Origin of the sequence: Arthrobacter sulfonylureivorans (assembly GCF_047607445.1) — a bacterium.
Taxonomy (GTDB): Bacteria; Actinomycetota; Actinomycetes; order Actinomycetales; family Micrococcaceae; genus Crystallibacter; species Crystallibacter sulfonylureivorans_A.
Genome location: NZ_JBLKRT010000017.1, coordinates 1 through 55776, shown reverse-complemented (window position 1 = coordinate 55776; position 55776 = coordinate 1). Strand labels below are relative to the sequence as shown.

Annotated in this window: 53 protein-coding genes (1 of these 53 only partly in view); 32 read left to right on the top strand and 21 right to left on the bottom strand. The window is 65.8% G+C overall.

The annotated features are described in order from the left end of the window. The 3 genes from ACMX2H_RS10105 to ACMX2H_RS10095 form a co-directional block, all read right to left on the bottom strand. Positions 1–96, bottom strand: partial view of a hotdog fold thioesterase gene (locus ACMX2H_RS10105; RefSeq protein WP_414960368.1) — the beginning only. Its footprint begins 366 nt before the window's first position; the window shows 96 of its 462 coding nt (coding positions 1–96); it begins with the start codon at positions 94–96; the stop codon falls past the left edge of the window. A 74-nt stretch (positions 97–170) separates the two neighbouring features. Beyond that, positions 171–464, bottom strand: a complete 294-nt coding sequence (locus tag ACMX2H_RS10100) for a DUF503 domain-containing protein (RefSeq protein WP_414960367.1) — start codon at positions 462–464, stop codon at positions 171–173. A gap of 73 nt (positions 465–537) precedes the next feature. Then, positions 538–1140: an NAD(P)-dependent oxidoreductase gene (locus ACMX2H_RS10095; protein ID WP_414960366.1), complete on the bottom strand. Its 603-nt coding sequence runs from the start codon at positions 1138–1140 to the stop codon at positions 538–540. Positions 1141–1212: 72 nt separating this feature from the next. Between ACMX2H_RS10095 and ACMX2H_RS10090 the strand changes: the two genes are divergently transcribed. From ACMX2H_RS10090 to ACMX2H_RS10070, 5 genes are all read left to right on the top strand, one after another. Beyond that, complete coding sequence (locus ACMX2H_RS10090; RefSeq protein WP_414960365.1) at positions 1213–1956, top strand: NUDIX hydrolase; 744 nt, start codon at positions 1213–1215, stop codon at positions 1954–1956. Positions 1957–2027: 71 nt separating this feature from the next. Beyond that, positions 2028–2267, top strand: a complete 240-nt coding sequence (locus ACMX2H_RS10085; protein ID WP_414960364.1) for a PLD nuclease N-terminal domain-containing protein — start codon at positions 2028–2030, stop codon at positions 2265–2267. Between the two features lie 252 nt (positions 2268–2519). Continuing rightward, positions 2520–3365, top strand: a complete 846-nt coding sequence (locus tag ACMX2H_RS10080) for an ABC transporter permease (RefSeq protein ID WP_414960363.1) — start codon at positions 2520–2522, stop codon at positions 3363–3365. Beyond that, positions 3362–4135: an ABC transporter permease gene (locus ACMX2H_RS10075; protein ID WP_414960362.1), complete on the top strand. Its 774-nt coding sequence runs from the start codon at positions 3362–3364 to the stop codon at positions 4133–4135. The genes ACMX2H_RS10080 and ACMX2H_RS10075 overlap by 4 nt, the downstream gene beginning before the upstream one ends. Then, positions 4125–4988: an ABC transporter ATP-binding protein gene (locus ACMX2H_RS10070; RefSeq protein WP_414960361.1), complete on the top strand. Its 864-nt coding sequence runs from the start codon at positions 4125–4127 to the stop codon at positions 4986–4988. Before ACMX2H_RS10075 ends, ACMX2H_RS10070 begins: the two co-directional genes overlap by 11 nt. A 114-nt stretch (positions 4989–5102) precedes the next feature. Here ACMX2H_RS10070 and ACMX2H_RS10065 read toward each other — a convergent pair whose 3' ends face one another. Next, positions 5103–5591: a MarR family winged helix-turn-helix transcriptional regulator gene (locus ACMX2H_RS10065; protein WP_414960360.1), complete on the bottom strand. Its 489-nt coding sequence runs from the start codon at positions 5589–5591 to the stop codon at positions 5103–5105. A 122-nt stretch (positions 5592–5713) separates the two neighbouring features. Here ACMX2H_RS10065 and ACMX2H_RS10060 point away from each other — a divergent pair, with 122 nt between their 5' ends. The 8 genes from ACMX2H_RS10060 to ACMX2H_RS10025 all read left to right on the top strand — a co-directional run bounded on the left by ACMX2H_RS10060 (position 5714) and on the right by ACMX2H_RS10025 (position 14683). Continuing rightward, complete coding sequence (locus tag ACMX2H_RS10060) at positions 5714–6646, top strand: SDR family NAD(P)-dependent oxidoreductase (RefSeq protein ID WP_414960359.1); 933 nt, start codon at positions 5714–5716, stop codon at positions 6644–6646. A gap of 2 nt (positions 6647–6648) precedes the next feature. Next, positions 6649–7551 (top strand): amidohydrolase family protein, encoded by a 903-nt coding sequence (locus tag ACMX2H_RS10055; RefSeq protein ID WP_136786528.1) that lies wholly within the window; start codon positions 6649–6651, stop codon positions 7549–7551. After that, a complete protein-coding gene (locus ACMX2H_RS10050; protein ID WP_414960358.1) occupies positions 7548–8759 on the top strand; it encodes an acyl-CoA dehydrogenase family protein in 1212 nt (403 codons plus the stop codon). Before ACMX2H_RS10055 ends, ACMX2H_RS10050 begins: the two co-directional genes overlap by 4 nt. A 34-nt stretch (positions 8760–8793) precedes the next feature. Further along, complete coding sequence (locus ACMX2H_RS10045) at positions 8794–9249, top strand: MaoC family dehydratase (protein ID WP_136786530.1); 456 nt, start codon at positions 8794–8796, stop codon at positions 9247–9249. A 271-nt stretch (positions 9250–9520) separates the two neighbouring features. Next, positions 9521–10516: an ABC transporter substrate-binding protein gene (locus ACMX2H_RS10040; RefSeq protein WP_414960357.1), complete on the top strand. Its 996-nt coding sequence runs from the start codon at positions 9521–9523 to the stop codon at positions 10514–10516. Positions 10517–10720: 204 nt separating this feature from the next. Next, positions 10721–11719, top strand: a complete 999-nt coding sequence (locus ACMX2H_RS10035) for an ABC transporter substrate-binding protein (RefSeq protein ID WP_414960356.1) — start codon at positions 10721–10723, stop codon at positions 11717–11719. 163 nt (positions 11720–11882) lie between these two features. Beyond that, positions 11883–12893 (top strand): ABC transporter substrate-binding protein, encoded by a 1011-nt coding sequence (locus ACMX2H_RS10030; RefSeq protein ID WP_414960355.1) that lies wholly within the window; start codon positions 11883–11885, stop codon positions 12891–12893. Between the two features lie 221 nt (positions 12894–13114). After that, positions 13115–14683, top strand: coding sequence for an acyl-CoA synthetase (locus ACMX2H_RS10025; protein ID WP_414960354.1), 1569 nt, complete (start codon positions 13115–13117; stop codon positions 14681–14683). Positions 14684–14853: 170 nt separating this feature from the next. Here ACMX2H_RS10025 and ACMX2H_RS10020 read toward each other — a convergent pair whose 3' ends face one another. After that, positions 14854–15474 carry a PadR family transcriptional regulator gene (locus tag ACMX2H_RS10020; protein ID WP_414960353.1) on the bottom strand — a complete coding sequence of 207 codons (621 nt, stop codon included), beginning with the start codon at positions 15472–15474 and terminating at the stop codon, positions 14854–14856. A 224-nt stretch (positions 15475–15698) separates the two neighbouring features. Between ACMX2H_RS10020 and ACMX2H_RS10015 the strand changes: the two genes are divergently transcribed. Both ACMX2H_RS10015 and ACMX2H_RS10010 read left to right on the top strand, forming a co-directional pair. Further along, positions 15699–16763, top strand: a complete 1065-nt coding sequence (locus ACMX2H_RS10015; RefSeq protein ID WP_414960390.1) for an aromatic ring-hydroxylating dioxygenase subunit alpha — start codon at positions 15699–15701, stop codon at positions 16761–16763. Positions 16764–16783: 20 nt separating this feature from the next. Next, positions 16784–17797 carry a PDR/VanB family oxidoreductase gene (locus ACMX2H_RS10010; RefSeq protein ID WP_414960352.1) on the top strand — a complete coding sequence of 338 codons (1014 nt, stop codon included), beginning with the start codon at positions 16784–16786 and terminating at the stop codon, positions 17795–17797. A 221-nt stretch (positions 17798–18018) separates the two neighbouring features. Here the strand turns inward: ACMX2H_RS10010 and ACMX2H_RS10005 are convergent, their stop codons facing one another. Together ACMX2H_RS10005 and ACMX2H_RS10000 are read right to left on the bottom strand one after the other, a co-directional pair. Continuing rightward, complete coding sequence (locus tag ACMX2H_RS10005; RefSeq protein WP_414960351.1) at positions 18019–18762, bottom strand: maleylpyruvate isomerase family mycothiol-dependent enzyme; 744 nt, start codon at positions 18760–18762, stop codon at positions 18019–18021. A 225-nt stretch (positions 18763–18987) separates the two neighbouring features. Continuing rightward, on the bottom strand, positions 18988–20295 hold the full coding sequence (locus ACMX2H_RS10000; protein WP_414960350.1) for an MFS transporter: 1308 nt from the start codon (positions 20293–20295) through the stop codon (positions 18988–18990). Positions 20296–20456: 161 nt separating this feature from the next. Here ACMX2H_RS10000 and ACMX2H_RS09995 point away from each other — a divergent pair, with 161 nt between their 5' ends. Further along, positions 20457–21323: a methylenetetrahydrofolate reductase gene (locus ACMX2H_RS09995; protein ID WP_414960349.1), complete on the top strand. Its 867-nt coding sequence runs from the start codon at positions 20457–20459 to the stop codon at positions 21321–21323. A 262-nt stretch (positions 21324–21585) separates the two neighbouring features. Further along, positions 21586–21885, top strand: a complete 300-nt coding sequence (locus ACMX2H_RS09990; RefSeq protein ID WP_414960348.1) for a hypothetical protein — start codon at positions 21586–21588, stop codon at positions 21883–21885. Between the two features lie 129 nt (positions 21886–22014). On the opposite strand, the gene ligM is transcribed toward ACMX2H_RS09990, so the two are convergent. After that, positions 22015–23421, bottom strand: a complete 1407-nt coding sequence (gene ligM / locus ACMX2H_RS09985; protein WP_414960347.1) for a vanillate/3-O-methylgallate O-demethylase — start codon at positions 23419–23421, stop codon at positions 22015–22017. Between the two features lie 238 nt (positions 23422–23659). Between ligM and ACMX2H_RS09980 the strand changes: the two genes are divergently transcribed. Continuing rightward, entirely contained in the window at positions 23660–23950 is a 291-nt protein-coding gene (locus tag ACMX2H_RS09980) for a DUF1540 domain-containing protein (protein WP_136786542.1), read from the top strand. Positions 23951–24193: 243 nt separating this feature from the next. On the opposite strand, the gene putP is transcribed toward ACMX2H_RS09980, so the two are convergent. Beyond that, complete coding sequence (putP, locus tag ACMX2H_RS09975; protein ID WP_414960346.1) at positions 24194–25705, bottom strand: sodium/proline symporter PutP; 1512 nt, start codon at positions 25703–25705, stop codon at positions 24194–24196. A gap of 218 nt (positions 25706–25923) precedes the next feature. On the opposite strand from putP, the gene ACMX2H_RS09970 reads away from it, so the two are divergent. Then, positions 25924–27657, top strand: a complete 1734-nt coding sequence (locus tag ACMX2H_RS09970) for an ABC transporter ATP-binding protein (protein WP_414960345.1) — start codon at positions 25924–25926, stop codon at positions 27655–27657. Beyond that, on the top strand, positions 27654–29693 hold the full coding sequence (locus ACMX2H_RS09965; protein ID WP_414960344.1) for an ABC transporter ATP-binding protein: 2040 nt from the start codon (positions 27654–27656) through the stop codon (positions 29691–29693). The genes ACMX2H_RS09970 and ACMX2H_RS09965 overlap by 4 nt, the downstream gene beginning before the upstream one ends. Before the next feature lie 111 nt (positions 29694–29804). Here the strand turns inward: ACMX2H_RS09965 and ACMX2H_RS09960 are convergent, their stop codons facing one another. Both ACMX2H_RS09960 and ACMX2H_RS09955 read right to left on the bottom strand, forming a co-directional pair. Continuing rightward, positions 29805–30596: an IclR family transcriptional regulator domain-containing protein gene (locus tag ACMX2H_RS09960; RefSeq protein WP_414960343.1), complete on the bottom strand. Its 792-nt coding sequence runs from the start codon at positions 30594–30596 to the stop codon at positions 29805–29807. 66 nt (positions 30597–30662) lie between these two features. Beyond that, positions 30663–31286, bottom strand: a complete 624-nt coding sequence (locus ACMX2H_RS09955) for a cob(I)yrinic acid a,c-diamide adenosyltransferase (protein WP_414960342.1) — start codon at positions 31284–31286, stop codon at positions 30663–30665. A gap of 91 nt (positions 31287–31377) precedes the next feature. Here ACMX2H_RS09955 and ACMX2H_RS09950 point away from each other — a divergent pair, with 91 nt between their 5' ends. Together ACMX2H_RS09950 and ACMX2H_RS09945 are read left to right on the top strand one after the other, a co-directional pair. Continuing rightward, the gene (locus ACMX2H_RS09950; protein WP_414960341.1) at positions 31378–33144 is read left to right on the top strand and encodes a BCCT family transporter; all 1767 of its coding nucleotides are present in this window, start codon (positions 31378–31380) and stop codon (positions 33142–33144) included. A gap of 151 nt (positions 33145–33295) precedes the next feature. Next, positions 33296–34525: a M14 family zinc carboxypeptidase gene (locus ACMX2H_RS09945; RefSeq protein ID WP_414960340.1), complete on the top strand. Its 1230-nt coding sequence runs from the start codon at positions 33296–33298 to the stop codon at positions 34523–34525. Positions 34526–34615: 90 nt separating this feature from the next. On the opposite strand, the gene ACMX2H_RS09940 is transcribed toward ACMX2H_RS09945, so the two are convergent. Then, positions 34616–36535, bottom strand: coding sequence for an FAD-binding monooxygenase (locus ACMX2H_RS09940; RefSeq protein WP_414960339.1), 1920 nt, complete (start codon positions 36533–36535; stop codon positions 34616–34618). Between the two features lie 107 nt (positions 36536–36642). Beyond that, complete coding sequence (locus tag ACMX2H_RS09935; RefSeq protein ID WP_414960389.1) at positions 36643–37431, bottom strand: IclR family transcriptional regulator; 789 nt, start codon at positions 37429–37431, stop codon at positions 36643–36645. 179 nt (positions 37432–37610) lie between these two features. Between ACMX2H_RS09935 and ACMX2H_RS09930 the strand changes: the two genes are divergently transcribed. Next, complete coding sequence (locus ACMX2H_RS09930; protein ID WP_414960338.1) at positions 37611–38162, top strand: acyl-CoA thioesterase; 552 nt, start codon at positions 37611–37613, stop codon at positions 38160–38162. Between the two features lie 55 nt (positions 38163–38217). After that, complete coding sequence (locus ACMX2H_RS09925) at positions 38218–38406, top strand: DUF1918 domain-containing protein (protein WP_414960337.1); 189 nt, start codon at positions 38218–38220, stop codon at positions 38404–38406. Between the two features lie 75 nt (positions 38407–38481). Here ACMX2H_RS09925 and ACMX2H_RS09920 read toward each other — a convergent pair whose 3' ends face one another. Then, a complete protein-coding gene (locus tag ACMX2H_RS09920) occupies positions 38482–39129 on the bottom strand; it encodes an SAM-dependent methyltransferase (RefSeq protein WP_414960336.1) in 648 nt (215 codons plus the stop codon). Positions 39130–39292: 163 nt separating this feature from the next. Here ACMX2H_RS09920 and ACMX2H_RS09915 point away from each other — a divergent pair, with 163 nt between their 5' ends. The 3 genes from ACMX2H_RS09915 (at position 39293) to ACMX2H_RS09905 (ending at position 42171) form a co-directional block, all read left to right on the top strand. Continuing rightward, on the top strand, positions 39293–40279 hold the full coding sequence (locus ACMX2H_RS09915; protein WP_414960335.1) for an LLM class flavin-dependent oxidoreductase: 987 nt from the start codon (positions 39293–39295) through the stop codon (positions 40277–40279). Between the two features lie 253 nt (positions 40280–40532). Further along, a complete protein-coding gene (locus ACMX2H_RS09910; RefSeq protein ID WP_136786556.1) occupies positions 40533–41135 on the top strand; it encodes a biotin transporter BioY in 603 nt (200 codons plus the stop codon). A gap of 376 nt (positions 41136–41511) precedes the next feature. Next, the gene (locus ACMX2H_RS09905) at positions 41512–42171 is read left to right on the top strand and encodes a uracil-DNA glycosylase (RefSeq protein ID WP_414960334.1); all 660 of its coding nucleotides are present in this window, start codon (positions 41512–41514) and stop codon (positions 42169–42171) included. 266 nt (positions 42172–42437) lie between these two features. Here the strand turns inward: ACMX2H_RS09905 and ACMX2H_RS09900 are convergent, their stop codons facing one another. From ACMX2H_RS09900 to ACMX2H_RS09890, 3 genes are read right to left on the bottom strand one after another with little or no spacing between them, the layout of a single operon-like run. Further along, positions 42438–43628: an acetyl-CoA acetyltransferase gene (locus ACMX2H_RS09900; protein ID WP_414960333.1), complete on the bottom strand. Its 1191-nt coding sequence runs from the start codon at positions 43626–43628 to the stop codon at positions 42438–42440. Continuing rightward, complete coding sequence (locus ACMX2H_RS09895) at positions 43625–44329, bottom strand: CoA transferase subunit B (protein WP_414960332.1); 705 nt, start codon at positions 44327–44329, stop codon at positions 43625–43627. The genes ACMX2H_RS09900 and ACMX2H_RS09895 overlap by 4 nt, the downstream gene beginning before the upstream one ends. A 24-nt stretch (positions 44330–44353) precedes the next feature. Then, a complete protein-coding gene (locus tag ACMX2H_RS09890; protein ID WP_414960331.1) occupies positions 44354–45070 on the bottom strand; it encodes a CoA transferase subunit A in 717 nt (238 codons plus the stop codon). A gap of 235 nt (positions 45071–45305) precedes the next feature. On the opposite strand from ACMX2H_RS09890, the gene ACMX2H_RS09885 reads away from it, so the two are divergent. Next, a complete protein-coding gene (locus ACMX2H_RS09885) occupies positions 45306–46097 on the top strand; it encodes an IclR family transcriptional regulator (protein ID WP_414960330.1) in 792 nt (263 codons plus the stop codon). A gap of 55 nt (positions 46098–46152) precedes the next feature. Further along, positions 46153–47316: a Gfo/Idh/MocA family protein gene (locus ACMX2H_RS09880; RefSeq protein ID WP_414960329.1), complete on the top strand. Its 1164-nt coding sequence runs from the start codon at positions 46153–46155 to the stop codon at positions 47314–47316. Positions 47317–47374: 58 nt separating this feature from the next. Here ACMX2H_RS09880 and ACMX2H_RS09875 read toward each other — a convergent pair whose 3' ends face one another. The 3 genes from ACMX2H_RS09875 to ACMX2H_RS09865 all read right to left on the bottom strand — a co-directional run bounded on the left by ACMX2H_RS09875 (position 47375) and on the right by ACMX2H_RS09865 (position 50773). Beyond that, positions 47375–48007, bottom strand: coding sequence for a trimeric intracellular cation channel family protein (locus tag ACMX2H_RS09875; RefSeq protein WP_414960328.1), 633 nt, complete (start codon positions 48005–48007; stop codon positions 47375–47377). A gap of 125 nt (positions 48008–48132) precedes the next feature. Continuing rightward, complete coding sequence (locus tag ACMX2H_RS09870; protein ID WP_414960327.1) at positions 48133–48789, bottom strand: response regulator; 657 nt, start codon at positions 48787–48789, stop codon at positions 48133–48135. Continuing rightward, complete coding sequence (locus ACMX2H_RS09865) at positions 48782–50773, bottom strand: sensor histidine kinase (protein WP_414960326.1); 1992 nt, start codon at positions 50771–50773, stop codon at positions 48782–48784. Before ACMX2H_RS09865 ends, ACMX2H_RS09870 begins: the two co-directional genes overlap by 8 nt. A 161-nt stretch (positions 50774–50934) precedes the next feature. On the opposite strand from ACMX2H_RS09865, the gene ACMX2H_RS09860 reads away from it, so the two are divergent. Together ACMX2H_RS09860 and ACMX2H_RS09855 are read left to right on the top strand one after the other, a co-directional pair. After that, positions 50935–52437 carry a CitMHS family transporter gene (locus tag ACMX2H_RS09860; protein WP_414960325.1) on the top strand — a complete coding sequence of 501 codons (1503 nt, stop codon included), beginning with the start codon at positions 50935–50937 and terminating at the stop codon, positions 52435–52437. 201 nt (positions 52438–52638) lie between these two features. Beyond that, a complete protein-coding gene (locus tag ACMX2H_RS09855) occupies positions 52639–53406 on the top strand; it encodes a ribonuclease activity regulator RraA (RefSeq protein WP_414960324.1) in 768 nt (255 codons plus the stop codon). On the opposite strand, the gene ACMX2H_RS09850 is transcribed toward ACMX2H_RS09855, so the two are convergent. Continuing rightward, on the bottom strand, positions 53373–54095 hold the full coding sequence (locus tag ACMX2H_RS09850; protein ID WP_414960323.1) for a GntR family transcriptional regulator: 723 nt from the start codon (positions 54093–54095) through the stop codon (positions 53373–53375). The two genes, ACMX2H_RS09855 and ACMX2H_RS09850, sit on opposite strands and share 34 nt — an antisense overlap. Before the next feature lie 116 nt (positions 54096–54211). Between ACMX2H_RS09850 and ACMX2H_RS09845 the strand changes: the two genes are divergently transcribed. Further along, positions 54212–55776 (top strand): ABC transporter substrate-binding protein (locus ACMX2H_RS09845; RefSeq protein ID WP_414960322.1); only part of this gene is annotated, 1565 nt, incomplete at its 3' end.

The window sequence follows — 55776 nt, the reverse complement described above, 5'->3', positions numbered from 1 at the left end:
CGAGTAGCGGTGGCGGACCAGGTCCTCGACCGTGGCAAACTGCGCGTTGGGGGCAGGGGTGGTCAACGGTGTCCTCCCGGACGTGGCGTGGATCATTGGCGTGATCCACGCTACCAAGCCCGGCGCTCTGATCACGCGCCCGGCGTTGCCCTGAAACCCGCCGCGAAGGCTCAATCCTCGCTGGAGAGGATCTTCCGTCGCGTGCTCAGCAGGTCAACGCCCGGCCGGTAGGCGATGTAGTTTTCGGCCGTGTCCAGCACCTGCACCACGTGGGCACGGTCGGCGCCGACCAAACCGATGCCCACCTCGGCCCGGCGGTAGAGGTTCTGCTGGCCGACCTCGGCCACGGAAACGTCGAATCGCTTCCGCACCTCGGCGATGATCGGCCGCAGCACAGAGCGTTTTTCCTTCAGCGAATGGACATCGCCGAGGAGCAAGTCGAACTCAATCCAGCCGATCCACATGCCGACGAGTCTAGGACAGGCTGCCGGGCCGCCGGCACCGAACGGCACCGGCGGCCCGGCCACCGAGGACATCCTAGTTGGCTACCGTGAAGCGCCGGTTCTCATGCTGCGGGTTTTCCAGCTCATCGAGCACGGCCACGGCGAAGTCCTGCGTGGAGACGCTCTCGCCGGCGGGGGAATCGGCGCCCAGCTTGTAGGTTCCGGTACGCTCGCCGGGCGCGATCTGCGGCGCGGGAGCCAGCATGGTCCATTCCAGGCCGGACGCGGAGCGGTACAGTTCCAGAACTTCGGCCATGGTGGTGGCCTCGGGCTTGTAGTCCTCCGGGAAGCCGGGCAGGTCCTTCAGCTGCACGCCGTCCACCTCGGTGGCACCGGCGCCACCGACTACGAACAGCCGCGCCGGGATGAGGGTCTCGGAGATCGCCTCGTGCGCATCCACGAACGGCGCGTGGGATTCACCGGTGCGCGACGGCGGGATGGAAAGGACGACGACGTCGTGCTCGCCGGCAACCTGCTTGTAGGTCTTCACATCGGAGAGCTCCGCCGCCAGGGCGGATGCGCCATTCATCGCGGCGCCGCTGCGCGAAATCGCGGTGACCTGGTGGTCGCGGCGCAGTGCCTCTGCGGTGATCTGGCTGCCGACCATGCCGGTGGCGCCGTAGACGGCAATCTTCATCTGGAAGTCCTCTCATGGGGTGAAACGGTCGGCTGGCACCCTCGTTTCAACCACGGACCTAAGCTAGAGGGCGTGGAGAACACGGTGGACAGCCAGGCGAACCAAGCGGAGCTGGCGGCAACAGTCGTCTTGCTGCGCGACAGCGCGGACAGACTCGAGGTCCTGATGCTGGAACGGCCTGGCAAGGGAACCTTCGCCGGGGCCTGGGTATTCCCCGGCGGCAAGGTGGATCCGGACGACTATCTGGAAGCCGAGGCGGAAGCCGCCGCCGCCGCCTCGCCGGGCACCGCCGTCGTCAATGGCCTAACCAAGCAACTGGCCGCGGCGAGGAATGCCGGGGTGCGCGAGACGTTCGAAGAAACCGGGCTGCGGATTGCCGGGCAGGAGCTGGTGCACCTGTCCAACTGGGTGCCCCGGCACAGCCTGGTTCGCCGCTTCCAAACCTGGTTCTTCCTGGCCGCAGCGCCCGACGGAGAGGTCCAGCTGAACGACGGCGAGTTGGCCGGCTACGCGTGGATGTCGCCAGCCGAAGCGCTCCTCCGGCACCAGACCGGACGCATGCAACTGGTTCCGCCCACCTGGGTCACGCTGCACGAACTGAGCGGCTTCGCAACGGTGTCTGACGCCCTGGTTGCGGCCCGCGGCGCGCAGCCCTTCGACTTCGAAAGCCACGTGATCGATGATCCGGCCACCGGCCAGACCATCGTCTGGGCGGGCGACGATGCGTATCCCGGGCCCGGACCGGCAGCCTCCGCCGGGGCACGGCACAGGCTCTCCACCGGTTCGCTGCCGTGGCGGTACGAACGGGACCACTAAACCCCTATTCCGCCCGCTGATGCGCGCCTAGACTTGTGGCACCTGCTGCCTGCATAGACCGGGAGACCGCCATGAAGAACGCACTCAAGAGGGCCACCAAGAAAAAGTCCTTCAAGGATCTGAGCACGGGTCAGAAGCTGCGCGTTGGCCTCACCGCCGCGGTGCAGATTGCCTTGCAGACCGCCGCGCTGAGGGACCTGAAGAAGCGGCCGGCCGCCATGGTCAACGGGCCGAAGCCGGCGTGGTTTGCGGCGTCGTTCCTAAATTTCGTTGGCCCTGCGGCCTACTTCCTTTTCGGCCGCAAGCGCTGAATCCCTAAACACAATCCGTTGAAGATTTCAATCCACTGCTGGTAAACCCCGTCAAACACTGTCTTGTGGTTTCGGCTGGGTAACGATGCCTTAGAGTGTTTGACGTCACGAAGTGGCATCGACCACACTTGAAATAGTGAACGCGTGTTCGGTCAGCGAACAAGTGGTCTGTATCCCCGTTCTCCTCGGGGCAGAAGGAGTGGAAATGAAATGTGCGCTGAATAGGGCGCCGCACCGGGATGAGTTGCTGTCATGAGCGCTCCGTCGGTGACAACAGACAGCCAGGGTGCCGCGGCCAGCCGTTCGCGCAAGCGCCCGGCGAAGAAGCGCCCCACCAAGCAGTTGCTGGGGCTGGCCGGTATTTTGGCGTTCTTGCTGGTGTGGGAACTGGTGCCGCGGGTAGGGATCGTGGAAGCGCGCTTCCTGCCGCCAGCGTCCGAGGTCATCGCGATGCTGTTCAACGATTTCGGCTTGACGGCTTTCTGGGTGGCGGTGGGCGAGACCATGCTGGCATGGTTCCTGGGCCTCTTGATGGCCGTGCTGCTGGCAGTGGTGCTCGGCTTCATCATCGGGTCGTCCAACTTCCTGCGGAAGGTGACTAACTCCACCGTGGAGTTCCTGCGCCCGATCCCGTCGGTGGCGCTGATTCCGCTGGCCGTGCTGCTGTTCGGCGTGAAGATCGAGTCTTCGCTGATGCTGATTGTGTATGCGTCGTTCTGGCAGGTCTTTATCCAGGTGCTCTATGGGGTGGCTGACGTGGATAACGTGGCCATGCAGACCGCGAAGTCCTACGGTTTGGGCCGGTTCGCCCGGGTCCGTTACGTGGTCTTCCCGACGGCTTTGCCGTACCTGATGACCGGCGTGCGGCTGGCGGCGGCGGTGGCACTGATTCTGGCGATCACGGCCGAACTGGTGATCGGTTCTCCGGGCCTGGGCAGGGAAATCTCGCTGGCGCAGTCCGGCGGAGCAATTTCCGGGATGTATGCGCTGGTGCTGGCCACCGGTTTGATCGGTGTGCTGATCAACCTGGTGATGCGCTTCATTGAGCGCAAGACGTTGTCCTGGCATTCCTCCATCCGTTCCGAGGTGATCGTGTGAAAATCCTGAAAGGCTTTGCCTACGGGTTGGCCCTGCCGGTCATCCTGGTCCTGATTTGGTGGGCCTCCACGCTGGGCACGACGAACTTCTTCGTTCCGACCCCGGCCACGCTGGCGGAAGCGTTCGCCGAGACCTGGTTCGGCGAGCGGATTTTCTCCGACGTGCTGCCCTCCATCGGCCGGCTGCTCGTCGGTGTGATCGCCGCGATCGTGCTCGGTATTGCTGCCGGCCTGTTGATCGGTTCGGTCAAGTGGTTGCGTGACTTCACAGAGCCGGTGCTGGAGTTCTTCCGGGCGATCCCGCCGCCGGTGCTGATTCCGGTGCTGATGCTGCTGATGGGCATCACCGACTCGATGAAGGTTGTGGTCATCATTTCCGGCTGCATCTGGCCGGTGCTGCTGAACACGATTGAGGGTGTCCGCGCCATTGACTCGGTGCTCTCGGATTCGGCCCACACTTACGGGATCGGGGGCGTGGCCCGGGTGCGTTACCTGGTGCTGCCGTCCGCGGCACCGCAGATCATGGCCGGTGTCCGCCAGTGCCTGTCGATCGGTTTGATCCTGATGGTCATTTCCGAAATGTTCGCCTCGTCCGAGGGGCTGGGCTTTACCATCGTGCAGTTCCAGCGTTCCTTCGCGATCCCGGAGATGTGGTCCGGCATCGTGGTGCTGGGCCTGATCGGTGTTGCCATGTCACTAATTTTCCAATGGACCGAGCGCAGGATCCTGCGCTGGTACCACGGCCTGCGAGAGGTAGAAAATGCAGCCTGAAACCACTCCCGTTTCCACCGGCAGGACCCTGCCCGAAGGCCAGGCGATGCTCTCGGTCCGCGGCGTCAAGAAGGTCTACCACACCGACGGCGGCGACATCGAGGCGGTGCGCAACCTGACTTTCGACCTGAAGGCGGGGGAGCTGGCCTGCCTGGTGGGTCCGTCCGGTTCCGGCAAGACCACCCTGCTCAAGTGCATCTCCGGGCTGTTGGCCCCGACCGAGGGCGAAGTGCTGCTGGACGGCGCTCGGGTGACCGGCCCGCCGAAGAAGATGGCGGTGGTGTTCCAGGAATACGGCCGCTCGCTGTTCCCCTGGATGCGGGTCCGCGAGAACGTGGAACTGCCGCTGAAGAACGCCGGGATGAACAAGGCCGAGCGGGACAAGCTGGTGGACGAGGCCCTGGAGGCCGTTGGCCTGGACCATGTGCCGCAGTCCTACCCGTGGCAGCTCTCCGGCGGTATGCAGCAGCGCGTGGCGATTGCCCGTGCCGTGGCCTACCAGCCCGAGGTGCTGTTGATGGACGAGCCGTTCGCGGCCGTTGACGCGCAGACCCGCGCCGACCTGGAGGATTTGATCCGCACGGTCTGGAAGAAGCTCGGCGTGACCGTCCTGTTCGTCACCCATGACATCGACGAATCGGTGTACCTGGGCCAGCGCGTGATCATCCTGTCCTCCTCGCCGACCGTGATCCAGGAAGACCTGGAAATCGACCTGCCGGACGAGCGCGACCAGCTCAACACCCGCGCACTGCCGCGGTTCACCGAGCTGCGCCACCACGTCTACGAGCAGATCCAGCGCGCCAAGCAGGGCCACCGCCCCGCGGCCGCCACCCAGGCCGGCAGCGCAAGCTAGCCGCGCCTGATAAGCGCCGGAGCCGGCCGCTTCCTTCGCGGAAGTGGCCGGCTCCGTTGTTTAACCGACGTCCGGGAGCGGTTGTTGTTAATCAGCGCCTGCCCCCGCCAGGCGTCAGAAGGCGATACGGCGGAGCAGGTCGCGCAGTGTTTCGCGCTCCTGGTCGTTCAGCTGGGCCAGCGAGTGGTCCGAGGCCTGGCGGACGATCGCTTCGGCCCGCTTGTAGAGCCGGCGACCGGCAGCCGTGGGAGCAATGACCTTGGACCGGCGGTCGCGCGGATCGGCTTCCCGTGTCACGGCCCCGCGCTTCTCCAGTTGATCCACCAGGGCCACGATCTGGCTGGGGTCCAGGCTCAGGAAGTCTGCCAGTTCGCGCTGCGAGGGGTTCTGTCCGCTGCAGGCCAGCGAGAGGACCGAATAGGACCGCACCTTCAGATCCAGTTCAGCGAGCATGTTGTTGGCCCGGCCCGAGCCCAGCGACCGCGCCCGCGCAGTAAGGAATTCGATCTCGCTGGCCAGATCCGTGCTGTACAGCCGCTCGACGCCGTTTCCTGCCGTGGGCTGGCTGGAGGTGGCCGCCTCGGCCGTGGTTGGTGCGGGCATGGTCCCTCGCTACGTCTTGATGCCTGAAAATATGATTGACTTTTTCAATCATATGGGTTGTCATTGGTTTCAGTCCAGCATAAACCCATGCACCCCTCAAGTGCAGGAACAAGGAGCATCAAATGTCACTGGCCGGAAAAGTAGCCATCGTCACCGGAAGCGGCCGCGGCCTCGGCCTGGCCTATGCCCAGGAACTTGCCCGCCAGGGCGCCGCCGTCGTCGTCAATGATGTTGACGCTCAGGTGGCTGAGGAGGCTGTCGCCAGCATCACGGCCGCCGGCGGCAAGGCCACCGCCGTCGTCGCTCCGGTGGGCTCCACCGAGACCGCCAAGCAGTTGGTGAGCACCGCCGTCGAGACCTTCGGCGGGCTGGACATCCTGGTGACCAATGCCGGCGTGCTGCGGGACAAGTCGCTGTTGAAGATGACGGATGAGGACTTCGACCTGGTGATCAACGTGCACCTGCGCGGCACCTTCACCTGCGTCCGCGAGGCCTACGCCCACTTCAAGGAGAACGGCGTGGCCGGCCGCATCATCACCATCGGCTCGCCGACCGGCCAGCGCGGCAACTTCGGCCAGACCAACTACGCCGCCGCGAAGGCCGGCATTGTGGGCATGGTCCGCACGTGGGCGCTGGAGATGAAGAGGGCCGGCGTTACCGCCAACGCCATCATCCCGGTGGCCGCCACGGCGATGACCAAGACCGTGCCGTTCTTCCAGAAGGCGGTGGAGGCCGACGAACGCGGCGAGGCGATGCCGGACTTCTTCCGCAAGGACCTGGGCTTTGGCACGGCCGACGACGTTGCCGGCCTGGTTGCCTACCTCGCCTCCGACGCCGCGGCCAAGGTGACCGGCCAGGCGATCGGCGTTGGCGGCGACCGCCTGCAGCTGTGGTCCCATCCGGAAGCCGTGGTTACCGAGTTTGTTGACGGCGGCTGGACCTACGAGGCGCTGATGGAGCGCTTCGATGACCTCCTGGGGGGCCGGCTGCAGAGCGTGGGCGAGGAATTCCCCGAACTGCCGGCCGAACTGCAGCCTGAGCCGGCGGCGAAGTAGCGATGGCACCCGTGCGCTACGAACTGGGCCTGGATGTCGCCTCGCTGACCGCGATCGATATGCATGTGCATGTCGAGATCGACGGCCACGGGCACGTCTCGCTGCCGCAGGAACTGATGGACGCCTCGAGCAAGTACTTCAAGGCCGAGGAGCGGACCCCCTCGCTGGATGCGATTGCAGCCACCTACCGGGAGCTCAAGATGGCCGCCGTGGTGTTCACCGTGGACGCCCGGACCCGGTTGAAGCACCAGCCGAACAGCATCGAGGATATTGCCGAGGGGGCAGCCCGGAACAACGACGTGCTGATCCCGTTCGGCTCGGTCGATCCGCTCACCGGCGCCGAGGCTATCGACCGGGCGAAGCTGCTGGTCGAGGACTACGGCGTGCGCGGGTTCAAATTCCACCCCAGCCTGCAGGGCTTCAACCCATCCGACGAGCGGTACTACCCGCTGTGGGAGGCGCTGGAGTCGCTTGGCCTGCCGGCCGTCTTCCATACCGGGCAGAACGGCATGGGTGCCGGCACCCCCGGCGGATCCGGAATCAAGCTGGGCTACTCCAACCCGCTGCTGCTGGACGAGATCGCCGCGGACTTCCCCCAGTTCCAGATCATCATGGCGCACCCGTCGGTGCCCTGGCAGGACGAGGCCAACTCGATTGCCACGCACAAGTCGAACGTGTTCATCGACCTGTCCGGCTGGTCGCCGAAGTACTTCCCGGAGTCGCTGGTGAAGCTCTCCAACTCGGTGCTGCAGGACAAGGTGCTCTTCGGCACCGACTACCCGCTGATCACCCCGGAGAAGTGGCTGGGTGCCTTCGCGGACCTGCCGCTGAAGGACGAGGTGCGCCCGAAGATCCTGAAGGACAACGCCGTGCGGCTGCTGGGGCTGGACGGGGCGCAGCGATGAGCGCCGTCGCCGCAGAAAGGGCCGGAACCATGGCCGAGCAGTTCTACCCGTCCGACCAGTACGGCTACGCCACGCTGCTGACCGACGCCGAACGCAGCGTGCTCGGCCGGCTGCGCACGGTGCTGCAGGAACAGGTCCACCCGCTGCTGGCCGACTACTGGGAGCAAGGCGAGTTCCCGTACCAGATAGCGCAGCCGCTCTACGACCTGGACCTGATGGCCCCAGCGGAGCTGACCGAGGGCGGCGCCAAGCCGTCCGGGCTGTACGAAGGATTCCGCAACTTTGAACTCGCCCGGACGGACGCATCTGTTGCCACCTTCTACAACGCACAGTCCGGGCTGTTCCGCACGGCGGTCAACCTGGGCGGCAGCGCAGAGCAGGCCGCCGAGCTGGACCCGAAGATCCGCAGCTTCGAGTTCAAGGGCGTTTTCGCGCTGACCGAACCGGAACACGGATCGGACATCGCCGGCGGTCTGGAAACCAGCGCCCGGCGCGACGGCGACGAATGGATTATCGACGGCGCCAAGCGCTGGATCGGCGGAGCTGTTACCGCCGATGTGCTCGCCATCTTCGCCCGCGACCAGGCCGACGGCCAGGTCAAGTGCTTCCTGGTGCCGACCGATGCCCCCGGCGTCGAGCTTTCCAAAATCCTGCGCAAGACCTCGCTGCGGATGATGCAAAACGCTGACATCACGCTGACCGGCGTGCGGGTCCCGGACTCGGCCCGGCTGCAGAATGTGAACTCGTTCGCGGACGTGGCCTCGCTGCTGCGAAACATGCGCTCCGACGTTGCCTGGATCGCCACCGGGCTGCAGGCCGGGGCCTACGAGGCCGCGCTGCGCTACGTCAAGGAGCGGAAACAGTTCGGCAAGCCGCTGGCCGGCTTCCAGCTGATTCAGGAGAAGCTCGCCACCATGCTCGGCAACGTCACCGCGTCGCTCGGCATGGCGGTGCGGCTGACCCAGCAGCAGGAGGAAGGCATCTACAAGGACGAGAATTCCGCCTTGGCCAAGATGTTCTGCAGCGCCCGGATGCGTGAGACCGTCGCCCTGGCGCGGGAAGTGGTCGGAGGCAACGGCATCACGCTGGACACCGACGTCGCGCGCTTCCACGCCGATGCAGAGGCCGTCTATTCCTACGAGGGCACGCACGAAATCAACGCCCTGATCGTGGGCCGGGCCATTACCGGAACCGGCGCCTTCCGCTAAACCACAGCTACAACCCATTCCCCAAGGAGCAATCATGAGCAACACCGTCGTCAACTTCGAAGATCTGCCCAACCTGGTCGGCAAAGACCTCGGGTACACCGACTACCGGGAGATCACCCAGGACCAGATCAACACCTTCGCGGATGCCACCGACGACCACCAGTGGATCCACACCGACGTGGAGAAGGCCAAGGAAGGCCCCTTCGGTGCACCGATCGCGCACGGCTTCCTGACTTTGTCCCTGGTCATCCCGCTGTGGAGCGAACTGTTCGACGTGGAAGGTGTCAAGACCAAGGTCAACTACGGACTCGACCGGGTGCGCTTCACCAACCCGGTCAAGGCCGGCGCCAAGGTCCGCATGCACTCCACCATCTCCGAGGTCACGGAGGTCAAGGGCGGCGTGCAGATCAAGACCAACAACACCATCGAGATCGAGGGCGAGGAGCGTCCCGCGGTCATCGCTGAGTTCCTGGCGCGCTTCTACGTCTGACAGCCCGGCTGTGTGATAGCCCGGCTGTGCCCGGTCCCGGCTCCAGCCGCTCTCTGTTTCGGTGGTTGGAGCCGGGGCCGGAACGGCCCGGCGCCGTGGTCGGGTTCGGTGCTGAGGCCGGAACCGCTGCCGTGACCAAAGCGAACGTCACAAACGGGCCACAACTATTGATTTATTCAACTATTGACTCTACGTTGTACTCAGCTGTGGTGCTGATCACAGTCAGCCCTCGACGGTCGGGGGACGGCACCACGGACCCAAGGAGCGATTCATGAAGAAGCATCTGGCCAAATTGTTGGCCGGCGGCGCGATTGCCGCCATGGCACTGACCGGTTGCGGGTCGGGCTCTCCGTCCGGATCCAGCGAAGCCCCGGCCGCGGAGTCCGGCGCCGCGGACAGCGGCCTGACCAAGATCGCGGTGGGCGTGCTGCCGATCGCCCCGTCCGGCGCCATGCAGTACGGCATCGACGAAGGCATCTTTGAAAAACACGGGCTCGACGTCGAGCTGCAGACCGGCCAGGGCGGCGCGGCAATGCTGCCGGCTGTTTCCACTGGCACGATGAACTTTGCGGTAGGCAACCCGCTGTCAGTGATGACCGCGGTGGACAAGGGCCTGGACATGAAAATCGTCTCGGGCTACAGCGCTTCCCGGGCTGAAGGCGAAGACAACAACGCGGTGATCGTCAAGGCCGATTCGGGGATCGAGAGCTTCGCCGATCTGGCCGGCAAGACCACTGCCGTGAACACGCTCAAAACCCAGGGCGACCTGACCATTATGGAGTCGGCTGCCGAGGATGGTGCTGATCCGTCGAAGCTGAAGTTCAGCGAAATGCCGTTCCCGGACATGGAAGCGCAGCTGGAACGTGGCAACGTGGACGCCATCTGGGTTCCGGAGCCGTTCCAGTCCAAGGCGTTGGCCAACAAGGACTACAAGCTGTTGGGCTACCCGAACCAGAAGACTCTGCCGGGCCTGCCCACCATGGTGACGTTCACCAGCGGCAGCTACGCCGAGCAGAACCCTGAGATCGTTGCCGACTTCAAGGCCGCCGTGACCGAAACCCTGAAGGGTGCCGAAGCGGACAACGACAGCGTGCGCGCTGTCCTGCCGGAGTTCATGGGCATGCCGGAAGAGGTGGCCAAGAACCTCAAGATGGAGGTGTTCGACGGCGAGGTGCGCAGCCAGGTGCTCAGCGACATGGGTGAGCTGATGGTCAAGTACAAGTACGTAGACAACCAGCCGGACGTGCAGGCCATGACCGTAAAGTAGGTCCGGTCCAGCTTTGAGCAGGGGCGGTTTCCGGGATTCCGGGAGCCGCCCCTGCTGCGTGTGGCGCCGCGGGCGCGGCGGCTTCGGGCCGCCGATAGAAGTTTTAACAGTGTTGAGCGGGGCTTGCAGGCCCGGACTGTGGCCTGCCAAACGGTCGCTGCCTAGACTCCCAAGAAACCGTGAAACGACACGAGGGAGTGCACCATGAAGCGACTTGTCACCATCGTCTGTGCCGCCGCCGTCACGGCAGCCCTGGCGGCCTGCGGCGGCGGGTCGCCGTCCGGCGGGCCGGCGGCAACCGACGGCGGCGGCGCTTCGCCGGCGGAGGGGATGACTGCAGTGACGGTGGGGGCGATTCCGATCGGCGACGTGGCGCCCCTCCACCTGGGCAAGGCCAAAGGGTTCTTCGAAGAGGAAGGGCTCGATCTGACCATCGAGAACACCACCGGCGGCGCGGTCTCCGTTCCGGGCGTGGTGAGTGGCAGCTTCGACTTCGCCTTCGGCAACACCGTCTCGCTGATGGTGGCCCGCGATCAGGGGCTGGACCTGAAGTATGTGGTTAACGGAACCCGTGCCTCTGACCAGGACGACGTCGACTTTGCCGGCGTCGTGGTGGCGAAGGATTCGGACATCAAGTCGGTCACCGATCTGGAAGGCAAGACGGTCTCCTCCAACAATCTGGCCAACATCGGTGACACCACCATCCGGACCGCCGTGGACAAGGCCGGCGGCGACGGCTCGACCCTGAAGTTCGTGGAAGTCGCATTCCCTGACGCACTGGCCGCCGTGGAGAACGGCCAAGTGGACGCCGCCCTCATCTTGGAGCCCTTCCTGACCTCCGCCATCAAGAGCGGGGCGCGGGTAGTGGCTTGGCCGTACCGCGGGACCCACCCGAACCTGGACATCGGTGGCTACTTCGCCTCGGCGGACAAGATCCAGCAGGATCCGGAGCTGGTGGAGAAGTTCACTGCGGCCATGACCAAGTCGATGAACTACGCGCAAGAGAACCCAGACGAGGTCCGGGAGATCATCGGCACCTACACCAAGACAGACCCGGCACTGCTGCAGGAAATCGTGTTGCCGCGCTTCGACCCGCAGTTCGACCGCGACGCCGCACAGACGCTCGCTGATGCTGTACTGAAGTACGGCACCGTGGACGAGGAAGTGGATCTCGACGCCCTGCTCCCTGCCAGCACCCAGTAGGGCCGGCAGCGGACGCGACGTCCCGCTCGGGCGGAGCCGCATCCCCCACCGCTGCGCCATGGGATCGGCTTTGATAACAATCCGGATGCTTCGTTGACGGCGAACACTATGGACGTAGATACTGTGAGTGATCTGGGGCACATCCGTGCCTAGTGAAGGATTGATGGGAGAGGGACCCGTGAAGAAAATCAGGGCAGCAGTGGCACTGGCGGCGGTGCTGGCATTGACGGCGTGCGGCGGTGGAAGCCCGTCGGGCGGCGGCGGGGAAACAGCTCCCGCGGGCGGCGGCGAAGCATCCGGCGGCATGACGAAGATCAATGTGGGCGTTATTCCGATCGTGGACGTGGCGCCGATCTACCTGGGCAAGGAGGAGGGCTTCTTCGAAGAAGAGGGGCTGGACCTGGAGTTGACCCTGGCGCAGGGTGGTGCCGCGATCATTCCGGCGATCACCAGTGGCCAGATGGACTTCGGATTCAGCAACGTCACCTCGTTGGTCATCGCCCGCTCCAAGGGCCTGGACATGAAGATGGTGGCCAACGGCGTCAACACAACCGGTGACCAGGATAAGGACTTTGCGGCTGTCATGGTGAAGCCGGACAGTGGCATCAAGGAAATCAAGGACCTGGTGGGCAAGCGGATCGGCGTCAACACGCTCAATAACATCAGCGATTCCACCGTCCGCGAGGCTGTTGAACAGTCCGGTGGCGATTCGTCCAACCTGAACTTCGTGGAAATGCCGTTCCCGGACATGCCGGCCGCCCTGGCGAACGACCAGGTGGATGCGATTGCCGCTGTGGAGCCGTTCGCGACCATTGTGGCAGGCGACGGCGCCGTGCCGGTCTTCTCCAACTATGCGTATCCCGTCGAGAATCTGACCGTAGCTACCTACTTCACCTCCGACAAGAACGTGCAGGAGAAGCCGGAAGTCACCGAAGCGTTTGTCCGGGCGATGAAGAAGTCGCTGGCCTTCGCCGATGAGAACCCTGACCGCGTTCGCGAAATCCTGCCGACCTACACAAAGCTGGACCCGGCCGTGATCGAGAAGCTGACGCTGCCGAAGTTCCCGCAGGAAGTCAATGCCGACTCGATCAAGGAGATCGCCGATATCTCGCTGAAGAACGGTCTGATTGACCAGCTTCCGGACATGGAGGCGCTGCTGCCGCAGCAGCAGTAGACAGCAAGTCCCGCACCAAGCGCTGATGATGCCTCTTCCCTGCCGGAGGGGGCATCATCGGTGTCTCCGGGGCTCCGTCCGCTACGCAGTGGAGCGGCATTCTCAACTATTGACTTTTTCAACTAAAAGACATTAGGTTTGGGGTGTGGGCCATGGTGACGCGCTTCACTGCGGCTTAGCTGGGTAGCCCGGGCGCCGGGTACGTCGAAAGGGTTTGAACGATGCAGAATCAGGGGCTCGGTGCCTGGATCCATAAGCGCCGCATGAAGTCCGCGGCCAAGACCGCGATCATCAGCTCGGCGGGCGAGATGAGCTACGGCGAATTTGCCGAGCGGGTCGACCGGCTGGCCAATGCGCTGGCGGACCGCGGCATTGCCCGGGGCGACAGGGTTGCCTACCTGGGGGAGAACCACCCGGCCTTTTTGGAGACCTTCTTTGCCTGCGGCACGCTGGGCGCGATTTTCGTTCCGCTGAACACCCGGCTGGCCCCGCCGGAGATACAGTTCGCGCTGCAGGACTCGGGCAGCCGCATTCTGATTCACGCCCGCAGCCTGGAGCCTTTAGCCGTCCGCGGCAGTTCGCTGCTGGAACTCAGCCACCGGATCGTCGTGGAAGATGCACCGGCCGGCCTGGTTGCCGCGCAGGCAGCACCCGAGGCAGCCGGGCGGGGCACCGCCGTCGAGCTGTTGGAAGAGGTGATTGCCTCCGGCAGCGAAGAGCGCCGCGACGTGGCCGTCTCGCTCGATGACCCGGCCATGATCCTCTATACGTCCGGCACCACCGGCCGGCCGAAGGGCGCGCTGCTCACGCACGGCAACATGACCTGGAACAGCATCAACGTGCTGGTGGATTTCGACATGGCCAGCAGCGACGTCGCCCTGATGATCGCGCCAATGTTCCACGTGGCATCGCTCGGCATGGGTGTGCTGCCCGCGCTGCTCAAGGGTGCCACCGTGGTGCTTGAGCCGAAGTTCGAACCGGGCCGGACTTTGATGCTGATCGAGAAGTACAAAGCCACCGCCATCAGCGGCGTGCCCACTACCTACCAGCTGCTGTGCGAGCACCCCGACTGGGATAAGACCGACATCAGTTCGCTGAACAAGCTGACCTGCGGTGGCTCGGCGGTGCCGATGCGGGTGCTGGAGGCTTACGAGGCACGCGGATTGTCGTTCACCAACGGCTACGGCATGACGGAGACCGCCCCTGGCGCCACCACGCTGGCGGCCGAGAAATCGCGCCCGAAGGCCGGTTCCGCAGGGCTTCCGCACTTCTTCACCGACGTCCGGATAGCCGACCCGATGGGCGACGTGCTGCCGGCGCGAGAAGTGGGCGAGATCCAGATTTCCGGACCGAACGTCATCCGCGAGTACTGGAACCGCCCCGATGCCACGGCCGAAAGCTATGCAGACGGCGTCTGGTTCAAGTCCGGCGACATGGGCTACGTGGACGACGAAGGCTTCCTGTTCATTTCCGACCGGCTGAAGGACATGATCATCTCCGGCGGCGAGAACATCTACCCGGCCGAGGTGGAGCAGATCATCCTGGAGCTGGAGGCGGTCAGCAGCGCGGCGGTGATCGGCATTCCGGACGAGAAGTGGGGCGAAGTGCCGCGTGCGGTGGTGACCGTCCGCGAGGGCTTTGCGGTGACCGCCGAGGACATCCAGCAGCACCTGGACGGGCGGCTGGCCCGCTACAAGATCCCCAAGTCGGTGGTGATCGTGGAGGACCTGCCGCGGACCGCCAGCGGCAAGATCCGCAAGGCCGACCTGCGCAAGGAATACTCCAACTAGCCTGCTCGCGGGCAAGCGCCGCCGTCGTTCCCGCTCAGGGCAGCGACGGCGGCCGGTGCTGTTCAGCGGTGCGCTGTTCTGCGGCGTGCGGAGGCGGGGCCGCAGCCTGTCTCTGGCGCGGCTAACGACGGCGGTGCCCGGCGTCGGCTCTTGCGGGGCCGGGCGCCGGGCTACTTTTTGCCGCCGGCCGCCTGCCGGGGGCTCCGCCGGTTGGCGTAGAGGTCGTCGATCAGGTCCAGTCCGCGCTGGGCCCACGCAATCTCCTGCTCGGCCCGGGCCACCAAGCCCTCGTACGTGAACCTCTTGAAGGCCTTGACCCGGTCGCGGTCGGCTTCGGGCGTGCCGGCCAGGCGTCGGTTCAGCATTTCGCTGGCGTCCTGGTCGATCTCGCGGATGCGCTGCTCCCATTGCTGGCGCAGCCCGGTGTGGTGCTCAATGTGCGCGCGCATCTGCTCGCGCGCGGCTTCGGGCGCGGCCCACTCCAGGTAGGCGGCCTTCAGGTGTGCTGGATCCCGCACCCGGGTGTACTCGAGCGTGGTGTTCATCCAGTCCCGGAATGCCTGCACGCCGGCATCGGTGATGTGGTACCGGCGTTTCTTGCCGCGCTGGCCCCAGGTGACCTCCTCGCCGTCGAGCAGGCCTTCCTTCTCCATCCGCCGCAGCTCGGGGTAGATCTGAGAGTCCGGAGCATGCCACACGTGCCCTACGGAGGCTTCGAATTCCTTGTAGAGGTCGTAGCCGGTCATGGGCTCAACGCTGAGCAGCGCCAGCAGGGCGTAGCGAAGACTCATTGATCCAACTTTCTTTTGAGCTGTGTTGCCAATCACTATATCCATCGATAGTCTGAGATCCACGCCACTATCTATGTTGATAGTTAGTTAGCGGATCCGGAGACGGCGCCGCCATCGGCCAAATATAACTGAGCCTGCCTCGCTGACGAGGTCGGCTCGCGCTACCGGAAGGAACCGTTGTGACCGCTGCAGTGCAGACCGCCAGCTCCACCACCCACAAGGTCATGGGCCACCCGCTCAACGCGTGGTACGTGGCGGCCTGGGACCACGAGGTCACCCGTAAGCCGATGGCCCGCCGTATCGCCAACCGGCCGCTGGCGCTGTACCGCACCGAAGCCGGCAAAGCCGTTGCCCTCGCCGACGCCTGCTGGCACCGCCTCGCTCCGCTCTCCATGGGCAAGACCATGGGCAAAGACGGAATCCAGTGCCCGTACCACGGCATTGTCTACAACTCCGCCGGACGGTGTGTCTCGATGCCGGCGCAGGAAACCATCAACCCGTCGGCCACGGTCCCGTCCTTCCCGGTAGTTGAGCGCCACCGCTACGTCTGGGTGTGGCTGGGCGACCCGACGCAGGCTGACCCGGACCTGGTGCCGGACATGCACCAGATGGACTCACTCGAATGGGCGGGCGACGGCGAGACCATCCACGCCGACTGCAATTACCAGTTGGTGCTGGACAACCTGATGGACCTGACCCACGAAGAGTTCGTGCACTCGTCCTCGATTGGGCAGGAAGAGCTCAGCGAATCCGACTTCGTGGTCAGCCATGAGGGCAGCACCGTCACCGTGACCCGCTGGATGCACAACATCGACGCCCCGCCTTTCTGGCTGAAGAACATGCGGGACAAATTCCCCGGCTTCGAGGGCAAGGTGGACCGCTGGCAGATCATCACGTTCCAAGCCCCGTCCACCATCTGCATCGACGTCGGGGTGGCCAAGGCCGGCACCGGCGCACCGGACGGGGACCGCAGTCAGGGCGTGAACGGATTCGTAATGAACACGATCTCGCCGGAAACCGACAGGTCCTGCCACTATTTCTGGGCTTTCATGCGCAACTACCGACTGGACAGCCAGCTGATCACCACCCAGCTGCGCGACGGCGTGCACGGCGTCTTCGGCGAGGACGAGGAAATGCTCAAGGCGCAGCAGGCAGCCATCGATGCCAATCCGGACTACGAGTTTTACAACCTCAACATCGACTCCGGCGGCATGTGGGTGCGCCGGCTGATCGAGCGGATGCTGGTGGCCGAGGGTCGGATGGCTTCCGCCGTCCAGGCCGGCGTCTAGAGGAAGGCGCAGGCGACAACATGGCAGCAACAAATGTAGAAGTCTGGCAGCAAGCCACCGTAGTCGAGGTGCAGGACGTGGCGGCCGGCATCCGGCGGATCGTGCTGGAGCCGGCCCTGCCGAAGAACGCAGAACCGGGGTCGCATGTTGACCTGAAAGTCCGGATTGCCGGCCAGCAGGACAAGCGCTCCTACTCCATCGTGGACTCCTCCGACGGCGGACGCCGCCTGGCGCTGAGCGTGCTGAAGGCGCCGGCTTCGCGGGGCGGATCGGAATTCATGCACACGCTGGCCGCCGGCGACAGGCTGGAAATCACCCAGCCGCTGCAGAATTTCCCGCTGCGGGTCGGAGCCGAGCGGTACATCCTGTTGGCCGGGGGCATCGGCGTGACCGCGATGGTCAACATGGCGCGTGTACTCAAGGCCGTGAAGGCGGATTACCGAATGGTGTATGCCGGGCGCAGTCGAGCGGCGATGGCCTATCTGGATCAGCTGCAGGAGGAGCACGGAGACCGGCTGCAGGTCCACGTGGATGATGAAGCCACCTCGCTGCAGGTGGACGAACTAGTGGCCGGCGCGGACATGGATACCGAACTTTACATGTGCGGACCGATTCGGCTGATGGACGCAGTCCGCCGCGCCTGGACGGAACGCGAGCTGCCGGTGCCGAACCTGCGCTACGAGACCTTCGGCAACAGCGGCTGGTACGACCCGGAGGAATTCGTGGTGCGGATCCCGCGGCTGGGCATCGAGGCCACGGTGGGCCAGGGCCGCTCCATGCTTGAGGCCCTCGAAGAGGCCGGTGCGGACATGATGTTCGACTGCCGCAAGGGTGAATGCGGCCTCTGCGAAGTCCGCGTGCTGGAACTGGACGGCGCGATCGACCACCGGGACGTCTTCTACAGTGAGCGCCAGCAGCGGGCAGCGGAAAAAATGTGCTGCTGCGTCTCCCGCGCCGTCACCTCCGGCACCGGGGCAAAAGCGGACGCCGTTCCCGGCCGAGGCCCCGCCGTCGTCACCATCGAGGTGTCCTGACCCGCCCGGGCTCGGGAGATCGCCCAAAGGCCCCCGCGCCTGGCCACCGGTGATCGACCAAAGGCGCCAGCGCCTGGCCACCGGTGATCGACCAAAGGCGCCCGCGCCTGCGTGGAGATCCGAGTCGGACGTGTCTCCGCGCGCTTCGCTTGGTCGACAACCGATTCGGTGATCGACCAAAGGCGCTTGCGCCTGCGCGGAGATCCGAGCTGTCGCCGGGCTCAGATCCAGCGCGGTGCTTGGGGTGTATCCGGCCTGTTGGAGGTAATGCCGTGGGTATATCGGCCGGCAGCCCAGGCGGTGATGTCCGAGAGGGTGCCGGTGACAATAACCGGATCGGCGGCCGCGGCGTCGCCGAGTTGCGTGATGCCGCCTGAGTCCAGGACTTCCAGTCGCAGGTCTTTGTCGTCGCCGCGCTTGTGCCAGGCGCCAGTGATGTCTTTGAGCAGGCGTTCGAGCACGTCGGAGGGCATGTCCGCGAAGCTGGCGCCGTTGTCGAGGTCGACGGCGTGGATCCAGACTTCGCGGGTCCGCCACCATACGGTTTCGGTGGCCGGGGCGGTGTAGCCCTGAGCGGCTTTGACCTCGTGCCCCCACGCATCTTGCGGTGTGTTCCGCCATGCAACGTCGAGGTGGTTGGCTGACTGTTCGTAGAGGTCGCGCAATTCGACCGGGGAGAGCGAGGCGCCATGGTCGATTTCTTCGTTCCGGGCCTGCCGCGACGGGTACATCGGCGTTTCCACGCCAGTGTTGGCCCATACGATCAACCGGCCGATAGCTCGGGCGTTGTAGCCGACGTGGGCGATGACGTGGGCGCGGGTCCAGCCGGGCAGCAGCGACGGCGCGGCGAACTCGTCGTCGGAGAGTTCCTTGAGTTTGCGGCCGAAGAAGGCGGTACCGCGGCGGGCGGTGAGCAAAGCGCTCTTGAGTTCCGGGTCATTCGTGAGGTCCTCGCTGGCAACCATCGATCCTCCTGTGCACGTTGTGGCGCGGCACGCTCGCACGGGCTGCGCCTAGCGGTTCGGTTTCCACTGAAGTTCCGAGACGGTCCCGTCCCTTGGCGTCAAGAGTAGCGTTCGGCTCATCGGGTCATGGGTCAGGGCGGGCAGCCGGTTGTTACCGCTGATGGCGACGGCGGCGCTCAGGTGAGCGCCGCCGTCGTCCGATTGAGGGGCGGGCAGAGCCGGCTGCTAGGTGCTGGCCGGCTCCGCAGGCTCCAGCTTGCGCTCCAGCGGGTGCTCGATCTCGTCCTTCAGCATGCCGCCGAAGGTGAGCGCCAGCACCGCCAGCAGCGGCAGGGCCAGGCCCACGAATAGGAAGATCAGCCAGATCGGCACCACTTCGCCCACCGGCCCGGCCAGCGCCATGGACACCGGCATCAGTGCCAGCGAGACAAAGAAATCAAGGCTGGAAATCCGGCCGAGCAGGTGCGGCGGAACCCGGCGCTGCAGCAGCGTGCCCCAGATGACCTGGCCCGCGCTGCCGGTGGCACCGACCACGAACAGAGCCACCGCCATCACCCAGAAGCTGTCGGTAAAACCGATGACCGCGATGGGCAGGGCGCCGGCGCCCCAGAACAGCAGCATCACCGTGAGGTAGCGCCTGGGCAGCCGCAGGGAGGCAGTGAACAAGGCTCCCAGCGCCCCGCCGACGCCGAAGATGCCGAGCAGGAAGCCGAAGGTCTTCGAATCCCCGCCCAATTGGTCGGCGACGGCAAACGGCAGCAGCACTTCAATGGGCCCGATAAAAATGAGCACGCTCACCACGGCCCACAGCAGCGTCCAGAGCAGCCAGGGAGTCTTCAGTGTGTAGGTCACGCCTTCGCGCAGATCGGCCAGAACCGAACTGCGCTTGGCCGGGGGCTCGTCCTCGGCGGAGACCGACGCAACCGTTCCCTGATCCGGAACCAGCTCTTGGCCCAGGAAGTTCAGGATGACCAGCGCGGCCAGATGGCACAGCGAGATCCAGCCGATGGCTGCAGCTGGGGAGAAGGAAGCCACGACGATTCCTGCTAAGGCGGGGCCCGCCGCCTGCTGCAGCAGGGGGCGCATGGTGCCCTCCATGCCGTTGGCCGCCAGCAGATCCTCGGCCGGCAGGATTCTGGGCAGAATAGCCGAGTATGCGGGGAAGAAGAAAGCGGCTCCCGCGCCCAGCAAGAAAGCGGCAGCGGCAAGGTGCCACAGCTGCAGCAGTCCGGTCAGGGCAAGCAGCGTCACGGCGCCGATGGCCACCAGATTGGCCGCTTCCACACAGATGATCAGGCGACGGCGCGGAAGTCGGTCGGCCGCGATGCCGCCCAGCAACACGAACGCCAGCAGGCCGACGCTTGAGCAAGTGGCCACGAGCGAGAGTTGGATAGGGCCGCCGCCCAGGGCGATGACCTGGTAGACCATGGCCACGGCCCACATGCCGGTGCCGAATACCGAGATGGCCAGGGCGGAAATGAGGATCCGGTAGTTGCGGTGGGCGAAAGGCCTCAGCACGCGGGGCGTGGACATGATGGTTTCCTGGAGTTAGAAGGGAAGGCCTCAATAGTATCCGCCCAGTGATTGAGAAAAGCAAATCACTCGCAACCCTCTATGTCCGTAGTGCTTTTGCGGCTAGACTCGCAGCAGGCCGGTCGGGAGTGATCGGCGCCACATGTGGAAGGACTGACACCATGGCCGACCCGAAACACGCTTCGTCAGACGCTGCCCGCGCGCTGCTCGATGACTTCTCACTGGAGATGACGGGCAAGGACGTTCCCGCGCTGGAAGATGCGGCCGGCGCGATTCCTCCCGGCACGCTGATCAACGTGACCTTCCTGGGGAACGAGGACCTGCCGATGCGGGTTTCCGCGGCAGCCGCAGTGAAGCGGCTCGGGTTCGTGCCGGTGCCGCACGTTTCCGCCCGCCGGTTGGCGTCGCAGGCGGAATTGGAGGATTTCCTGCAGGCCTTGTCCGCGGACGCAGTGCCGGCGGATGTTTTTGTGGTGGGCGGGGATCCGGCCGAGCCGATGGGGCCCTATCCGGACTCGTTGGAAGTCATCCGCACCGGCTTGCTCGCCAAGTACGGCATTCGCCGGGTGGGGATCAGCGGTTACCCGGAGGGCCACCCCGATATTTCCGACGACGTGCTGTGGCAGGCCCTGGAGAACAAATATGCCGAATTGCAGCAGCAAAACCTGGAGTCGGTCATCATCACCCAGTTCGGATTCGACGTCGACCCGGTGCTCGAGTGGCTGGCCGAGGTCCGTCGCCGGGGAATCAATGCACCGGTGCGGATTGGCGTCCCGGGCCCGGCTGGGGTCAAGCGGCTGCTGAACTATGCCAAGCGTTTCGGCGTGGCCTCTTCGGCTGGAATCGTGCACAAGTACGGGTTCTCACTGACCAACCTGCTGGGCACCGCCGGACCGGACAAGTTCCTGGAGGAACTCGCCCGCCGCTACGATCCGGCCGTGCACGGCACGGTGAAGCTGCACTTCTACACTTTCGGCGGAATGAAGGCCACCGCGGAGTGGGTCACGGACTTCCGCGGCGGACGGTAGCGGGGCCTGCCGGTGCGGAGTCTTCGCCGGCCGGTGGCAGGGGGCCTTCGCTCCCACCTATAGGAGTAACCTCCCACGTTTCAAAACGCTTACCCCGCTCTGACTAGGGCGATTGGTTTGCCCGGCTCTTGATAGGTGGGAGCGAACGGGCGCCTGCGGAGGCTCCGGGATACGGCGAAGGACGCCTGGCGGCCCTGTTGCACGCGACTGCTGTGTGATTAGGTGAAGATACGGCGCACGGGCGCCTGACGGGAGGAGTTCCATGAGCGAGCAAATCAACAATCCGGACCGCTACGACCGGAAGGACCGGGACGAGACCGCGGGCGAAACGTCCCGGGACGAAGAGCTGCTGGCGCCGGGTGAATTACCCCCGGACGCCAAGCAGGGTCTGGCCAACGTCTACGGCGATGCCGACCGCACCGCCATCGATGACCCGGTCAAGGCGCCCGGCCCCGAGGACGCCGCCGCCATTGAGCATATGGAACAGCACTACAGCGTCCGCGAAACAGAGACGGGCGAGCGGTACGTCGAGGAGACGGTCCTGCCGGAGGATGGCGACTAACAGGCTCGGTGGGCCAGCGTTCACAGTGACGGCGGCCAACAACCAGTCGATTGACTGAAGCGGCGGGGAGGATGCCTTCGGAGATCCTCCCCGCCGTTCGCCGTCGTGCTCCTTAGGAGCAGCCGGTCATCAGGCCTTTTTGCCGGAGCGCCAGCCGCCCGGGTAGTCCTGCCGGACCGCCGAGGAGTACGGTACCGGGCTGACGATGGCGCGCACGTTCAGCTGCTGGTGCGGCTCCACCGTGGTCTTGCGGGACCCGCCGTCGGGCTCGCCCCACACCACGGTGACTTCGGTGCCCTCCGGAACATCCGCGTCCACGGTGGCCAGGGACAGCGCCTTCTTCTCGTTCGCGGAGTAGCCGGTGAACATGGAAAGGCCGATCGTCTCGCCGGCGGCGTCGAGCACGGCGTCATAGTTCGACGAGCCATAGTTGGCCAGCGGCAGGTCGAAGTACTTGTACGACGTGCCGTCGGCATCGAAAAGCGAGGCGAAGATCTTGGCCACGTCGTCGGCGTTCCATTCGAGCGTGACCTTTTTGCGCTGCGTTGCCGGGTCGATCTTCTCGAGGGCTTCGCGGCCAATGAAATCGTGGTCAAATTTCACCATGTGGCCGTAGCCCAGCTCCCACGGGTTCAGGTAGTAGTCCTCGATCTTGTCGGAGACAAAGCTTCCCGCCACCGCGTTGACGGCTTCGTAGCTGTCGGCGCCGAGCCATTCGCGGTAGGAGCGCAGTTCCTCGCCGGTGTAAATGGCCGGCAGCGGCGACGGGATCCAGCCGGATTCCAGCGTGTTGGACGGGTAAGCGCGGGAGCCGACGGCGAGCATGTCGAACTCTTGGCCCGCTTCCAGGATCGTGTCGCGGACCTGATCGTAGGTCTCGTAGGGGCCCCAGATCTCCAGGCCCGGCGCGCCGGCCATGCCGTGGCGCAAGGTGTGGACCTGGCGGCCGGCCACCTGCATGTGGTCCATGTTGAAGAACTTCAGCTGCTCCACCGGGCCGCCGTTGACCTTCTCGATGATTTTCCAGGCGTTCGGGCCCTGGATCTGGAAGCGCCAGTACTTGCGCTTCACCGGCTGGCCCATGGGGCGCGACGGGGACCGGCGGTCCACTTCGATGTCCACATCGTAGCCGCCGGTTTCACCGTGGTAGATCAGCCAGTTGGCGGCAGGGGAGCGGCCCACGTAAACGTACTCGCCCTCGGCTTCGTGGAAGAGGATGCCGTCGCCGATCACGTGTCCGGCCGGCGTGGTGGGAACGTACTGCTTGGCCTTGTTGACCGGGAAGTTGGCTACCGAGTTGATGGCGGTATCCGAAATCAGCTTCAGGGCGTCCTTGCCCTTGATGAACAGGTTGTCCATGTGGTGCGACTGGTCGAACAGCACCGCGGACTCACGCCAAGCTCGCTGTTCGCTGCGCCAGTTGGTGAATTCCGGCGCGACGACCGGGTAGATGTAGGCGCCGAGCTGCGAGTTACGCAGCAGGTTGACGGTATTGCCGGATTGGTCCAGGACTTCCTGGAGGTTCTTTGCGCTCATGGGTACTTGTCCTCCTCGATGGCGGCTTGATTGTGATGCAGTGCACAATCCCAAGACACCTCGACTCTATATCTATGGAGGTAGATATGTCGACGGTTTTCGTCCGGGGAAAATCCGCCGGCGGGGAAATAGGGAACGAAAATCTGCCTTTTTGATTGCGTCTCACAGGCCTAACGTGGATTCAGGGCCAGCCCAGCCAGGGTGCCCATTCGAGCGACAGAAGCATGGAGGAACCGCCATGACCGCAACAGCTCACGTTTCCGACTGCAGCGTTACCAACTGCTCTTTCAACGATCACTCTGAATGCAATGCCGGTGCCATCACCGTTGCCGGCGGCGAAAACCACGCTGCCTGCGCCACGTTCATTGACACCGGAGCGCACGGCGGCCTGCCCAAGGTCTTGGCCGGGGTTGGTGCTTGCCAGCGCGCTGAATGCACGCACAACGACCACCTCATGTGCCAAGCTCCGGCGGTCCACGTGGGACCCGGCGCCGACAACGCCGACTGCCTGACGTACGAGCACCGGTAGCGCGGCCCTTCCAGGCAGGCCGCTAACGGCGGCGCGCCCGCCCGACCGTAGTTACGGCCCGGCTGTGCCGCTTCGACGGCAGCCACCCGGCCGCGTGACGACTGCCGATGCCACCAAGTCCCGACGGCGGCCCGCTCGAAGGGTCGACGACAGAGCACCCGAAGCGCGGCAGGTGCCCTTCCCGACGTCGAAAGTAGCCGACGCCGGGAAGGGCACCAGTGTGGGTGCGGTGGGTGAAGCGGATCAGCGCTCTGCGGCAGCCAGCGGGGTTTCCTGCGCATGCACCCGGCGGACGGCTTCCTCGAACTCTGACTCGATTTCCGGCACGGGCTTGTGCGTCAGGAGGCTGACGACGACGGCGACAACCACGTTGAGGATGAAGCCCGGGACAATCTCGTACATGGTGTCCGAGAGCGCCGACGTGCCCCAGACGAACACCGTCACCGCACCGGCAACCATGCCGGAGAGCGCTCCGGCGACGGTGAGCTTCCGCCAGAACAGGGACAGGATGATGGTGGGCCCGAAGGAGGCGCCGAAGCCTGCCCAGGCGAAGGCCACCAGGCCCAGGATGGTGTCATTGCGCGCCCAGGCCAGGATGCCGGCCACCAGGGAGACCACCAGCACGCCCAGCCGGCCGAGCATTACCTGGGTCTGCGCCGACGCCTGCCTGCGCGCAAAGATCTTGTACAGATCCTCCACCAGTGCCGAGGAGCAGACGATCAGCTGCGAGGAGACGGTGCTCATGATCGCCGCCAGCACGGCCGCCAGCACAAAACCTGCGACGAACGGGTGGAACAGGATCTGGGACAGGTCCAGGAAGACCGATTCCGCCGACTTGGCGTCCGTGAGGGTGGCGCCCGGGTTCTGCTGGAAGTAGGCCACGCCCACCAGCGCGGTGGCGGTGGCGCCAAGTACCGTCATCAGCATCCAGCCGATGCCGATCCGGCGGGCGGTCTTCGCCTCGCCGGGCGTGCGCAGTGCCATAAAGCGGACGATGATGTGCGGCTGTCCGAAGTAGCCCAGGCCCCAGGCTGCTGCCGAGATGCCGGCGACGGCGCCGCCGGTGAACAGGCTCAGGTGGTTCGGGTCCACCTGCTGGATCGACTCGATGGTGGCACCGAGGCCACCGGTGGCGAAGACTCCGACAATCGGCACCAGCAGCAGGGCCGCGAACATCAGCAGACCTTGGGCTACGTCGGTGTAGCTCGCGCCGAGGAAGCCGCCGAACATGGTGTACAGCACCGTGACGCCGGCAACCACCAGCATGCCGACCTCGTAGGAAGAGCCGAACGATGACTCGAAGAAGATACCGCCGGCCACCATGCCGGAGGAGACGTAGAAGGTGAAGAACACCAAAATGATCACGCCGGAGACAACCCGCAGCAGATGCGAGCGGTCCTTCAGTCGGTTCTCCAGGAAACTGGGGACGGTGATCGAATCGTTGGACACTTCGGTGTAGGAACGCAGCCGCGGGGCCACAAGCTTCCAGTTGAGCCAGGCGCCGATGGTCAGGCCGATCGCAATCCACGCTTCGAACAGGCCGCCGACGTAGAGTGCGCCCGGCAGTCCCATCAGCAGCCAGCCGGACATGTCCGAGGCGCCGGCACTCAACGCCGCTACGCCGGGCTTGAGGCCGCGGCCAGCCAGCATGTAGTCGTCGAGGTCACTGGTGCGCCGATAGGCCCACCAACCGATAGCCAGCATTCCTGCCATGTAGATCAGCATGGCGATGATCTGGAAAATCTGGTCGTCCAAGATTGGGTCCTCCCCAAGTAGTGGTTTGGTTCCGACTCAGTATTCCAGCGGACGTACATATGACGCCAGCCACAAGGCCTTCCGCGGCGTGATTCCGGGCTAAATCGTTTCAATACTGGCAAGAAAACACCCCTCCGATTGGCTTTCGCCAATCAGTTAAAAGGTGTAGCCTCTATCTGGCCTCACTCAACCCTTGCCCCGAAAGTTGCGTCACACCGATGCTGCTCCGTTTAATCCGCCATTACGGCCGTCCCTATCTCCCCTTCGTTGCCGCTGTGGTGGTCCTGCAGCTCATTGCGACCATCGCGGCACTGTATCTACCCAGCCTGAATGCCCAGATCATCGACGAGGGCGTTGCCCGCGGCGACACCGACTACATCTGGAGCACCGGCGGCGTCATGCTGACCGTCAGCTTTGTCCAGGTGGCCGCCGCGATCGCCGGCGTCTACTTCGGGTCCAAGGCGGCGATGGCGGTGGGCCGCGACCTGCGCCGCGGAATCTTCCATAAGGTCACCGGGTTTTCCGCCCGCGAGGTGGGCCAGTTTGGCGCGCCCAGCCTGATCACGCGCGGCACCAACGATGTGCAGCAGGTGCAGATGCTGGTGCTGATGGGCCTGAACTTCATGGTGATGGCCCCGATTATGTGCGTCGGCGGCATCATCATGGCCCTGCGCGAAGATCTGCAGCTGTCCTGGCTGGTCTGGGTCTCGGTGCCGCTGCTGTTTGTTGTGGTGGGCCTGCTGGTCTGGAAGCTGATGCCGCTCTTCCGTACCATGCAGGAGAAGATCGATGGCATCAACGGTGTGCTCCGCGAGCAGATCACCGGCATCCGCGTGGTCCGGGCCTTCGTCCGCGAGCCCTACGAGGCCAAGCGCTTCGAGAAGGCCAACCGTGAACTGACCGATGTCTCGGTCTCGGTCGGCAACCTGTTCGTGCTGATGTTCCCCTCGATCGGCATGATCCTGCATCTGGCCACGGCGGCGGTGCTGTGGTTCGGCGGCCTGCGCGTGGACGCCGGCGAGATGCAGGTGGGCGCTTTGACCGCTTTCCTGCAGTACCTGCTGCAGATCCTGATGGCGGTGATGATGGGGACGTTCATGGCGATGATGATCCCGCGCGCCTCGGTCTGCGCCGAACGCATCGGCGAGGTGCTCGACGTCGAGCCCTCCGTGCACGAACCCGCCGAGCCGGAGAAGGCACGCGAGCCCGCCGGAGTCGTCGAGTTCCGCAACGTGACCTTCGCCTATCCCGGTGCTGAAGTGCCGGTGCTGCGTGATGTCAGCTTCACCGCACGGCCCGGTCAAACCACGGCGATCATTGGCAGCACCGGCGCCGGCAAGACCACGTTGATCAGCATGCTGCCGCGGCTGTTCGATGCCGGCAGCGGCGACGTGCTGATCGACGGCGTTCCGGTCACCCGGATGGCCCGCACGGACATCACCGACCGGGTGGCCCTGGTGCCGCAGCGGCCGTACCTGTTCTCCGGCACCGTGGCGCACAACCTGCGCTTCGGCAATCCGGACGCCACCGACGAGGAACTCTGGGAGGCGTTGCGCGTGGCCCAGGGCGACGGCTTCGTCCGCGCCAAGGACAAAGGACTGGAGTCGGCGATCTCCCAGGGCGGCACCAACGTCTCAGGCGGACAGCGCCAGCGGCTCTGCATTGCCCGGGCGCTGGTGGCCAAGCCCAAGGTCTACCTCTTTGACGACTCGTTCTCGGCGCTGGACGTGGCAACCGACGCCCGGCTGCGGGCTGCGTTGAAGGGGACCACCAAGGACGCCACCGTGATCATCGTTGCCCAGCGTGTGGCCACGATCATCGAGGCGGACCAGATCCTGGTGCTGGAGCACGGGCAGATCGTGGCCCGCGGCACCCATGAGGAACTGCTGGAAAGCTCCGAAACCTACCAGGAAATTGTTGATTCCCAGACCGCGGTGGAGGAAGTGGCATGAGTCCGGACAAAGAAGCCCAGTCCGAGCTGGCCACCGGACCCGACCCGGTGGCAGCGCCCACCCCTGCCGCTGCCGCGGAAGCCGAGGCAGAGGTCCTGGAGGAGCAGTTCCAGCCCGGCGAGGCCGACCAGGATTTCATGACCGGGACACCGACCCGCAAGGCCCAGCACTTCTGGCCGTCCGCCAAGCGCCTGTTCGGCCTGCTGAAGCCGGAGAAAGCCAGCATCGTCCTGGTGTTGGCCATGGTTGTGGTGGCCGTGGTGCTCAACGTGATTGCGCCCAAGGTGCTGGGCAACGCCATGGACGTCATCTTCAACGGCGCGATCGGGATGAACCTGCCGGCCGGCGCCAGCCAGGAAGAAGTCATCGCCGGACTCCGCGCGCAGGGCCAGGATCAGTTCGCAGCTCTGCTCTCCGGCATGGAACTGGTGCCCGGCGTGGGCATCGACTTCCAACTGCTGGGCAACCTGATCCTGCTGGTGCTGGGCATGTACGTGGTCTCCTCGCTGTTCATGTGGCTGCAAGGCTGGCTGCTGAACCGGATTGTGATGCGGGTGGTCTTCGGGCTGCGCCAGGACGTGGAAGCCAAGCTGAACCGGCTGCCGCTGAACTACTTCGACACCCGGCAGCGCGGCGACATGCTCTCCCGGGTGACCAACGACGTCGACAATATCCAGCAGGCACTGCAGCAGGCCTTCGCGCAGCTGATCATGTCCGCGCTGAGCCTGCTGGGCATCACCATCATGATGTTCATCGTCTCCTGGCAGCTGGCCCTGATCGCGCTGATCGCGCTGCCGCTGTCCGCCGTCGGCGCCGGCCTGATCGGCACCCGGAGCCAGAAGCTGTTCACCGCCCAGTGGAAGCACACCGGTGCGCTCAACGGCCACATCGAGGAATCGTTCAGCGGCCACGATCTGGTCCGGGCCTTCGGCCGCGAACAGCAGTCGGTGGAACAGTTCGACGAGAAGAACGAGGAGCTCTACAAGGCCTCGTTCGGCGCCCAGTTCGTCTCCGGCATGATCATGCCGGTGATGCAGTTCATCTCCTACCTGAGCTACGTGGGCATTGCCGTGGTCGGTGGCCTGCGGGTGGCGTCGGGGTCCATGACCCTGGGCGATGCCACCGCGTTCATCCAGTACTCGCGCGAATTCAACCAGCCGCTGAGCCAAATGGCGGGCATGGCCAACATGCTGCAGTCCGGCGTTGCCTCCGCGGAGCGGGTTTTTGAACTGCTCGACGCCGATGAGCAGGAGCCGGACACCGCCACCGAGACGCTGCCGGCCAAGACCGACGGCCACGTGGAGTTCCACAACGTCAGCTTCAGCTACACCGCGGACAAGCCGCTGATCGAAGACCTCTCCTTCTCGGCGAACCCCGGTCAGACGGTGGCGATCGTGGGGCCGACGGGAGCGGGCAAGACCACGCTGGTCAACCTGGTGATGCGGTTCTACGAACTCGACGCCGGCCGGATCACGCTGGACGGCGTGGACATCACCGCGCTCAGCCGGGCCGAACTGCGTTCCAAGGTGGGCATGGTGCTGCAGGACGCCTGGCTGTTCGGCGGCTCCATCTTCGACAACATCCGCTACGGCAACCTGGATGCCACCGAGGAAGAGGTCATGGCGGCAGCCAAGGCCACCTACGTGGACCGTTTTGTCCGGGCGCTGCCGGACGGCTACGACACCCTGATCGACGAAGAGGGCAACAACGTCTCCGCCGGTGAGAAGCAGCTGATCACTATTGCGCGGGCGTTCCTGGCCAACCCGTCGCTGCTGATCCTGGACGAGGCCACCAGCTCGGTGGACACGCGCACCGAGCTGCTGGTGCAGCACGCAATGGCCGCGCTGCGTTCCGACCGGACGAGTTTTGTGATCGCGCACCGGCTCTCCACCATCCGGGACGCGGACGTGATCCTGGTGATGGAGGACGGCAAGATCGTGGAGCAGGGCAACCACGCCACGCTGCTGGCTGCCGAAGGCCCGTACTACCGGCTCTACATGTCCCAGTTCGCGGCGGCAGCGGATCCGGTGCCCTGACCGCTGAACCACGGGAATGACGACGGCGGTGCCCGGGTGAGGATTCGCATCCCACCTTTGGCGCCGCCGTCGTCCGTAATGCCGGAGCTCAGCCTTCGGCGATCCGCTCGGCTATTCGGGTGCGCAGCCTTCGGCGATGCGCTCGGCGGCACGGCGGAGCAGCGGAAGATGTGCCTCTGTCGCCGTGTGCAGGGTGTCCGGGCTGGCCAGCATGTTGACGCCGACGGCGGCGACCACCGCCCCGGCTTTGTCCTTGACCGGCACCGAAACGGTGCGGTGGCCGGACTGCAGTTCGCTGTCATTGACCGCATAGCCTTGCCTGCGCACCTGCTCGATCTCCAGCCGGAAGCGTTCGGTGCTGTCAATGGTCTGCTCAGTGAGCCGGCTGAACTGGCTTGCGTCCATGGCGGAGCCGAAATCGGTCTCGCTCAGCCCGGCCATCAGCACCTTTCCCATCGACGATGCGTGCGCCGGAATGCGGGCACCGACGGTCAGCCCGGCGCGGATCATGCCGGGCACCCGGGTGGCCGCGATGCAGATGACGTCGCCGCCGACCAGCACGCCAACCGTGCACGGTTCGTCGAATTCATTCGTCAACCATTCGACGCTCTGGCGGGAGGCCAGCACCAAGGGGGAGCCGGACAGGTAGCCGTGGCCCAGCTCCAGCGCCTGATGGGTCAGTGCGAACTTCTCCCCGTGGCAACGCACATAGCCCAGATGGACCAGCGTCCGCAGCACCCTGGCGGTGGCCGCCCGGTTCAGCCCGGCACGCGCCGCGACGTCGGCGGCACGCATGGACGGAGCGCCGTCGTCGAACACGCTCAGCACGGACAGCCCGCGCGCCAAAGTGCGCACGGACGGCTCGGCGCCGGGCCGGAGATCGGGCTCGCTGGTGATCGTCATCACTGGAGAGGATACCCGGCCAGCGACCTGACCGTGATGCTGGTTACACCATGCGTAGCGGTGCGGTCAGTCCGTGTCGGTGCGCTCCTCGAGGACACCCAGCACGGACGCATCCGGAACCCACATCACGTCCCCGTGCTCGGCATTGGCCGCCCGGCCCATCACGAACAGCAGACCCGACAGCCGGTTGAGGTAGCGTCCGGTTTCGCGGTTGATCACGTCGCCGTGTTCGTCCAGGGCGGCCCAGACCATTCGTTCGGCCCGGCGCACCGTAGTGCGGGCCTGATAGAGCAGGGCAGCGGAGAGCGTGCCTCCGGGCAAGAGCATGCCGCTAAGATCATCGGCTTCCTGCCGAAAGTGATCGATGGCGCGTTCCAACCGCTCCGCATGCTCCGGGATGATGCGCGCGTCCACCGGCAGGTCGCTGGGGTACGGCACCAGCAGGTCAGCCATCAGATCAAAGAGGTCGTTCTGCACGCTGACGAGCATCGCGTTGGCCTCGGCGGCCAGTCCACCGCCGGCCATGGCCACCGCCACGGCGGCGTTCGCAGCATCCACTTCGGCGTGCGCAACGACCCGCAGATCGTTCTTCGACACTTCGCCGTGGCTGCCGAACACGGTGCGGCCGGAGTCCCCATAATGATCGGTTTCCGGCTGGTTGTCCGCTACTGATTCGCCACGTTCATTCATGCCTGCAACTATACTTACGGGACGTTTGACATCGAAGAGCCACAGGAAGCCCGGGGCCGCGGAACGCCAACCGGTGACAATAGTGAGGACCATGATGAGCAACGAATTCACTGGCCCTCTGCCGACTGTTTCCGAGGAATCGGACGACGGGCGGCGGGGCTGGCAAACCGTCGATAAGACGGTTCTCTTCGTTTCGGGCGGCATAATCGTCGTCGTTTGCCTGCTAGGCATTTTCTTTACGGAGCAGGTTACCGAAGTAGCCGGAGCACTTCTCGGATGGGTGACTAGTACCTTCGGCTGGCTGTTCATTCTCGGGGCAACTGGCTTTGTGGCGTTTTCGCTGGTGCTGGCCTTTGGCCGGTATGGCAATATTCCGCTCTCGCGCGAGGGGGAATCGACCGAGTTTTCCACGCTGTCCTGGATCGCCATGATGTTCAGCGCGGGCATGGGCATCGGGCTGATGTTCTTTGGCGTTTACGAACCGGTCACGCACCTGGCCTCGCCGCCTCCGTTCGTTGATGCTGCCCCTGGATCGCCCGAGGCGGCCAACAATGCGATGGCCTACACGCTCTTCCACTGGGGCCTGCACCCGTGGGCTATCTACTCGGTGGTCGGTCTGGCGCTTGCGTATTCCACCTACCGTATGGGCCGCGGCAACCTGATGAGCTCGCCCTTCCAGGCGCTGTTCGGCAAGGAGCGGATCGAGAAAAAGGGCTGGGGCAAGCCGATCGATATCCTGGCCATCATCTGTACCAAGTTCGGTTCGGCGACCTCGCTGGGCCTTGGCGCACTGCAGATTGCCGCCGGCCTGGCGCTGCTGCGGACCGGCGAATTCGAGGAAAATCCGGGGGCAGCGGCACCAATCCTGATCATCTGCGTGCTCACCGTAGGCGTGGTGATCTCGGCGGCGAGCGGCGTTTCCCGCGGCATCAAATGGCTGAGCAACACCAATATGGTGCTGGCTGCAGTCCTGCTGTTGTTCGTGTTCGTCCTCGGCCCCACCGTCTTCATCCTGGACCTGATTCCCGCCTCGATCGGTGACTATCTGGCCAACCTCGTTCCGATGAGCTTCCACTCGGCCGTGTTCGGCGGCACCGAATGGCTGGCCAACTGGACCATCTTCTACTGGGCCTGGTGGATTTCCTGGACGCCCTTCGTGGGCACATTCATCGCCAAGATTTCCCGCGGCCGGACGATCAAGGAATTCGTCCTCGGCGTGCTGCTGGTCCCCACCGCAGTCAGCGTGATCTGGTTCTCCATCTTCGGCGGAGCCGGCATGTATCTGCAGCTCGGCGGCGAAGACATCGCCGGGGCGGGTGACGAGGCGGCCGCCTTCTTTGCCACGCTGCAGCACTATCCGTTCTTCATCGGCGCGGCGATCGTGGTGATGGTGCTGACCGCGGTGTTCTTCGTCAGTGGTGCTGACGCGGGCGCCGTGGTGCTCGGAACGCTGTCCTCCCGCGGCCGCAAGGAACCGTGGAAGCCACTGGTCATCATCTGGGGCATTCTCACCGGAGCGGTGGCCGCTGTGCTGTTGTTCGTCGGCGGACTGGACGCGCTGCAGACGTTCACCATCTTGGCGTCGACGCCCTTCGTGGTGATCATCATCGGGCTGTGTGTGTCGCTGTACGTGGACCTGCGCCGGGACCCGTTGCGGCAACGGCGAATGGGCCCGGTGCGCGGCGCTGTCAGTGTGCCCAGCAACGTGCCGTTTGCGGTGCCCACCACGACGTCGGAGATGCGGGTGGTGGAGGCGGACGAGCCGCGGTTCACGAATGGTTCGGGCGGACCGAACCATCCTGCCGGAGGCCTTCCCGAAGACGTAGGCGACGGAAAGAAACACGGACACCACCCGTAGCTAACGCAATGAGGGGCGGGGCTGGCGCATGTTCGTCGGCCCCGCCCCGCTACTTTGCTGCTCTCGCGCCGAAACCGACTGATGTCTCTTGACCACCGCCCCTGCTGGGTAAACGGTTGACTTGTCTCAATCACTCGCCAGAGGAGAACCAGTGAACAATCCCAGCAGATTATTCGGCGCTATCGGTGCAGCGGCGTTGGTATGCACGATGGTCACCGCCGTCCCGGCCACAGCGGCACCGGCAAAGGCCAACGTGCCTGGCCACGGAATATGCAAGACGTCGGACTCCCCGCAGTTCAGCGGGTGGACCAGCTATGAGGAGCTCGGATCCCGACTTGATCGTATTGAACAGAAAAGCAACGGCCGCGTGGACGTGGATGTGGTGGGCCAGTCCTCCCTCGGCCGCGACCTCTATGCCGCCCGCGTCGGCAGCGGCAATCGCGTGCTGCTCATCCAAAGCGCCATTCATGGCAATGAACGGACCGGAACCGAAGCGCTCCTTGCGATCGTCGAGAAGCTAGGCTCCAGCAACGATGCTGAGACCCAGCGGACACTGGAAGAAGTCACCCTGATTGCCATGCCCATGGTGAACCCGGATGGAGGTGAACTGAATCGCCGCACCAACGTGCAGTCATGGGATGAAGTGGAACGCCTGCATCCGCAGCTTGAAGGGTCCGCCCCTGCTTGGTACTACCGGACGGGCAGCGGCGGCACCGACGTACCCGGCTTTGACTTGAACCGGGACTTCAACCCGGACCTGGACTATGTGCCGAAGCCGGAAGACATGCCGGGACGCCAGGTAGATGCGGGCTTCTTCCTCGCTCCGGAATCCCAGGCCATCAGGGACGTCTATGTTGACCTGCGGGCAGAATTCGGCGAAGTAGACGCCGTCGTCGATCTACACCACATGGGCCCCTGTAACGTTCAGACCGGAGGCGAGCAGGACGGCAAGCACATTTCGGTGGCCTTGGATTACCCGCCGCTGGGTGTCAACGACGGTGCTGCCTACAAGGAGGACTGGCCGCTGCTTGATCAAGATAAGTCCAGGCGGTACGCCTTGGCGGTGGCGGACGGGATCAAGGACAGCTACGGTTCCCAGTCACCGCTGGCAGCTGTAGGCCGCTATCTTCACCCGGAGGAACGTGAATACGCCGGGCAAGGCCGCTCCGCGTTCGCCTTGAACGGGTCGGCTACGGTCCTTTTTGAGGTCCGGGGCCAGTCGAATACCTTCGGCCAGAAGATGAAGGGCATGCTGGTGAAGACGGTCCAGACCGGACTGGAGTCGCTCATTGATTCCATGGCCACCGGCGAGGTGGATACGCTCGACGGTGACGACTTTTTCGAGTACCCGGATTACGGCTGGGACGACTCTGCCGACTGAGCATTGTGAGTCTTAGGCAGCGCCAACACTAACGGCGGCGGACATGGAACCTGCGGGTACGTGTCCGCCGCCATTTGTCGTCGGTTTCCCTTACTCCTGCAGGATGCCGGCGAAGAAGTCCGAGAGTTCCTGGTATCCGTCGAGCGGCAGTACGTGGGCGACATACTGGTCCGGCCGAACCACCACCAAGGCGCCCTGCTGGCGGTCGATGCCGCGCAGATCGAAAATGTCTTCCCCGGGCTTCTGGTCGGGACTGAAGACCTTCTCGTAGTCCTTCAGGCCAAGGGGAGCCTTCCGCGGGAACAGGAAGGACGGCACGTCGTTGGCGTCCAGCACCCGGTGCCCCTGCTGGAAGATGGCGCGGACGTCGAAGACCGCATCGGCGTCGGCTCCGGCGGGCGTATAGCGCCGGACGGGCGAATCTTCGGACTCAGCCAGGAACCGGCACAGGCCGGCCAACCGGGAGTCCGCCGCACCCGGGTGGGCGGAGTCGGCGAAGGCGTAGAGCCGCCAGCGTCCGTCTGCCTGGGCAGTGTGGCCCAACCCCACCGGTTTGGCGTCGGCCAACCGGACAACCGGGGCCGAGTGGAACCGCTCGCCGATCGGGAAACCTTTGGCCAAGTGCTCGTGGGTTTCCTCGCCCGTGATCATTGACGGCGCGTAGTCCGTGGCGAAGCCAGCGGTGAAGCGGCCGGCCTCCACGAATTGCCGTTCCAGCTCGGCCGGTTCCAGGCCTTCGTCACCGGGCCGGTTCGGATCCTTCGGGCGGGAACTGACCGTCTTGGACCAGCGGATGTCGAAGTCGATCAGTTCCTGGGCCACGGCGTGGCGCTCGGCCGAGTAGGTATCCAGCAGGGACTCCGGGCTGCGGCCTTCCAGGACGGCGGCGAGCTTCCAGCCCAGGTTGAAGCCGTCCTGCATGGAGACGTTCATGCCCTGGCCGGCCTTGGCGCTGTGCGTGTGGCAGGCGTCGCCGGCAATGAAGACGCGCGGGGTGCGCTGGCCGCGCTCGTCCGGCTCGACGTCGTCAAACCGGTCGGCGATGCGCTGGCCAACTTCGTAGACCGACCACCAGGCGATGTCCTTCACCTCCAGTGTGTACGGGTGCAGGATGCGCTGTGCTGCTTCGATGATCATGTCCGAAGTGAACCGCTGTCGGGCGCCGCGGTCGGCAGGGTCGAGGTCGCCCAAGTCCACGTACAACCGGATCAGGTAGCCGCCCTCGCGCGGGATCAGCAGGATGTTGCCGTCTTGCGCCGACTGGATGGCGGCCTTGAAGCGGACGTCCGGGAAATCCGTGACGGCCAAAACATCCGCGACTCCCCAGGCATGGTTGCGGGCGTCGCCACGCAGTTCCAAGCCGATCGACCGGCGGACGCTGCTGCGGGCACCGTCGCAGCCCACCACATACTTGGCACGGACGGTTACCTCTTCCGACGGCGCGTCGGCCTTGCTCCTGCGCATGGTCACCCGGACCGGGTAGTCGCCTGAACCGTCGACCTCGACGTCGGTGACTTCCAGGCCGTAGTCCGGTTCCAGCCGGCTGGGGGACTTGCGCATGTGCTCCAGCAGATAGTCCTGCATCCGGGCCTGGTTGACGATCACGTGCGGGTACTCGGACAATCCGTCGGCCACATCCTGGACCCGTCCGCTGCGGACGATCCGTGAGCGGTCTTGGTCATCCGGCCGCCAGAACACGGTTTCGTTGACCCAGTAGCCTTCGCGGACCAAGCGCTCGGCCAAGCCGAAGGCATTGAACATTTCGACCGTTCGGCAGGCCACCCCGTCGGCCTGCCCCAGTGCCAGCGGGCCTTCGCGCCGCTCCACCACACGCGTGGTGATGCCCGGGAATTCGGCCAGCTGGGCGGCCAGCACAACGCCGGCTGGTCCAGTGCCGACTACTAGAACGTCCACCTCCGCCGGCAATTCGCCCTGGCGGTCCGAGCGGCCGTCCGCAGCCGGCCGGAGTTCGGGGTCGCCTGGATGGTAGCCGTCGAGATAAAACTGCATGATGCTCCTGGTGGTTCTGTCAGGCCGTGTTGCCCGGCTCGGTCGTCGCATAACAGCGTAGTGACCGGCGCCACGGATAGGCCAAGAGTTTTCTGTCCAGCAGAATGCTACGCGGCAGGCAGCGCGCCTTCCGCTTGAAGATCGCGCAGCACAGCCTGACAAGTGGCATGGAGGGCGGCGATGACCTCCCTCCGCTGGATCTCGGCGCCGCGTGACAAGGGCGAACTAATCGATACGGCCAGCGCGGCAGCCCGGCCTGCGGTGGCGAGGGGTGCTCCAACCGCTGCGAGATCCGCCTCCGTACGCCCGAGGTTGACGGCATATCCCCGCGCCCGCGCTTCCGCCAGTTCCTGCTGCAGGTTCTCCAGCTCCGCCGCTGCGAGGCTGGCGCCGGTTTTTTGCGCCTGCCGGCCCGTGTAGAGCTGCGCGACCGACGCTGCCGGCAGCGTGGCCAGGATGGCTTTGCCGCCGGACGAAAGATGCGCCGGAAGCACCGAGCCGGTGCGGTTTCCGACCCGCAGCAACTGCGGGCCCTCGGCAGTGAACAGGTAGCGGGCGGTGACGCCGACGCGTTCCACGAGGTTGACGGTTTCGCGTACGGAGAGGGCAAGCGCCTCCAAGTGCGGACGGGCGATGGAGACGGCAGCCCGGGCAGGATCTGCCGAGGAGTCGGAGCGCAGCGCGGGGCCGGCGCAGTACCGCCGCTGGTCATCCTGCAGGGCAAAACCCCGGTATACCAGCATGGCCATGAGCCGGTGCGCCGTGGAGGGGGCCACATTGAGCGCCGTCGCCGCGTCGGTGATCCGCAGCCAGTCCCGCTCCTGCAGGAGCACGATCAGCTGCAAGGCGCGATCGACGGAGTCCACGGCGTAGCCGGGCTTCTTCACGATGCTCATGTTCTGCACAGCAGAAGTTTAGCCCCGATGTGCGGGGCTGGGAGGTGGCGGCAGGGGCCTGGTGGTCGGTCAAGTGCGGACAGGTACGTTCCTTCCGGTCCGTCGCCTGCGGGTCCGCCGCTGCAAACAGCACCTTACCGGTGCTGGGAAGCCAAGTTACCAGCGGGTAGCATGACGGCATGCACCTGATCTTCCGGACCCTGTTGCTGCTTGTCACAGCGCGCCGCCGGCCCGCACTGGGTATTTGGGAATCGTCCTCGCTGCTCTTGCGCGTGCTGCCCACGGACATCGACATCGCCATGCACGTCAACAACGGGATGTACTTCTCGCTGATGGACCTTGGGCGCTTCGAGTTGATGGTGCGTGCCGGGGTGTGGGACGTTTTCCGCCGGAAGGGCTGGTCCCCGGTGGTCAGTGCGGAGACCATTGCCTTCCGCAAGTCGCTCACCCTCGGTCAGCAGTACAGCATTGAAACCCGGATTATCGGCTTCGACGACCGCGCCATCTATTTCGAGCAGCGAATGGTGTCCCGCGGTGAGATCTATGCCCGCGCTTACATTGCCACGCGGCTGGTATCGAAGCAGGGACCGGTCGCGAATGAGGAGATCTTTGCGGCAACCGGCCAGCAGCCGCCGGCTGACTTGGTGCTGCCCGAGTGGCTGCATGAATGGCGGGAGAACAACGCGCTGCCCAGCACCCGCCGTCCTGCTCCGCACCGCTGGGTGCGCTGACTCTGGTCGCCGTCACCTCGTTGCCCTACGCTATGGAGGAGGGAGGTGAGCGGTCATGATCGCAGCACCCGGAGACCGCATCGTCATCAGGGGAAAGACGGTGGAGTCGGCGGACCGGCACGGAGAAGTCATCGAGGTTCGAGGTGATGGCGGTGCCCCGCCCTACTTCGTTCGTTTCGACGACGGCCACGAGAGTGTGGTCTTTCCCGGCACCGATTGCAGCATTGAGCACGCTGCCCGATAAGAGCTGCCACACACCCGGTGTCGTGTGGGCCCGCTGTAGGACACGTCCGGGCAGCCGGACGGGAAAGCTGGCGGGCTAGGCAGCCACCCGGCGGGCGCGCAGGACGCTGTCCGTCACCGTGCCGCTTTCGCCGTCCGGTCCCGTGACTTCGCGCTCAACCGAGTCCACCGTCTCCAAGGTCCAGGCCGGACCATCCAGCCCAAGCTCTGCGGCGAGTTCGGCCGCGGTAGGCAGAGCTTCCTCCGGCTCTGGATGCCTGGACCACGGCGGAAACGATTCGTGGCCGACGATCAGCAGTCGGCCGCCGGGGGAGACTGCACGGGCGCCCGACGCGAGGATCGCGTTCCGCGGAAGCTCGACCGGTGAGTGGAGGAACTGGGCGCAGACCAGGTCGTACTGTTCCGCGGCTTCCCAATCCGCCAGATCCTGCCGCCGCCAGTGAATCCGTTCCGCAACGCCGGCTTGTGCGGCGTGCTCGGCCGCCCGTTGAAGCGCCAGCGCCGACATGTCCAGGCCGGTAACCTGCCAGCCTTGTTCCGCGAGCCAGATGGCGTCAGCGCCCTCGCCACAGCCCAGCTCCAGCGCTTTGCCCGGCCGCAGGCCGGAGAGCTCGCGGACCAGCATGGCGTTGGGCCGGCCGCTCCAGATCTGGTCCCGCTCGGCGTAGAAGGACTCCCAGAACTCGTCGGGGTCCTCCGCATGGCCTTGATGGCGATGTTCCATGCCTCCAGACTCTACGCCGGGATCCCGCCGCGCAGAACGCCCGGCCACCAGCCACAACCCACCGAGGGGACGGGGAAGAAATAAGGCGGGCACCGCCGTCGTTATGCCCGACGTGTGCCCGCGGCAACTACCCTGGGCCATCCCGCAACGAAAGGCCGTCGGCGTGAACGTACCTCTGTCCATCCTTGATCTGGCAACCATCGGCACCAACGAAACCGTGGGCGAAAGCCTGGCCGGCAGTGTGGCGCTGGCGCAACGGGCCGAGGAACTCGGATACAGGCGCGTCTGGTACGCCGAGCACCACAACATGGCGTCGATCGCCTCTTCCGCCACCAGCGTGCTGATCGCCCACGTTGCCGCGCACACCAGCACGATCAGGCTGGGCGCCGGCGGCATCATGCTGCCCAACCACGCTCCGCTCACGATTGCCGAGCAGTTCGGCACCCTCGAAGCTCTGCATCCGGGCCGCATCGACCTGGGCTTGGGCCGCGCACCGGGCAGCGACCAAAACACTCTGCGGGCGTTGCGCCGCGATCCGATGAGCGCCGATTCGTTCCCCCAGGACGTGCTGGAGCTGCAGGGCTATCTCACCGGTCAGACCCGGATCAAGGGCGTGGATGCGACGCCGGGCAAGGGCAGTAACGTGCCGCTGTACATCCTGGGTTCCTCGCTGTTCGGCGCCAAGCTGGCCGCTGCGCTGGGGCTGCCCTACTCGTTCGCCTCGCACTTCGCACCGAACGCCTTGCAGGACGCGGTGTCCGTCTACCGCCGCGAATTCCAGCCCTCTGAGCAGCTCGCCGAACCGTACGTGATCGCCGGGGTGAACGCGATCGCGGCGGACACCAACGAGGAAGCGCAGGAGCAGTTCCGGATTGTCCGGCGCAGCCGGGTCTCGTTGCTGTTCGGCCGGGACCGGAAGTTCACCGACGCGGAAGCCGACCTGATCCTGGACTCGCCGCAGGGCCAGCACGTGGAGCAGATGGTCAAGTACTCGGCCGTCGGTACGCCGGATGCCGTGACGGAGTACCTGGAGGGATTCGCCAAGCACGCCGACGCCGACGAGATGATCGTGGCGTTCCAGGCGCCCTCGGTTGCGCAGCGCCTGCGCGCCCTGGAACTGACGGCGCAGGCCAGCGGCCTGGCCGCCTGAGCCGGTTCGGGCCGAGGGCACGCTGAGCTGCCTGAGCTTGCGCGGAGCTGGCGCCTCGGCCGGCATGGACCCGTGCGTGACCGCGGGCCTGGCGCCTTAGCCTGCACGGCCGGCGTGGGCCGGTTGCCTCGATACTGCTGGAAATGGCGTAATCATCGCCACAAACCGCGACGCCGTTGGGGACGCCCGGTACAGTGGTGCGAGATTCGGATCCGGAGTTTCGCAGGGATAAACCCCTCGAGAAGGAGCAAACATGAGTACAGCCGTCGTCGCGCGCCAGGGTGTTCTGGCCGATGCCCTCGTCCCCAGCACCGCCCTGACCAACACCGCTTTGGTGATCGGCGGCGCCGGCCTGACCGCTGTGATGGCGCAGCTGGCCGTGCCGCTCTGGCCGGTCCCGATCACCGGCCAGACCCTGGCCGTGCTGCTGGTTGGCAGCACCCTCGGCCCGGTGCGCGGGATGCTGGCGATGGCGCTCTACTGGGTGGCCGGTGTCGCCGGCATGCCGGTGTTCTCCGAGGCCTCCTCCGGCCTGGCCGCTGCCGTCGGCCCGACCGGCGGCTACCTGGTGGGCTTCGTGGCGGCCGCAGGCCTGACCGGCTGGCTGGCCAAGCGCAACTGGGACAAGAAGTTCTTGGGCGCCACGGTTTCCTTCTTCGCCGGCACCGTGATTACCTTTGTCTTCGGCATGGCCTGGCTGGCCATCTCGCTGGGCGCCGATCTGCAGCAGACGCTCGAGTGGGGCCTGTACCCGTTCATCATCGGCGGCATCGTGAAGTCCCTGATCGCGGCCGCCGCCATGCCCGCCGCTTGGAAGCTGGCCGCCCGGCTGCCCAAGGACTCCGCCCGCGCCTAGCGGGTTGGCGGCAGGCTCCGCGCCCGCCGCATCCTGACAACTTCACAGCACGACGCCGGTGCCCGCCGCGGGGATTCGTTCCCGCGGCGGGCACCGGCGTTTGTTGGACTCCGAGGTTGGGGCCCGGCGTTTGTTGGACTCTGAGGTTGGGGCTCGGCGTTTGTTGGACTCCGAGGTGGGGCCCGGCGCGTTTTTGACTCCGAGGTTGAGTGCCTGGAGCCGGAGATTCCGATCGAGTGGAGAATAGGTGCCCCATCACCCCATGACAGGGCCATCCCGCTGCATCTTTCCGCCACTGGATTGCTAACGATTTAGCGAGGAGGCGGGTCAGCTAGGCCTCCCTTGTTCTGCGAACCGGATCGGATACGTTGGGAAGGTGACGGCGCGCCAAGGGATCCGGGAGTTTGTGGAGCGGTTGGGCACGTTCCGGACCGGGCCCGCCAGCCGCAACTTCTTCTCTACCGAGCTGCCGGAGAACGCAGCACGCCGGCACAACGTCACCCGCTACTTTGAGCAAATGCTGGAACGCCGGCCAACCGTCCTGCTGGTAGGGGAGGCCCCGGGCTATCGCGGCATGACCGTTACCGGCGTCCCCTTCACGAACAAGGCGCTGATCTCCGGACACGACCCTTTTAGCATGTTCGGTTCGGACAACGGGTACCTGCTGCCGCCGGAGGTGTTGACCGTCCCGGCCGAACCCACCGCCACGGTGATGTGGAACGTGTTGGCAGAACTGGATTTCCTGCCGCTGCTGTGGAGCGCCTATCCGTTCCATCCGCACCAGCCCGGGCGGCCGCAGTCCAACCGCACGCCGTCGGCGCCGGAGATCGCGGCCGGCACGCTCTTCTGGCAGGATCTGGCCCGGCTGTTCAAGATCGACTCGGTGGTCGCGGTGGGGAACATCGGGCATCGGAGCGTGACCGCGAGCGGTCTGGATGTGCCGAAGATCCGCCATCCGGCCCATGGCGGTAAGGAGTTGTTCCGTCGAGGCCTGCAGGACCTGCTGGACACCGGCGTCATTCGGAGGAGCCAATGACGCGGGTGCATCGGGCGCGGATGCCCGGAAGGAGCAGCCCGGATCTGCGTCGAATGGCCAGCCCGTAGCTGCCGATAATGACCAGCCCACGGCCACCGGTATGACCAGCCCGGAGCTTGCGGCATGGCCGCGGCCCAACCCCGCACTCCGCCGCTCGCAAATTTCGACGGCGGGCTGAAAACCCATCGACTGTACGGATCTGGCCCTCCCAAAGATCCCGGAAGGGCCAGATCCGTACAGTCGATTGAAGAGTGAACGGCAGGTGGCTAGACCGCTTCGAGCACGCTGACGTAGTTGGCGATCGCCAAGCCGCCCATGTTGTGCACGGCAGCGCGCCGCGCACCCGGCAGCTGCATGTCCCCGGCGGTACCGGAGAGCTGCATGGCGCTGACCACGTGCTGCGAGACGCCGGTTGCGCCGACCGGGTGCCCCTTGGCCTTCAGGCCGCCGGACAGGTTCACCGGCAGCTTGCCGCCGCGGTACACCGTGCCCTCCTCGATGGCACGGCGGCCCTCGCCGGCGGCCGTCAGCCCCATGACCTCGTACATGATCAGTTCGGCGATCGTGAAGCAGTCATGCACCTCGGCGAGGTCCAGATCCTCCAGTCCCACGCCGGCCATGCCCAGCGCCCGCTGCCAGGCGGCCCGGCTGCCCGCGAAGGCCGTGGGGTCGCGCTTCTCGGCCGGCATGAAGTCGTTGGCATGGCCGAATCCGGCCAGCCGCACGGCAGCAGCCGCGGCTCCGGAACGCGGTGCCTCGGTACTGAGCACCACCGCGGCGGCGCCGTCCGAGACCGGCGAGCAGTCGGTCCGGCGCAGCGGTTCGGCCACCACCGGGTTCTTGTCCGAAAGGGTCTGGCAGAACTCCTCGCCCAGGTCCTTGCGCAGTTGGGCGTACGGATTGGCCACGCCGTTGCGGTGGTTCTTTGCCGCGATTGAGCCGAGCACGTCACCCACATCGCCGAAGCGCTTCTGGTAGTGCTTGGCGGTCTCGGCGAACAGTCCGGCGAAGCCGGTGGAACTCGGCTTGCCGGCCGCCTCGTAATCGGCGCCTAGCAAGGCAGCACCCACCACGTCGGCGCCCGCGTGGGTCATCTTCTCCGCGCCGACCACCAGCACGTTGCGCGCGGTGCCGGCCAGCAGCGACTTTGCGCCCTGCTGCACCGCGGCCGAGCCGGACGCGCAGGCGTTCTCCACCCGGGTGGCCGGCACGTTCGCCAGCTCATCCGAGACCTGCAGCGCCAGCGAGGACGCAAAACCCAGCGGCACCATGCCGGAGTTGAACTGGCCCAGGTAGACCTCGTCGATCTGCCCCGGCTCCAGCCCCGCGTTGGCAATGGCTTCCCGGGCCACGCCGACAATCAGCGATTCCAGCGTCTCGTCCGCCAGCTTGCCGAACGGGGAGTGTCCCCAGCCGGTGAGCAGGATGTCTTTCCCGAATTGCTCCTTCAGGCTCATCGGTGCGTTCCTTCCAGTGCGGCTTCCAGATCGGTCTCCGGGGCCTCTTCCAGTTCCGGCGCGACGGCGAAGTCCGGCTCGGTCTTCTCACGCAGCTCTGCCACGGTGACCCCCGGTGCAAGGCGGACCAGGCGCAGCGAGGGGGCATCGCCGTCGTTCTCAATATCAAAGACCGCCAGGTCCGTGATGATCCGGTCCACAACCCGCACGCCGGTGAGCGGCAGCGAGCATTCGTTGACGATCTTGGGGGTGCCGTCCTTGGCCACGTGCTCGGTCAGCACCACCACGCGCGGGGTCCCGGCCACCAGATCCATGGCGCCGCCCATGCCCTTGACCATCTTGCCGGGGATGGTCCAGTTGGCCAGGTCGCCGGCGCCGGAGACCTGCATGGCGCCCAGCACGGCGATCTTCACGTGGCCGCCGCGGATCATGCCGAAGCTGGTGGCCGAGTCGAAGATGGAGCCGCCGGGAAGCACCGTGACGGTCTGCTTGCCAGCATTGATCAGGTCCGCGTCCTCGTCGCCGTCGTACGGGAACGGGCCCATGCCCAGCAGTCCGTTCTCGCTCTGCAGCACCACCCGCACGCCGTCGGGCAGGTTGTTGGCCACCAGCGTCGGAATGCCGATGCCAAGGTTGACGTAGTCGCCGTCGTTCAGTTCGCTGGCGGCAATGGCCGCCATTTCATCTCGTGTCCAGGCCATGGTTCTCTCCTTCAGGGGTTGGTCTCAGGCGCCGACGACGGCGGGGCGGGGGCGGACGGTGCGCTGCTCGATGTCCTTGACGCGGTCGGACGCCTGCACCAGTCGCTGCACGTAGACGCTCGGGGTCACGATGTGGTTAGGGTCCAGCTGGCCCGGTTCCACGATCACCTCGGCCTCGGCAATGGTGATGCGGCCCGCGGTGGCCACCACCGGGTTGAAGTTGCGGGCGGTGTGGCGGTAGACCAGGTTGCCGTCGGTGTCCGCGGTGTGCGCGTGGACCAGCGACAGGTCGGCCACGATGCCCCGCTCCAGCACGTACAGTTCGCCGTCGAATTCCTGGTGCGGCTTGCCCTCGGCGATCACTGTGCCGACGCCGGTCTTGGTGTAGAAGGCCGGGATGCCGGCCCCGCCGGCGCGGAGCCGTTCGGCGAGGGTGCCCTGCGGGTTGAACTCGACCTCCAGCGTTCCGGCCAGGAACTGCTGGGCGAACAGCTTGTTTTCGCCCACGTAGGAGGCCAGCACCTTGCGGACCTGCCCGGCCTCGATCAGCACGCCCAGGCCCTTGCCGTCGATGCCCATGTTGTTGGACACCACGGTCAGGTCCTTGACGCCGGAATCACGCACCGCGTCAATCAGGTCGGCGGGAATGCCGGAGAGCCCGAACCCTCCCACCGCAATGGTCATGCCGTCGTGCAGCACGCCTGCCAGCGCGGCGGCGGGTCCTGTGGTCAGTTTGGACATCTGCTTCCTCCTCGTTGAGTGCTTTCCCCTGCGGTGAGTCCACTGGTTCCTGCGCTTCTGTCCATCTTGTGGACAACGTCTATCCGGCAGCCTAAAGGTGTTCCGCACGTCACGTCAACGACGTTGTAAACCTTGTATTCACACTATGGACAAGGCCGGATAGACTGTCCACATTGTGGATTCGCTCCGGTGAATTGGCTGCCAGAGGGCGCCCGCCGGTCGAGAAGGGACTCTGATGCCGGAGAAACAAGTGCAGGGCGCCCAGGTGGTTAGCCGGGTGGCCAGGCTGCTGCGGATCGTGGGCCGCGCGCCGGAGACCGGGGCCGCCCTCGGCGACATTGTGCAGGCGTCAGGCCTGACCCGGCCCACGGTCTACCGGCTACTGAACTCGCTGGCCGCGGAAGGGCTGCTGGACCACCACGCCGAAACCGGCAGCTGGCATCTGGGGCCGGAGCTCTACGTGCTCGGCTCGGTGGCCGCCAGCCGGTTCGCCATTGAAGACCTGGCCCGGCCCAGTCTGCAGCGGCTGGCGGACGAGACCGGCGAGAGCGCGTTCCTCTCCATCCGCCGCGGCGACGAAACCGTCTGCCTGGTGAGGGTGGAGGGCAGCTTCCCGGTGCGCTCTTTCGTGCTGCACGAAGGCGTCCGCTTCCCCTTAGGCATTGCTTCGGCGGGGTTGGCCATCCTGGCTTTCCTGGAGGCCGAGGAGATTGACCGGCTGCTTGACGACGGCGGTGCCCGGCTGCAGCGGTTTGGCCCGGCTCATGCGCCGGAAAAGATTCGCAGCAATCTGGCGGCGACCCGGGAACGCGGCTACACGGTCAATCCCGGTCTGATCCTGGAAGGCAGCTGGGGGATGGGCGCCGCCGTGTTTGACCGGCAGGGCCGGCCGGCTTGGGCACTGTCGCTGACCGGCATCGAGCAGCGCTTCCGCCCGGACCGTCAGGAGTTCCTGGGCAAGCTGCTGCTCGAGGAAGCACACAAGCTCACGCTGAAACTGCGCGAGCAGCCGACCACCGGCCGATAGGCTCGAACCCAGCTGGCTTGCCTCGCGCCGGCACCGGGACACAGGAGGAGGATCCATGGCCGAACACCACCCGTTGCGTACCGCCGTGATCGGCTACGGACTCTCCGGCCGGGTCTTCCACGCCCCGTTCCTGGAAGCTTCCGGGGACTATTCGCTGGATTCCATCGTGACGTCCAGTCCGGAGCGGGCGGAGCAGGCAGCAGCCTCACACCCCGCGGCGCGGATCGTGGCGACGGCGGAGGAGCTGTTCGCGGAGCCGGATCTACTGGACCTGGTGGTGGTCGGCACTCCGCCCGGCAGCCATTACGCACTCGCCGAGGCAGCGATCAGCCACGGGCTGCACGTGGTGGTGGACAAGCCCTTTGTCCCGGTCTCAGCCCAAGGCGAGGCCCTCATCGCCAAGGCCCGGCAGGCCGGCGTCGTGCTGTCCGTGTACCAGAACCGCCGCTGGGATGCGGATTTCCTGACGCTGAAGAGGCTGATCGGCAGCGGCGAACTGGGCCGGGTGCACACGTTCGAATCACGCTTTGAGCGGTGGAAGCCGGAGGGGCTGCGGGCGTGGAAAGCCACGGCAGACCCCGCGTCGGGCGGCGGCATCTTGTTTGACTTGGGCGTGCACCTGATCGACCAAGCGCTGACGCTCTTCGGCCCGGTCGCGACGGTCTACGGCGAGACCGCCCGCCATACGCTGCCTGCCCGGTCCGGGGTCGAGCCAGCGGCGGGACCCGCTGCACGATCCGTGTCCGCCGAGTCGGAGCCCGAGTTGGCGGCAGGGGCCGGAGCCGGAGCCGCGGGCGGAGTCGAGGCAGGGGCCGGATGGGGTGCGGACGAGGATGCGTTTGTCTCGCTGCTGCACGAGTCCGGCGTGCGCTCACGGTTGTGGATGAACCTGGTTTCCGCGCAGCCGGTGCCGCGGTTCCGCGTGCTCGGCTCTGCCGCGGCCTTCATCTCCTGGGGCATGGACGGGCAGGAGGCCGCTCTGAATGCCGGCGCCGTGCCCGGAACAGACGGCTATGGCGTGGAACCGCAAGAGCGCTGGGGCACTCTCGGCACGCCGGGCAACATCCACAAAGTACCGTCCGAGCGCGGCGCCTACCCGGAGTTCTACCGACAACTGGCTGCGGCCATTAAGCATGGAGCACCGGTTCCAGTGCAGCCGGCGGATGCCCTCGACGCCATCCGCATCATTGAGGAGATCCACCGGCAAAATCGGGCCTGAGGACTGGTTGCGGCGGCGCCGGGCAGGGTGATTCCCGTCAGAGGCAGCTCGATTCCCGTCAGTCGTTGTGCCGGCCGGTGTACCGTGCCGGAGCGGCGTGCGGGATGTGCCAGCCGTAATGCAGCGAGACCACGCGCAGCCCGAAGACCACGGCGGCCACGCCCACCGCTGCCGCCGTGCCGTAAATCCCGGCGGACCACAACACCACCACCAGCGCCGAGCCCAGCATGGCCGGCACGGCGTACAGGTCGTCCGGGTTGAACAACTGCGGGACCCGATTGGCGACGACGTCGCGCAGCATGCCGCCGCCCACGGCTGTGGTCAGGCCCAGCAACGCGGAAGCAACCGGGTTCATGCCCAGGCTCAGCGCCTTGACCGTTCCGGTGATGCAAAACAGTGCCAGCCCGCCGGCGTCGAAGATCAACAGCGGGCGCTGGAAGCGCTCCACGCTGCGGAACAGGAAGAACACCAGCAGCGCCGCCAGCACCGGCGGGACGAAATACAGCGGATTGTTGAAGGCGCTGGGAACGGTGCCCAGAATCAGGTCACGGATGATCCCGCCGCCCAGCCCAGCCAGCGTGCCCAGGAACAACGACCCGATAATGTCGAACTTCCGGCGGGCTGCCAGTATGCACCCGGACATGGCAAAGAAGAAGGTGCCGAAGAGGTCCAGTACCAAGCCAATGGTCATGCCTGCCATCCAATCATCGCTGCCGCATGTTCTGGTGATCGCCCGCCGCTGCGCCGCCGCCTTCCTGCCAAGCGAGGTAGCGCGGAAGGTATTTGCCCCGGACCGGCTGAGTGTCCGCCGCGGGGTCAGCCGGCCCGTCCGTAGCGGTGCTCGGGCCGCCCGGTGGTGCCGTAGCGCAGATGGATCTCCACCGCGCCGTCGTCGGCCAAAGCGGACAAGTAGCGTTGCGCGGTGGCACGCGAGACACCGACCGACTGGGCCACCTCCGCGGCCGAACGCTGCAGCCCTGACGCCAGCGCTTCCAGCACGGCGGCCTCGGTGGCCGACCGGGTGCGGGCAGCCACCGCAGCTTCGGCCGGATGCAGCGCATGCAGCGCCCGGTCGACCGTGTCCTGATCCACCGCTGGCTGCTCGGCCAACAGCCGCCGGTAGCGGGCGTAGGCGCGCAGCTTCCTGGCCAGTTCCTCGGCCGTGAACGGTTTGATCAGGTAGCCGAGCGCACCGCGGCGCAGGGCTTTGCGGACCGACGGGGCATCCGCCGCCGCGGTCAGCATGATGGTGTCTACGTCGACCTTGCGCAGTAGGTCCAGCCCCAGCGCGTCCGGCAGGTACACGTCCAGCAGGATCAGGTCAGGCTCGTGTCCGTGCACGGTGCGCAAGGCCTGCTCGGCGGTTCCGACCGGCGCCAGCGCGCTGAAGCCCGGAACGGAATCCACGTAGTTGGCGTGCAGGCGCCCGACGTGAAAGTCGTCGTCCACAATCAGTACCGATAAGTCAGCCATGGTTTGCTCCTGGTGATGCGGATTCAACAGTGTCGGGCAGCCGGGCGCAGAAGACGGCTCCGGGGCCGCCTGGCCGTCCGGGATCCGCCACCCAGACATCCCCGCCGCGGCGGCGTGCGAGCCGTCGGATCAGCGACAAGCCGAAGCCTTGACCATGGATGTCCGGCAGTTCTGCCGAATCGGCCTCGGTCATCGGCGAGTCCGCCGCCCACGCCTGCGACTCCGACGGTGCCGCCGCGCCCGCCTCTTCGTTCCGGGAGCCGTTCGCCGCGTCTTCGATCCGCGAGTCGCCCGCCTCTTGGTTCCGGGAACCGCCCGCCGTCGAGAAGCCATCGGCGAAGATCCGCTCAACGCCGGAGCCGTCGTCGCCCGGTGCCACGTCGGCGAGCCCGGGCAGTCCGTCGCCGGAGTCAGCGACCACCAGATGCAGCGTTCCACCGCCGTCGGTCAGTTCGTCCATAACCTCCACCTCCACCCATCGGTCCGGATCGCTGCCGTGCACTGCCGCCCGGACGGCATTGTCCACCAGGTTCCCGATCACGGTGGTCACGTCCTGCGGGTCGGTGACCCGGCCGCGGACCAGGGTTTCCGGACCCACCCGGAGCGTCACTCCGCGCTCGGCGGCCTCCATGCTCTTGGCGCCGATGAAGGCTTGCAAGTACGGATCCTGCAGCAGTTCTGCCTGCTCCGCGGGGTAGTTCAGCGGGCCGGTCTGCATGATCGACGTGAGGTAGTCCTGGGCCTGGTCGGGGTGTCCCGTGGCCAGCAAGCCGGAGATCGTGTGCAGCCGGTTGGCGAACTCGTGCCGTTGCGCGCGCAACGCAGTGCTCAGTGCGCCGACGGCGTCCAGTTGCCTGGTCAGGGACTGGACCGCGGTGCGGTCACGCAACATGATCACCCATCCCAGCTCGGGGGCACGCGGAACATCCGGGCCCGTGCCGGTGCCGGGGCGGTAGCCGCGTCGGCCGGGGGTGCGGCTGGCCTGCACCTCCCGGGCGGAGAGGATCAGCACCCGCGGGCCGACCACCAGTTCCACCGTGGGCGACTGCGGGTCGGCGGCATCAAGCAGGTGGCGCAGCGCTTCCGGCAGGCCGGATTCCGCAGAGCGGGCTTCCTCATAGCGGGCTTTCCCCGGTCCGGGCAGTTGCAGCTGCTCCAGCGGCAGCCCCACCAGCTCGGCATCAATGGTGAAGCCCAGCAGCCGCTTGGCCTCGCGGTTGAATACGGTGATCCTGCGCTCGGCGGAAACGCCGATGACGCCCTCGTCCACGCCCCGCAGTACCGCCTCCTGGTCCTGGGTAAGGGCGGCAATCTCCTCGGGCTCGAGTCCAAGGGTCAGCCGCTTGAGCCGTCGGCCCAGCAGCAGTGAGGCCGCCAGGCCAAGGGCCAGTGCCCCGGCAGTGGTGGCGGCGATGGGCAGGATGTTGCTGGCCAGGGACTGCAGTACGTCCTGGCTAGAGAACCCCACGCTGACCTCGCCCACCACGGCTGCGGAACCGGGGGCGAACACGGGGACTTTGGCCCGCGCCGAATGGCCCAGGGTGCCCTGTTCCTGTTCAGTGACCTCACGGCCGGCCAGCGCTTCCGAGGGGTCGGTGCTGACCATCCGGCCCAGCTCCGCCGGATTGGGATGCGCCAGCCGCAGGCCCGAATCGTCGGTAATCACCACGAACAGTGCCCGGGTCCGCCGCCGGACGTCTTCGGCCTGGGCCTGCAGGGGGCCGGCCGCCAACGCCTTGGCAGAAAGCTGTTCGGGGCCGGCCTGCGCCAAGGCGGCGGTTTCGGTGCGGATGTCGCCCGAGGCCGCAACGGCGCGCGCCACCGCCAGGGCCTGGCGTTCCGCATCTTCGCCCAGTCGCTGGTAGGTCAGCCAGCCCAGGATCACGGCGGAGAGCAGCAGCACCAGGGCCACCACGGCTACCTGCAGGAGCAGCATGCGCGCGGAGAACCCCATCCGCGGACGGCGGTCGCCCCGGTTCTCCATGGTGCCTCCCGGCGCGGCCTCGACGGCGGCGAGCTAAATGAGCAAAACGTGCGCAATAAGCAGTATGCACCTGAACCGGACTAAACCGCCAACCGTGACCCGCACCACCCTAAAGTCTGTAGGGCCGGTCACACCGGCTGCGTTAAAACAAAGGAGTTGCTGTGCTGGTTTTTCTCGGCTTCGCAATGATCGCGGTCTTCATGGCGCTGATCATGACCAAGAAACTGACACCCGTTTTGGCCCTGATCATTGTGCCGACAATCTTCGGCCTTTTCGCCGGGGCAGGCCTCGGTCTGGGCGACATGGTCCTCGAGTCGATGAAGTCGTTGACGTCCACGGCAGCCCTGCTGATGTTCGCCATCATCTTCTTCGGCCTGATGATCGACGTCGGACTGTTCGACCCGCTGGTGCGCTTCATTCTGCGCACGCTGGGCAATGACCCGGCCAAGGTAGTGCTGGGCACTGCGGTGCTGGCCGCTGTCGTCTCGCTGGACGGCGATGGGTCCACCACCTTCATTCTCACCACGGCCGCCATGCTGCCGATCTACCTGCGGCTGGGCATGAGCCCGGTGGTGCTGACCTGTGTGGCCGGCCTGGCCAACGGCACCATGAACATTGTTCCCTGGGGCGGCCCGACGGCACGTGCCGCTGCGGCGCTTGATGTCTCACCCACCGACGTCTTCGTGCCGATGATCCCCTCCCTGCTGGCCGGCATGATCATTGTGATGGTGTTCGCCTGGACGCTCGGCCTGAGCGAGCGCAAGCGCCTGGCCGGCGGCAACCCGAAGGCCGCGGCCAAAGGCAAGCCCGACCTGTGGGCGGAAGCCGGGCAGAACAACGACGGCGGTGCCGGCACCTCCCGCGGCAACGCTGGCTCGGTCTTCGGCGGCGGCCGCGGCGGTTTCGGTGCCGGAAAGCCGGTTCCCGGCACCTCCCCGGCCGGCACGGCTCCGACCGGCGGTTCGGTGGCTGTCCTGGAAGCCGAGGAGGACACCGCGGGCGGATCGCTGACCGATTCGGCCCTGGACCCCAACCGCTCCACCCTGCGCCCGAAACTGTTCTGGTTCAACCTCGCCCTGACCGTAGCCGTCATGGTGATCCTGGTGCTGGACGTCGTCCCGCTGGCCTATGTCTTCATGGTGGGCGCAGCCATCGCCTTGGTGGTCAACTTCCCGAACGTCAAGGAGCAGGCCGCCCAGCTGGTGGCGCACGGCAAGAGCATCGTCGCCGTCGTCTCCATGGTGATGGCAGCGGGCGTCTTGACCGGCGTGCTGAACGGCACCGGCATGGTGGATGCCATGGCCGTCTGGCTGGTGGAGATCATTCCGGATTCCATGGGGCCGTTCATGGCCGTCATCACTGGCTTGCTCAGCATCCCGATGACCTTCTTCATGAGCAACGACGCGTTCTACTTCGGCGTGCTGCCGGTGCTGAGTGAGACCGCCGCCCACTTCGGCATTGCCCCTGCCGAAATGGCGCGCGCCTCAATCACCGGCCAGCCGGTGCACATGCAGAGCCCGCTGGTCCCGGCCATCCTGCTGCTGGTCTCGCTGGCCAGCGTGGAACTGGGCGACCACCACAAGAAGGTGCTCTGGCGCGCGGCCATCGTCTCGCTGGTCATGCTGGCAGTGGGCATCCTGCTCGGCGCCATCCCCTGGAGCTGAGCCAACACCACAATATCGACGGCGGCGCCCGGGTCCTGGTCATGGCCAGCCCGGGCGCCGCCGTCGTTTCAAGCCTCGGGCGCCTGTCCCGGGACGCGGTCCCGCGCTAAAACGTTCCGTTCCTCTCCGATCTGCGCTAGGCTCCTCGATATCTTGGTATACCAAGATATCGATTGCTTTCGCACTTGAGAGGAAATGTCCATGTCCCTAGGCCTTGCCCCTGCTTCTCCAGCATCGGGGGAGCAGCAAGTCCACGTCCCACTGAGTCCGGCAGTGCGGGACGCATTGTTTCAGGTCAGCACGGCGACCATCACCACGCAACTGATGTCCCGCGGCTACCGCAACACTTACCTTGAGGGCCTGGCGTTCTCGAATCCGTCGCGTCAGCGGATGGTGGGCGAAGCCTTCACCATGCGCTGCATTCCCGCGCGCGAAGACATCGACGTCCCTGAAATCTTCCAGGACTACGACCATCCGCAGCGCACCGGGGTCGAGGCTGTGCAGCCCGGCCAGGTTCTGGTTGTCGATTCACGCGGCCGCAAGCGGGCGGCGTCGCTGGGCCACATCCTGGCCACGCGGCTTAGGGTCCGGGGCGCGGAAGGCATCGTCACCGACGGTTCCTTCCGGGACATGGCGGGTTTCGAGGATCTGGATCTACCGACTTACTCCGCCGGCGCCTCTCCTACCACCAATCTGGCGCAGCACCACGTGGTGGACGTCCAGGTGCCGATCGGCTGTGCCGAGGTGCCGATCTACCCGGGCGACATCATGGTCGGCGATAGGGACGGCGTCGTGTGCATTCCGCGGCATCTCGCGGAAGAAGTTGCCCGGGACGCGCTGGAGCAGGAACGTCATGAAGAGTTCATCCTGGAGCAGATCGAGGGCGGAGCGCCGTTGCGCGGGACCTATCCGCCGGACGAGCAGATGCGCCAGGCTTACCGGGACAAGCTGTCGCGTTCCGCGGAATGAGCATCCGAGCGGCGCTCGTGGCGGCTGACAAGGTCGATGGAGGCCGAGATGTGGTCACGCATCATGGCAGCCGCCGCCTTGGCATCGCCGCGGTGCGCCGCCCGGTAGATCGCCTCGTGTTCGGCCGCCTCGGCGGCACCGCGCGGCCACCGTTCCCAGAGCACTCCGACGACGGCGAGGGCGGTGAGGTCCTGCAGGCTGTCCAGGGCCTTGACCACGAAGTCGTTCTCGCAACTGGAGTACATGCCGCGGTGGAACCGGCGGTTGGCCAGAGCCTGGCCCGCCTTATTCCCGTCCGCAGCGTGTTGCCGGGCATCGTCCAGGGCCTGCCGCGCGGCGGCAAACCCTGGATCGATCCGGGCGGCGTCCTCAATGGCCCACGGCTCGAGCAGCACCCGCTGCTCATAGATGTGGCGGACATCGGTGAAGCTCAGCCGGCGGACTTCGATGCGCCGGTTGACGGTGGCCACCAAACCGGACCGTTCCAGCACGATCAGCGCCTCCCGGACCGGTGTCTTCGAGACACCCAACTGGTCGGCAATCCTGCGCTCCACGAGGGTTTCGCCGGGGCGCAACTGGCCCGAAAAAATGGCGCTCTTCAGCGACTCCACAATCAGGCCGGAACGGGTCGGCGCCGGTCCCAGGGCGGGCAGCGGGGACAAGGAAACAGCGTCCGGCAACGAGGTCATGCTGGTCAGCTTAGTTCACCTTTCCCGCGACGACGCGCCGGTTGCGGCTGATGAATATCCGGGCGGACAAGCCGTCCCGGCGCACCTACCTTTCCCATCAACCTAAGGAATCAACGATGTTTTCTTTTGCTGAACACAACACCAGGCGCGGTCCGTTCCGTGCCCCGATAGTCATCGCTGCCGCGGCAGCACTGACGCTGACCGGATGTTCCGTCGCCAACTCGGAGGCCGACTCCGCAGCCGGCGACCAGGCACTCCGGCTGGTCCTGCCGATGGAACCGACGACGCTGGAACCGTGCGACTCCTCGCTGGCCTCCACCGGCGTCGTCGTTCGCTCCAACATCACGGAACCGCTCATCGAGCGGGACCCGACCAGCGGCGAACTCCATCCCCTGCTCGCGACCAGCTGGGAAGCGACCGGAGACACCGAATGGACCTTCTCGCTGCGCGAGGGCGTCAGCTTCCAGGACGGGACGCCCTTCAACGCCGAAGCGGCCGCCTTCGCGATCGACCGCGCCGTCAACGGCGATCTCAGCTGCGACGTCGAAGGGCAGATCTTTGGCGACGCGGACCTGGACGTGGAGGCTGTGGACGACCTGACCCTCAAGGTCAGCACTCCCGAACCGGACCCGGTGCTGCCGCTCCGGCTTTCCTTCATCGAGATCGGTGCCCCGACCGACGCGGAAGCCAAGGTGCGCGAGCCGATCGGCACCGGTCCGTACGCGATTGACAGCTGGGATGCCGGGCTGAAGATCACGCTCCAGCGCAACGAGGACTACTGGGGCACCGCGCCCGCCTACCAGCGTGCCGAGTACCAGTGGCGCTCGGAGGGAACCGTCCGGGCCGCGATGGTCACCGGAAACGAGGCCGATATCGCGATGGGGCTGAGCTCTGACGACGGCGCGGGAGAACTGGGCGTCGACTATCCAAACAACGAGACGGTCGCGCTGCGATTCAGCGGCGACATCGCGCCCTTGGATGACGTCCGTGTCCGGCAGGCCATCAACTTCGCCATCGACAAGACCGGCATCACACAGTCGCTCTACGCGGGCAAGAGCGAACCGGCCTCGCAGATCATCCCGCCGGGCGTCGTCGGCTATAACGACGGTCTCGAACCATGGGAATTCAACCTGCAGAAGGCCAAGGAACTGGTCACGGAAGCGAAGGCCGACGGCGTGCCGGTGGACCAGAAAATCACCATCGTTGCCCGGAGCGGACAGTTCCCCAAGATCGACCAGTTGACCGAGGTGCTGCAGGAACAGCTGAAGCAGATTGGCCTCAATGCCGAAGCCAAGGTCGTTGAAACCTCCACGGGGCTGCAGTACCAAGTGCGTCCGTTCATTCTGAACGAGGGTGCCATCGCGATGGTGGTCCAGCACGGCAACCAGGCCGGCGACGCGTCCTTCAGCGTCGACTCCTACATGACGACCGGCGGCCAGATGAGCATGTTCGGCACCGAGGCGTTCGACGATGTCCTGTCCAAGGCCGCGGCCCAGACCGGCGAGGAGCGGCAGCAGGCCTTTGCCGACGCCTTCGCGTACGAACGGGACGAGGTAGTGCAATTTGCCTACATCGCGCGGATGACCGGCGTCCTGGCGAAGGCCGAGGGCGTGGCCTACGAGCCGAACTCGGCGACCGGGGACGAATTGAGGCTGGCCGAGGTCAGCCCGGCAAAGCAATA

Bases quoted from the DNA above. Each gene is read 5' to 3' on its own strand.
- ACMX2H_RS10100 (WP_414960367.1), bottom strand. From the start codon at position 464: ATGTGGATCGGCTGGATTGAGTTCGACTTGCTCCTCGGCGATGTCCAT.
- ACMX2H_RS10095 (WP_414960366.1), bottom strand. From the start codon at position 1,140: ATGAAGATTGCCGTCTACGGCGCCACCGGCATGGTCGGCAGCCAGATC.
- ACMX2H_RS10085 (WP_414960364.1), top strand. From the start codon at position 2,028: ATGAAGAACGCACTCAAGAGGGCCACCAAGAAAAAGTCCTTCAAGGAT.
- ACMX2H_RS10080 (WP_414960363.1), top strand. From the start codon at position 2,520: ATGAGCGCTCCGTCGGTGACAACAGACAGCCAGGGTGCCGCGGCCAGC.
- ACMX2H_RS10070 (WP_414960361.1), top strand. From the start codon at position 4,125: ATGCAGCCTGAAACCACTCCCGTTTCCACCGGCAGGACCCTGCCCGAA.
- ACMX2H_RS10065 (WP_414960360.1), bottom strand. From the start codon at position 5,591: ATGCCCGCACCAACCACGGCCGAGGCGGCCACCTCCAGCCAGCCCACG.
- ACMX2H_RS10060 (WP_414960359.1), top strand. From the start codon at position 5,714: ATGTCACTGGCCGGAAAAGTAGCCATCGTCACCGGAAGCGGCCGCGGC.
- ACMX2H_RS10055 (WP_136786528.1), top strand. From the start codon at position 6,649: ATGGCACCCGTGCGCTACGAACTGGGCCTGGATGTCGCCTCGCTGACC.
- ACMX2H_RS10050 (WP_414960358.1), top strand. From the start codon at position 7,548: ATGAGCGCCGTCGCCGCAGAAAGGGCCGGAACCATGGCCGAGCAGTTC.
- ACMX2H_RS10045 (WP_136786530.1), top strand. From the start codon at position 8,794: ATGAGCAACACCGTCGTCAACTTCGAAGATCTGCCCAACCTGGTCGGC.
- ACMX2H_RS10040 (WP_414960357.1), top strand. From the start codon at position 9,521: ATGAAGAAGCATCTGGCCAAATTGTTGGCCGGCGGCGCGATTGCCGCC.
- ACMX2H_RS10035 (WP_414960356.1), top strand. From the start codon at position 10,721: ATGAAGCGACTTGTCACCATCGTCTGTGCCGCCGCCGTCACGGCAGCC.
- ACMX2H_RS10030 (WP_414960355.1), top strand. From the start codon at position 11,883: ATGGGAGAGGGACCCGTGAAGAAAATCAGGGCAGCAGTGGCACTGGCG.
- ACMX2H_RS10025 (WP_414960354.1), top strand. From the start codon at position 13,115: ATGCAGAATCAGGGGCTCGGTGCCTGGATCCATAAGCGCCGCATGAAG.
- ACMX2H_RS10020 (WP_414960353.1), bottom strand. From the start codon at position 15,474: ATGAGTCTTCGCTACGCCCTGCTGGCGCTGCTCAGCGTTGAGCCCATG.
- ACMX2H_RS10015 (WP_414960390.1), top strand. From the start codon at position 15,699: ATGGGCCACCCGCTCAACGCGTGGTACGTGGCGGCCTGGGACCACGAG.
- ACMX2H_RS10010 (WP_414960352.1), top strand. From the start codon at position 16,784: ATGGCAGCAACAAATGTAGAAGTCTGGCAGCAAGCCACCGTAGTCGAG.
- ACMX2H_RS10005 (WP_414960351.1), bottom strand. From the start codon at position 18,762: ATGGTTGCCAGCGAGGACCTCACGAATGACCCGGAACTCAAGAGCGCT.
- ACMX2H_RS10000 (WP_414960350.1), bottom strand. From the start codon at position 20,295: ATGTCCACGCCCCGCGTGCTGAGGCCTTTCGCCCACCGCAACTACCGG.
- ACMX2H_RS09995 (WP_414960349.1), top strand. From the start codon at position 20,457: ATGGCCGACCCGAAACACGCTTCGTCAGACGCTGCCCGCGCGCTGCTC.
- ACMX2H_RS09990 (WP_414960348.1), top strand. From the start codon at position 21,586: ATGAGCGAGCAAATCAACAATCCGGACCGCTACGACCGGAAGGACCGG.
- ligM (WP_414960347.1), bottom strand. From the start codon at position 23,421: ATGAGCGCAAAGAACCTCCAGGAAGTCCTGGACCAATCCGGCAATACC.
- ACMX2H_RS09980 (WP_136786542.1), top strand. From the start codon at position 23,660: ATGACCGCAACAGCTCACGTTTCCGACTGCAGCGTTACCAACTGCTCT.
- ACMX2H_RS09970 (WP_414960345.1), top strand. From the start codon at position 25,924: ATGCTGCTCCGTTTAATCCGCCATTACGGCCGTCCCTATCTCCCCTTC.
- ACMX2H_RS09965 (WP_414960344.1), top strand. From the start codon at position 27,654: ATGAGTCCGGACAAAGAAGCCCAGTCCGAGCTGGCCACCGGACCCGAC.
- ACMX2H_RS09960 (WP_414960343.1), bottom strand. From the start codon at position 30,596: ATGACGATCACCAGCGAGCCCGATCTCCGGCCCGGCGCCGAGCCGTCC.
- ACMX2H_RS09955 (WP_414960342.1), bottom strand. From the start codon at position 31,286: ATGAATGAACGTGGCGAATCAGTAGCGGACAACCAGCCGGAAACCGAT.
- ACMX2H_RS09950 (WP_414960341.1), top strand. From the start codon at position 31,378: ATGATGAGCAACGAATTCACTGGCCCTCTGCCGACTGTTTCCGAGGAA.
- ACMX2H_RS09940 (WP_414960339.1), bottom strand. From the start codon at position 36,535: ATGCAGTTTTATCTCGACGGCTACCATCCAGGCGACCCCGAACTCCGG.
- ACMX2H_RS09935 (WP_414960389.1), bottom strand. From the start codon at position 37,431: ATGAGCATCGTGAAGAAGCCCGGCTACGCCGTGGACTCCGTCGATCGC.
- ACMX2H_RS09930 (WP_414960338.1), top strand. From the start codon at position 37,611: ATGCACCTGATCTTCCGGACCCTGTTGCTGCTTGTCACAGCGCGCCGC.
- ACMX2H_RS09925 (WP_414960337.1), top strand. From the start codon at position 38,218: ATGATCGCAGCACCCGGAGACCGCATCGTCATCAGGGGAAAGACGGTG.
- ACMX2H_RS09920 (WP_414960336.1), bottom strand. From the start codon at position 39,129: ATGGAACATCGCCATCAAGGCCATGCGGAGGACCCCGACGAGTTCTGG.
- ACMX2H_RS09910 (WP_136786556.1), top strand. From the start codon at position 40,533: ATGAGTACAGCCGTCGTCGCGCGCCAGGGTGTTCTGGCCGATGCCCTC.
- ACMX2H_RS09900 (WP_414960333.1), bottom strand. From the start codon at position 43,628: ATGAGCCTGAAGGAGCAATTCGGGAAAGACATCCTGCTCACCGGCTGG.
- ACMX2H_RS09895 (WP_414960332.1), bottom strand. From the start codon at position 44,329: ATGGCCTGGACACGAGATGAAATGGCGGCCATTGCCGCCAGCGAACTG.
- ACMX2H_RS09890 (WP_414960331.1), bottom strand. From the start codon at position 45,070: ATGTCCAAACTGACCACAGGACCCGCCGCCGCGCTGGCAGGCGTGCTG.
- ACMX2H_RS09885 (WP_414960330.1), top strand. From the start codon at position 45,306: ATGCCGGAGAAACAAGTGCAGGGCGCCCAGGTGGTTAGCCGGGTGGCC.
- ACMX2H_RS09880 (WP_414960329.1), top strand. From the start codon at position 46,153: ATGGCCGAACACCACCCGTTGCGTACCGCCGTGATCGGCTACGGACTC.
- ACMX2H_RS09875 (WP_414960328.1), bottom strand. From the start codon at position 48,007: ATGACCATTGGCTTGGTACTGGACCTCTTCGGCACCTTCTTCTTTGCC.
- ACMX2H_RS09870 (WP_414960327.1), bottom strand. From the start codon at position 48,789: ATGGCTGACTTATCGGTACTGATTGTGGACGACGACTTTCACGTCGGG.
- ACMX2H_RS09865 (WP_414960326.1), bottom strand. From the start codon at position 50,773: ATGGAGAACCGGGGCGACCGCCGTCCGCGGATGGGGTTCTCCGCGCGC.
- ACMX2H_RS09855 (WP_414960324.1), top strand. From the start codon at position 52,639: ATGTCCCTAGGCCTTGCCCCTGCTTCTCCAGCATCGGGGGAGCAGCAA.
- ACMX2H_RS09850 (WP_414960323.1), bottom strand. From the start codon at position 54,095: ATGACCTCGTTGCCGGACGCTGTTTCCTTGTCCCCGCTGCCCGCCCTG.